Here is a 57,671-nt window from a genome sequence, read left to right as displayed (position 1 = left end):
GGAACTGCTCGTAGCGGTCGTTGGCCAGGCGGATCGGCACACCGGCGCCATACAGCGCGGCCACGGCGGCGTAGAAGACGAAGATGTTGTTGTCTTTCGAGCCGTAGCCCACGGTATAGCCCGGGTGCATGTTCAGCGTGTTCAGGGCGAAGCGCGACGGCTTGATCATGTGCACGCATTCCTGCGCCACTTCGAACGGGCACTGGGTCGCGACCACGAAGTGCAGCGTGCCGCTGGCCGGGTCGTACCAGCCGTTGCCGTTGTCCGGCTCCAGGGCGGCCGGCTCGATGGACGGCGTCTTGTAGCGCTGGTCGAACACCAGCCAGTCCTCTGGCGGGTTTTCCAGCTGCTCGGCCATGCGCTTGGCGTAGAACAGGCCCTGCTCGGTCAGGTCGCCATGCTGGTTGGGCTGCTTCGACCACACCGGCTTGCGGTTGAGGATGGTGGGGAACAGCATGGAATTCTTCAGGCTGGAAAATTCATCGTCGTCGAACGGCGTGGCACCGCCCACGCGCACGAAGCGGAAGCTGCCGTAGGGGTCGCGCTGGTACAGCGGCGCCTGGGCGCCATAGCGGATCGCCTGGTCGTTGAACTGCAGCTTGCGCTTGGCCTGGCGGAAGCGCTCGAAGTCGTGCCAGATCAGGATCGCCACCGGGTGGCCGATGAACATCGGCACCTTGCCGGGCGGCAGCAGCGGGTCGGGCGAGTGGGCCTCGGGCCAGGCGATGCCGTCCTTTTCCAGATCGGCAGCGGTGACGATGCGGTCCGGCTGCAGGTCGGCGCCAAGCAGGCTGAGGTCATGGCCGGCATAGATACGGTCGGCCTTGGTCGCCTTGAGCAGCAGCGCATGCCCCTGCTGCGCGGGCCAGCCGGGCATGTCCTTGGCACGGATGTCGCGGGCGAACACCTTGTCGCCGCACACCTTGGACAAGGCATCGTTACGGAAACGCGCCTTGCCGTCATGGTTCATCCACTTCTGCGGCGAGGTGGTGACGCGTTCCTCCATCAGCGCGGCGAATGCCTGGCTGCCGAGCGGCGCCATGGTCACGCCGACACCAGCGATCAGGCCGCCTTGCAGGAAGGCGCGCCGGGAAATATCACGGTTGGACATGCTTGATCCTCTGGGCAGCAGGGGGACTGCCCTTTTTTTGATTCTGGTACTAGCCTGAAAAGCTGACCTGTACGTCAACTTTACAGCAATTGTGTTGGCGCAGGCAAAGTCAAGTCGACAATATGTCGCGACATGTCTGGGATCTGGGGCGGAATTTGCTCTGGGGCTGGTAGGTGTTTGTCTTAGGATCTCCCAGGCGCAGACCATCCCACGGCAAACACCTGCAAGCCCTGATGCGCCTTCTGACCAAAAACCAGAGTTAACCTTGGGTTAATCGACCCAAGCCAGCATGACCCCTTTCAACGTACTGCCAAGGCGAAGACATGCGCGTCCTCCTGCTCTTCCTGACACTGCTGCTGGCCGGCCCGTTGCAGGCCAACCCGTTCGATGTCAAACCGGACTTCCTGCCGGTCAACCAGGCCTTCGTGCTTACCCACGACCGCCAGGCCGACGGCCAGATGCGCCTGTTCTTCCAGATCCAGCCTGGCTACTACCTGTATCAGAAACGCCTGAAGTTCGACGGCCTGCCTGCCGAACAGCACCCGCAACTGCCGGCCGCTCTCAACCACCACGACGAGTTCTTCGGCGACAGTGCGGTGTACCGCGACCAGCTCGAACTGCTGCTCCCGGCCGATGCCCGGGGCCAGCTGCGCCTGGGCTGGCAGGGCTGTGCCGACGCCGGCCTGTGCTACCCGCCGCAAACCACGTTGGTCGACCTGGGTGGCAGTGTGGCGCCGGCGGCCGAACAAGCCAGTGACCAGGCCCTGGCCAGCGACCTGCAACAAGGCCACCTGGCCTGGAGCCTGCTGGCGTTCTTCGGCCTGGGCCTGTTGCTGGCCTTTACTCCCTGCTCGTTGCCGATGCTGCCGATCCTCGCCGGGCTGGTACTGGGCAATGGCGCCAGTGCCCGGCGCGGCTGGATACTGGCCGGGGTCTATGTACTGAGCATGGCCCTGGTGTATGCCGCCCTGGGCGTGGTCGCCGCGCTGCTGGGTGCCAGCCTGCAGGCCTGGCTGCAGCAACCCTGGCTGCTGGGCAGCCTGGCGGGGCTGTTCGTGCTGCTGGCCCTGCCGATGTTCGGCGCCTTCGAACTGCAACTGCCCGCCGCCGTGCGTGACCGCCTCGACCGCGCCGGGCAAGGCACCCGTGGCGGCAACCTGTATGGCGCGGCGCTGCTCGGCGCGCTGTCCGGCCTGCTGATGGGCCCGTGCATGACCGCGCCGTTGGCCGGCGCGCTGCTGTACATCGCCCAGAGCGGCGACGTGCTGCAGGGGGCGCTGGTACTGTTTAGCCTCGGCCTGGGCATGGGCGTGCCGCTGCTGTTGCTGGTAACCCTCGGCAACCGCTTCCTGCCCCGCCCGGGCGCCTGGATGAACCGGGTCAAGGGCGTGTTCGGCTTCGTGTTCCTGGGCATGGCGCTATACACCTTGCGCAGCCTGCTGCCCGCAGCATTGCTGCTGGCCCTGAGCGGCGCCTTGCTGATCGCCCTGGCCTGGGCTGCCTGGCCGGCCCTGCAGCGGTTGCCGGCGTTGCGCGCGTTGCCGCTGCTGGGTGCCCTGTGGGGCGGCCTGCTGCTGGTGGGTGCGGCGGCCGGTGGCGACGACCTCTGGCAGCCGCTGCGCCCGTTCGCCGGTGGCGGCGCTGCGCCGGCTACCGGCCAGCACACCGAGGACGCCTTCGTCACCGTCAGCCGCCCCGAAGACCTGCAACGCGAACTGGATGCGGCCAAGGCCCGTGGCCAATGGGTGATGCTCGACTACTATGCCGATTGGTGCGTGTCGTGCAAGGTCATGGAAAAACAGGTGTTCGCCCGCAGCGACGTGCAGGCCGGCCTGGCCGGTGTGCACCTGCTGCGCCTGGACGTGACCGCCGACACCCCGGCCAGCCAGGACCTGCTGCAGCGCTACCAGGTACCTGGCCCGCCCAGCATCATCTGGGTCGGCCCGGAAGGCGACGAACGCCGCGCGCGGCGCATCACTGGTGAGGTGGATGCCGCCGCCTTCCTGCAACACTGGACCCAGACCAGGAGCCAAGGCTGATGCTGACCGTAACCCTCGGGCCATTGACCATGGCCCTCAACCACCTGCTGATGCTCACCGCCCTGGTGATCGCCAGCATGGTCGGCTGGTGGGTCGCCCGGCGTGGCGGCGAGAGCCCGGAATCGGCACTGTTCAACCTGTTCCTGATCGGCCTGCTGTGCGCACGCGCCGGCTTCGTGCTGGCCTATTGGCCGATGTACCAGGACGACCCGCTGCAGATCATCGATATCCGTGATGGCGGCTTCCTGTTCTGGTCGGGCCTTGCCGGCATCGTGCTCGGCGCCTTGTGGCAGGGCTGGCGCCATCCCGGCCTGCGCCGCCCGCTGGGCTGGGCGCTGTTCAGCGGCGCGCTGTTCTGGGGCCTGGCCAGCCTCGGTGGCCACCTGTACAGCAAGGGCACCGAACTGCCCGAGCTGAGCCTGCGCAAGGCCAACGGCCAATCCGTAGCGTTGCACAGCTACCGCGGCAAACCGCTGGTCATCAACATCTGGGCCACCTGGTGCCCACCCTGCCGACGCGAAATGCCGGTGCTGCAACAGGCGCAAAGCGCTTACCCGCACGTGACCTTCCTGTTCGTCAACCAGGGCGAGACCCCGGAAAACGTCAGTACCTTCCTCGCCACCACCGGCCTGAGCCTGACCCACGTGCTGTTCGACGGCACCGGTCTGCTGGCCCAGCGCGTCGGCTCCATGGCCCTGCCCACCACCCTGTTCTACGACGCCGACGGGCGCCTGGTCGGCAGCCATCTGGGCGAGCTGTCCCGGGCCAGCCTGCGCCACGCCCTGGAGCCTTTCGACCGGGCCACCGCGCCCGCCCCTGCCGCACAAGGAAACTGACATGCGACTGACTGCACTGCTGCCCCTGTCCCTGGCCCTGCTGGCTGCCCCCACCCTGCAGGCCGAAGAGTTGCCCAAGGCGATTGCGCAACTGCAAGCCAAGGGTGCCGTGATCAAAGGCAGCTTCGACGCCCCCAACGGCCTGCGCGGGTATGCCGCCGAGTACCAGAACAACGGCCTCGCGCTGTACCTCACCCCTGACGGCAAGCATGTACTGGTTGGCAGCCTGTTCGACGAACAGGGCAACGACCTCAGTGCCGAGCCGCTGAAAAAGCTGGTGTATGCGCCGATGAGCAAGGAAATCTGGGCGAAGATGGAGAAAACCTCCTGGATCGCCGACGGCAAGGACGATGCACCGCGCAAGGTGTACCTCTTCAGCGACCCCAACTGCCCGTACTGCAACATGTTCTGGGAGCAGGCACGGCCGTGGGTGGAGTCGGGCAAGGTGCAGTTGCGCCATATCATGGTCGGCATCATCCGCGAGGACAGCCCGGGCAAGTCGGCGGCGCTGCTGGCGGCGAAAGACCCGGCCAAGGCACTGCAGGAACATGAAAAGGCCGGCAAGGCCAGCACACTGAAACCATTGGCACAGGTACCAGAGGCGGTGCAGCAAAAGCTGGCGGCGAACATGGCGCTGATGGAAGAAATGGGCTTGCAGGCGACCCCGGCGATCTTCTATCAGGATGACCAGGGCAACCTGCAGAGCCAGCAAGGCGCGCCGCGTCCGGAGTTGCTTGGGAAGATTCTCGGCAAGCGCTGATGTGAAATCGCCGGGGCTGCCTTGCAGCCCATTCGCAGCACAAGGCTGTGGCGGCCCTGTGGGAGCGGGCAAGCCCGCGAAGAACTCAACGCGGTGTTATGGCACCGGCTGCGCCGGTGTTCGCGGGCATGCCCGCTCCCACAGGTGCAGCGCCAAACCTCGAGAACAACGCCGTATCTGTAGGAGCGGCCTTGTGTCGCGAAAGGGCTGCACAGCAGCCCCAGCAATTTCAGCTTTTATGCAGCAATTTTGGGGCCGCTATGCGGCCCTTTCGCGACACAAGGCCGCTCCTACAAGGGGCGGTGCAGGCCTCACTTGCTCTGGTCACACCCCCTCCAGCTCGGCCATCAGGTCACTGAGCCGGTCGACCTTGTCGTCATCCAGCACACTGCCCTGCAGCCCCTGCCCCTGCACATACACCGCCAGTTCCTCCACCGTGCTGCACCCGAACATCGCCCGCAGCGGCACGTTCAACTGCAACTGCTTCTGCACCCGCGAGGCGATCTGTGTGGCCAGCAGCAAATGCCCGCCCAGCTCGAAGAAGTTGTCGTGCACCCCGACCCGCTTGGCCTTGAGCACATCGGCCCAGATACCTGCCTGCACCACCTCAAACTCATTGCGCGGAGCTCATCAAGTGGCGCATTTCTCTGAACCACGATCAGGTTTTACATCTTGAAACACTAACTTCCACATCCAAAACAATAAACACACTTCCGCTCCGCCAATCGCAAAAAGAACACTCACTACTGAATCACATATCATTCTCACGAGACATACAGACCAGCCCCACACCAAAATAGGAAGTTTCTCACTCTCTCAATTAATCATTGGACATTCATCAGAGACACCCCTCAGCCAATTCCCACAACACCAACTGAGACTTAAACAACCAGATAGCGGCCTTAGCAGTGAATCACTCCCGACAAACTTGACGCACATCAAGTTCAACTCTAAACCTGCAGTCACCCCGGCGTTCGGGGTCACACTGAAGGAGAGTTAAATGAGCAATCAATTTGGCATCACCCTCATGACATTGGAGTTCGATAAAGACTGCAACATGGAGTCGGAATTCTTCGGAGGATCTGGTAGCAAAGGCGGCTGCGGCGGAAGTGGTGGATGCGGTGGCGGTGGTGGCTGTAACGGCGGCAGTGGTGGACATAACAACATTGATCTCGACACCCTCAAACAGAAAGGACGTTAAGTAAACAGCGGGCGCCCAGTGGCCGTACAACTGGCGCCCGCCTCACTTACCAGGAAATAACGATGAAGATGCTAAGAATCCACAACTATGAAATCCTCAATTTTGATTCCGAGCCAATGATCTTCTCATCCACAGGCTTCACCAAAATCACAGACCCCAAATTAGCAAAAGCATTACGACATATTGCTGACACACAGTCCTCCCTCCTCCACCGCGACGAACTTGAGCAAATATTAACAAAAGAAGGCCTACATCTTCAGAGCTCTATTGAGTTCCTCAAATCCATATTGATCGTCGGCGACCAAACAAACGCTCCCTATTTCGAAAACGCCGTACTTTATAGCGACATGGAAATCCCCAATACACTCAAGAACCACCTTGAAAGCAAATCGCAGGGGGCGATTACAACGCAAAGCCTCCCGACAACCCACATACCTGAAGCAACATCACCCACCCTATTTGTATTCGCGTGCCTCAAGCTTCGCCCCGAATCACTCAGATTAAACTATACAAAATTACTGAAACAAAATAACCACTGCGGAGCAAGCATTGGATACATTAGCGGTAATCAGTTCCACTTAACTGAACCTTACATACCATCAATAGGTAATCCCTGTGCTTTCTGCACGCTTGATCGAATCACACATTATGAAACATTGAGAAGCAGCCAACATCACTGGAGCAAGATCTTGACCTTTTGCCGAGCACAAAAGATTGACCTACCGAAAACCCCTATAGACGACCTCCAGACTGCATTGATCATCGGCACCATCACTTCATTCATAAGCAAATTCACGCGACCTCAAAAGTCAAAGATTACCCAAGACCGAGTCTTGCTTTCCAGAACACTAAATCTTGACGACGGCACACTTATTGAGGACAGCAGTTTTCACTGGCCACTCTGCCAATGCTTGGAATCTAAACCATGACTATTGCTCACGATCAGTACCTCAAATACATCACTCCTGAAGTCATGGATGACACCTTAGCCTTTCACGCCAAAGGGAACTATACGATCCATCGATCAACACAACACATAAGTACCCTCCACAACATCCCATCAAAGACACTAGAGAAGCTAACAGGAAACGAACTCCCACTTAACGTCTTCACAAATTCAAGCAACCACACAGCGCTCAGCCTCAGCGCCTTACCTGCAAACCACTGCCTACGAAGAAATGATTCTTGCCCTCATTTCCCAGGGCACACCATAGCTTTTGATACCGTCCGCTCGCTACTCGCACCGCTATTAAAAAAGAATGAACTTAGTTATAAAAGAGGTTACCCGAGCGGTGGAGCACTTTACCCAGTAGAAGTATTTTGCATCAACTTGCACAACAAAATCGACCACTGGCCAACTCAAAGCAACGCTCTGCACTTGCTTCCTTCATCACAAACATTTGAGGCACACACTCCATCAATTGATATCGACAAGCTCTCTCGAGCAATCGTGCCAGACTGCAGCAACATAGGCTCCCCAGCACTCGCTATCGCCTACTTCATTTACTTACCCAAGGCGCTATTCAAGTATCGGTATCGAGGTTACCGTCTTGCACTGATGGAAACGGGCTCGATGTATATGCTCACAGACCTACGCTGCAAAGAACTTGGCTTAGAAGGAAGGCCGTGGTCGGGCTTTACCGACCACGAAGTAACAAATGGGCTCAATTTGAACCCAGCGTTATTTCTGCCTGCATGCATTCAGCTAGTTGGGTGAGCCAATGAATTTCTATAACGAGATCCATACCCCTTCGCGGGTAGATTTTGAACTCTTGCGACCGAGTGCAGTGACCCACATCCCACACACTGTAGAATGTGGCAGCCGATGGCGGACATACGGTTCAAGCAGCGACTGGTCATCTGACGTAATCAAAACAGCAATCGGTGAACACTTCGAACGTAAGCACTTCTACCTGGATGTCCCTGTCCACGACACAAACACGCTAGATGTAGGCCTTACGGTCGAGGAGCACAAAGCATTTATCGAAGCGCTCTCGCAAACAGCTATGAATGGTGGAGGCAACCTACTGAAGCACCACCGTTTTGACCGCACGAATGTTTATAGGATCTCTGACTTTTCGCGCTGCCTCATACCCACCGTCTGCATTTCCATTTCACCATGCAGGAACCCCATTGACAACCAAATCTACCCGATGGGTGATACTTGTGGCTGCAGCGCGCATGTAGACATTGAAGCCGCTATCACAGGCGCGCTCAAGGAAGCCTTAGAGCGACAATTCCTTCTAAGATTTTGGCTGACTAAAACCTGTACGGCGGTGATCAAACAAGATGAGGCTTGTGCCATGCTTATGGATTGCCCCAGCCTTGAACTCTTCAGAGAGTTTGCCCAATCAGGCGAGACAATTATCCTAGACCTCACGGACGAACGCTTCCCTGGCAGTTGCATATTATTCTGCTATGGCAACAAGCACAACAAAGACGCAAAAGTTAGATTTTGCGCAGGCATGGCGTATGCCGACACACCTGGCAACGCACTAAAAAAGGCTACAGTCGAGTTATGGCAAACATTTCGATACATGTTATCTCTCGATAGCAGCAACTCGCAAGAAAACGACATCGAAGACCCTTATCTCAAGCACTTCATGAATTGCAACAAATACGAGACCTTCGATCAAATTTCAACTCAAATCACATCACACCGTTCCATCATCAACCGCTCACCACCCCCCTTTAACTGCCAAAACCTGATCAACACTATCAGACGTCTCAACCTTGATGGCTACCTCTATTTATCACACATGCCCGCAGCCCGATCAAACCTGTATTTTTGCAAATACATATCGCCAAACCTATTCCTTCACATGAACAACTCCTTCTCCTTCAACACACTAAACAACTATTCTCGAACCTTTTATAAATCCATCATCCCAGAACAACTAACCCAAATGGTACCTTTCCCATGACCCTCCAAGGACCACATACCGTAACGCGAACAAAACAGATCTTCTCTGTCGCCAAGATATTGCTACTTGAGCATCTGCGAGAACCCACAGCATTGCTGTGGACTGCTGCAGCACCCTGTTTGATGTTTGTATTGCTTAGGCAAAGCTCCTCACTCACAGGCCCATCAGACTCAACATATACATCCTCTGCTGCCTGGTTTTACGCCTACATCGCTGCAAACGTCGCCTTCTTTGGCCTCAGTTTCTACCTGATCGGCAGACGAGAAAGCGGCTTCGTACGTTCATTCATCTACCAACGAGAGGCGATCACGCTTTTCCTTACATCACACGCCGTCAGCTATACGCTGGTCAGCGTCATATACGCTAGTTTCTTCTACTTCATTTCCAAACCACTTTACGGTCTCTATTCGCTGCCGGAATTCCTGCATCTCACAGCCGCGTTCTATACAAGCTATATGATATTTTCCTGCATCGGCCTGGCCATCGCCGCGATGCCGATTAAATTCAGTACTGCCGGCACATTATTCTCGCTTCTTTCATTCCTTATGCTCCTTTCTGGTTACTTGGGTGCCACACAAGCAAATGACACTCATTGGCTAGCCTTGATCAACCCCTTGCACTTAAGCACAAAAATAATAAACGGAGAGTTACCACTCGCCACCAGCTTTTTCGCAGCCTTTGTCAGCTCAACAGCCGGACTCTATTTGACAGGGCGACTGTTCAGAATCCAACCCATCTGGAGTCGTTATTAAGTGAACCTACTAAACATCAACAATCTCAGCTTCTCGCACAACAAAAAACCATTATTACAGAACATCACACTAAACCTAAAAAAAGGAGAAGCAGTCGGCATACTGGGTAGTAACGGGGCGGGCAAAACAACGCTTTTCGACCTAATCTGCAACATCAGAAAACCAAACAACGGCACAATCATAAACTCATCCAGACAGCAGGCTTATCTGACTCAAGTACTGACACCACCGCCCTTGCTCAGGATGAGCGAAGTCTACCAACTGATTACACATTTAAACTCCAGATCAGCACCGGATCACTGCGAGGTGCTTTCACGCCTCTCTGAATGGTCACCTTCGCTGTCGAAACGGTATGCTGAAATCTACAAGAAGAAGGCATCTACTTGCAGCTATGGCGAAGTCCGGAGCTTTGTCACACTGACGCTACTGCTCATGGGCAGCGACCTGATCATCCTCGACGAGCCTACTGCGGGAGTAGACCCAGAGTTCAGACACCACATATGGCTAGGTATAAAAAACGCGTGCAAAAACGGGGCTAGTGTTTTGATTTCATCTCACTATACCGAGGAAATTGCCACAAACTGCCATCGTTTCTACATGCTCGCTCATCAACACCTCGAGCCATTTGAGAATGCTCATGAGTTTCTCGCTCGCTACCATGCGAACTCTTATGATGAAGCATTCATCAATGCGTCGATGTCGCAGGAAAAAATCGGGGCCGCATCATGATGGCGAAGAACCATGGGAAAGGTGGGGTTGCAGGTATGGCACCGGCTGCGCCGGTGTTCGCGGGCATGCCCGCTCCCACAGGTACAGCGCCAAACCTCGAAAACAACGCCGTATCTGTAGGAGCGGCCTTGTGTCGCGAAAGGGCCGCATAGCGGCCCCAGCAATTTCAACTTTTGTGCACCAATCCAGGGGCGGTGCAGGCCTCACCTGCTCAGGTCACAACCCCTCCAGCTCGGCCATCAGGTCACTGAGCCGGTCGACCTTGTCGTCATCCAGCACACTGCCCTGCAGCCCCTGCACATACACCGCCAGTTCCTCCACCGTGCTGCACTCGAACATCGCCCGCAGCGGCACGTTCAGTTGCAGCTGCTTCTGCACCCGCGAGGCGATCTGCGTGGCCAGCAGCGAATGCCCGCCCAGCTCGAAGAAGTTGTCGTGCACCCCGACCCGCTCGGCCTTGAGCACATCCGCCCAGATACCGGCCAGTACCTCTTCCAGCTCGTTGCGCGGCGCCTGGTAGGCATGGCTGTGCTGGCCACCGATGTCGATGGCCGGCAGGGCCTTGCGGTCGAGCTTGCCGTTGGCGTTGTGCGGCAGGCTGTCGAACCAGCCCCAGTGCAGTGGGACCATGTACTCCGGCAACTCGGCACGCAGGCGCTGCTTGAGCTGTTCCAGCAACGCAGCGTCGGCTGCAACGCCCTGATGCGCCACCAGGTAACCCACCAGGTGCTTGCCATTGACGCCCTCCTGCACGCCAACGGCAGCGTCGCGGAGCGACGGCTGTTCGTGCAGGCGGGCTTCGATTTCGCCCAGTTCGATGCGGTAGCCGCGAATCTTCACCTGATGGTCGATGCGCCCGACATACTCCAGCACCCCATCCGGGCGCTGCCGTGCCAGGTCGCCGGTGCGGTACAGGCGTTCGCCCGGTGCACCATGAGGATGGGGAATGAACGCCAGCGCCGTGCGCACCGGGTCGCCGACATAGCCACGGCCCACGCCGGTGCCGGCCACGCACAACTCACCTGTCGCACCCAGTGGCACCAGCGCCTGGTCCTCGCCGTACAGATACAGGCGGTTGTTGTCGGTCGGCGTGCCGATCGGCAGGTAGCTGCCACGGGTCGAGGCGGCATCGACGCGGAAGAACGCCACGTCATCGGAGCACTCCGCCGGGCCGTAGGCGTTGACCAGGCCGATCTGCGGGTAGCGCTGCAGCCACTGCGCCGCCAGCTCCGGTGGCATGGCTTCGCCGGTCGGCAGCATCCAGCGCAGGCCATCGAGGGCCTGGTGGTCGTTGGCCAGCATGCCCTGGATCAGCGACGGCACGCTCTCCAGCACGCTGATGCCGGTGGCCTGCACATGCGCCAGCAGGCCCTGCGGGTCATGGGCAATGGCGTTCGGCACAATCTCCACCTTGGCGCCGAACAGCGGCGCGGCAAGGAACTGCCACACCGAAATGTCGAAGCTCTGCGAGGCCGTCTGGGCTATCACGTCGTGTTCGCGGAGCGCCAGGTACGGCACCTTGCTCAGCTGGTTGTTGAGCATGCCGCGCTGCTCGACCATCACCCCCTTCGGCAAGCCGGTGGAGCCTGAGGTGTAGATCACATAGGCGAGGTTCTCCGGCCCGCTGTGAATGCCGGGGTTGTGGCTGGCCACCGGGCTGGCCTGGATGTCTTCCCAGACCAGCAGCTGCGGCCGCACCGCCGCCTCCAGCTCGCCCAGCAACTGCCGCCCTTGCCCGGCACAGGCCGCGCTGCACACCAGCACGGGTGTACGGCTGAGCTCGATGATGCTTTGCAGGCGCGCCGCCGGCAGGCCCGGATCCAGTGGCAGGTAGCCGGCGCCGGCCTTGAAGCTGCCGACGATCATGCCCAGCAGCGGTAGCCCACGCTCGGCCAGCAGTGCCACCGGCTGGTCCACGTTCACACCCGCCGCGATCAAGGCATGGCCCAGGCGGTTGGCCGCCAGGTTCAAGCCGGCGTAGTCGTAGGACGCGTCCAGGCAGCGGGCCACGGTACGTTGCGGATGTGCGGCCACCTGCGCCTCGAACTGCGCGATGTAGCTCTGTTCCAGTGGATAGGCGCGCGCGGTACGGTTGCAGTCCTCCAGCAGGAAGCGCTGCTCTTCGGCGCCCAGCAACGGCAGTGCGCTCATCTCCCCTTCAAAGCCTTGCACCAGCGCCAGCAGCAGGCGCTTGAACTCGGCCAGCAGGCGCTCGACGGTCGGGTAGTCGAAATAGCGCTGGTCGAACGACAGGTGCAGGCCAAGGTCATCGCCCGGGTAGCACACTGCGGTCAGCGGGAAGTTGGTGTGGGTTCGGCCCGAGTCGGAACTGGCATTCAGGTGCTGGGCGTGGTCGAGCACGGCAGTTTCCACCGGCGCGTTCTCGAACACGAACAGGCTGTCGAACAGCGGCTGGCCCTTGGGCAGTTCGCTGCACTCCTGGATCGCCACCAGCGGCAGGTATTCATATTCGCGCAGCTCCATGTTGCGCTCCAGCAGGCCTTGCAACCACTGGCGCACACTGCAGCGCTCACCCGCCACCGGCAATTGCACGCGCAGGGCGACGCTGTTGATGAACAGGCCGACGGTACGCTGCATCTGCGGCATGCTCACCGGGCGCCCGGCCACGGTCACGCCAAAGGCCACGTCGCGGTCGCCACTGTAGCGCGCCAGTACCAGGGCCCAGGCCGCCTGGGCGAAGGTGTTGACGGTGAGCTGGTGGGCCTGGGCCAGCTCGCGCAGGCGCACGCCGTCGCTCACCGCCAGGCGGGTGTAACAGTCGCCGACGACCATGCCGCTACCGGCATGGTCGTGGCGCAGCGGGCGGTCGCTGGGGATGGGTGTGGCACGTTCGAAGCCGGCCAGGTTGGCCTGCCACCAGGCTCGCGCGTCGTCCAGGCCCTGGCGTTGCAGCCAGCCGATGTAGTCGCGGTAGCGCGGTGGCACCGGCAAGCGGGCCTGGCGCCCCTCGCCGAGGGCCTGGTAGATCTCGAAGAAATCGTTCATCAACAGCGAACGGCACCAGGCATCGATGAGGATGTGGTGGTTGCTCATCATGAACCAGTAGCGCTCGTCGGCCACACGCACCAGGCGCAGGTGGAACGGCGCCTCGCTGAGCAGGGCGAAACCAGCCTCGCGTTCCTGCTTGTGCAGGGCCTGCAGGCGCTGCTCCTGGGCGTCGTCGTCGAGGCCACGCCAGTCCTGGTAGTCCACCGGCGTGTTGCCCGGCTTGTGGATGATCTGCAGCATCGCCTCGCCGGTGTTCCAGCTGAACGATGCGCGTAGCGCCTCGTGGCGCGCCACCACCGCCTGCCACGCCTGGGCGAAGCGTTCGGGGTCGAGCGCGCTGTTGATGCGGTAGCGGTCCTGCATGTAGTAGAGGCCGGTGCCCGGTTCCAGCAGGGTGTGCAGCAGCATGCCTTCCTGCATCGGCGTCAGCGGGTAGACGTCCTCGATCTGCGCGGCCAGTACCGGCAGTGCGTCGATCTGCGCCTGAGTCAGGTGCGCCAGCGGGAAGTCCGATGGCGTGAAACTGCCGTTGCCATCAGCCAGGCAATGCTCGACCAGCGCCAGCAGCTCCAGGCGATAGGCTTCGGCCAGGCTGGCGATGGTCCGCTCGTCGTAGCGTTCGGTGCTGAAGGTCCAGCGCAGTTGCAGGGCGCCGCCATACACCTGGCCATCGACACTCAGCCAGTTGGGCAGCGGTGCATCTAGGTCGTGGGCCAGGCCGGCCGGGGCGTCCAGCGGCTGGAACAGGGCTGTGCTGTCGAACTGCTGGTCGAACTGGCCCAGGTAATTGAAGGTGATGCGTGCCTGCGGCAGGGCCGCCATCTGCTCGCGCCCTGCCGTATCGGCCAGGTAGCGCAGCACGCCGTAACCCAGCCCTTTGTGCGGCACCTGGCGCAGCTGCTCCTTGATGCGCTTGATCGAGCCTGCTCGCGCCGCATCGTCCTCGCCTGGCAGCGGGCGCAGGCTCAGCGGGTAGGCGTTGGTGAACCAGCCGACGCTGCGGGTCAGGTCCATGTCTTCGAACAGCCCGTCACGGCCATGGCCCTCAAGCTGTACCAGCACTTCTTCATCGCCGCTCCAGCGGCACAGGGCACGCGCCAGCGCGGTCAGCAGCAGGTCGTTGACCTGGGTGTGATAGGCCGCCGGGGCCTGCTGCAGCAACTGCCGGGTCTGCGCCACATCCAGGCCGATGGCCAGGGTACGGGCGTGGCGGTGCAGGTTGCCGCCCTGCGGGTGATCACATGGCAGTTCACGGCGCACGCCACCCAACTGGCCTTGCCACCAGCCCAGCTCGTCGCGCAGCGAATCGCTGCCGGCATAGCTGGCCAGGCGTGCGGCCCAGTCGCCCATGGCGTGGGTCTTGGCCGGCAGCGGCTGGCCACGGTACAGCGCTTGCAGGTCTTCCAGCAGCACGCGCCACGACACGCCATCGACCACCAGGTGATGGATCGCCAGCAACAGGCGCTGGCCGCCCTGCCCGTCATTAACCAGCAAGGCGCGCAACAGTGGGCCCTGTTCCAGGTCGAGGCTGCGTTGCAGGTCGGTGTACAGCGGTTGGCAATCGGCGAAGTCGGCGACCGTGGCTGTCCACAGCAATTGCCCGGTGGCAAGCGAAGCATATTCGGCCTGCCAGCGGCCCTGGGCCTGACCGAAGCGCAGGCGCAGGCTGTCGTGGTGCTGCACCAGGCCGGCCAAGGCTCGCTCCAGTACCCCCTCATCCAGCGGCTTGCGCGCCTCCAGCAGAACAGCCTGGTTCCAGTGCTGCGGCTGTGGCACTTCACTGTCGAAGAACCAGTGCTGGATCGGCGTGAGGCCGGCCTGGCCGTGGCGCTGGCCCTGTTCGATGCTGCTGGCGGCTTCGCTGCGCTGAACGATGGCGGCCAGGGTCTGGATGGTCTGATGCTGGAACAGGTCGCGCGGGGTGAACTGCAAGCCGGCCTGACGGGCCCGGCTGACTACCTGGATCGACAGGATCGAGTCGCCGCCCAGTTCGAAGAAGTTGTCCTGCACGCCGATCCGGGCAACGTTGAGCACGTCGCGCCAGATCTGCGCCAGTTGCGCTTCCACCTCGTTGCCAGGCGCCTGGTACTGCTGGCGTGCCTGCTCCAGGTCCGGCAGCGGCAGCGCACGGCGGTCGAGCTTGCCGTTGCCCATCAGCGGCAGGCTGTCGAGCAGCACCAGGTGCGCCGGCACCATGTAGTCCGGCAGGTGCTGGCGGGCATCGGCTTTCACCGCGTCGCGCAGCAGGCCCTGGGCCTCGCTGTCGGCAGCGGCCTGCCCGCACACCAGGTAACCCACCAGTTGCTTGCCGCCCGGCAGGTCGAGGGCCAGCACCACAGCCTCGTCGACATCGGCATGCGCCTGCAGGCGGCTTTCGATTTCGCCCAGCTCGATACGGAAACCGCGAATCTTCACCTGCTGGTCGGCGCGGCCGACGTACTCGACCAGGCCATCGCTGCCCAGGCGCACCAGGTCACCGGTGCGATACAGGCGCCCGCCTTCGCTGCCGAACGGGTCGGCGACGAAGCGCTCGGCGCTAAGGCCCGGGCGGTCGTGGTAACCCTGGGCCAGGCCGGCACCGCCGACATACAACTCGCCAACACCGCCTTGCGGCAACAGGGCAAGGTCTTCGTCGAGGATGTAGGCCGTGCGGCTACCGATAACGCGGCCGATCGGTACGCTGCCCAACTCCGCCGGCAGTGTCTGTGGTGCCAGGCAGGCCAGCGGCATGACCACGGTTTCGGTCGGCCCGTAGGCGTTGAAGAACTGCTGTGGCGCAAAGGCCTGGCGGATGCGCTGCAGGTGTTCGCCGGTCAGCGCTTCACCACCGGTAATGACCAGGCGCACTGGCAACTGTTCGCCCTGCCCGGCCAGGTACTGCGCCAACTGGCTACCGTAGCTGGGCGTGAAGCCGAGAATGCTCACTTGCTGCTCGCGCACCAGCTGGCAGATGTCTTCGGCGCCCCACTGCCCCTGGGCGCGCAGCACCACGCGGGCGCCACACAGCATCGGCACCCACAGGCGTTCGCTGGCGGCGTCGAAATTGATCGAATAGAAGTGCAGCTCGCAGTCATCGCTGCGCATGCCGAACGCGTCGATTACCGCCTGGCAATGCATGGCGAACTCGCCGTGGCTGACTACCACGCCCTTGGGCTTGCCGGTGGAACCGGAGGTGTAGATCAGGTAGGCCTGGTGCTGCGGCAGGTTGAGGTTGTCCAGCGGCGCATCGCTGTAGGCCGACAGGCTGGCGCTGTCGTCCTCCAGGCTCCAGCGCGCCACGCCTTCGGGCAACTGCCCCAGGGTTTGCAGCAGCGTGCGCTGGCTGAGCAGCAGGCCGATGCGGCTGTCTTCGATCATGTAGCGCAGGCGGTCGAGCGGGTATTCGGGGTCGAGCGGCACGTAGGCGCCACCGGCCTTGAGGATGGCCAGCAGGCCGACGACCATTTCCAGCGAACGCTCCAGCGCCAGGCCCACACGCACCTGCGGGCCGACGCCACGCTCGCGCAGGGCGCGGGCCAGGCGGTTGGCCTGCTGGTCGAGTTCGGCATAGGTCATGTGCCGGCCGGCGAAGGTCAACGCGCCAGCGTGTGGCGTGCGCGCAGCCTGGGCGGCGAACAGGCCGTGCACGGTCTGGTCGAGAGCCAGATCCTGCTCGCCCTGCAACTGGCCCGCCAGCACTTGCTGCTCGGCGCTGCTCAGCATCGGCAGCTCGCACAGGCGCTGTTGCGGGTTGTCGAGCAGGCCGGCCAGCAATTGCTGCCAGTGCTCGGCCATGCGTGCGATGCGTGGTTCGTCGAACAGGTCACGGCTGTAGGTCAGGCAGCAACCCAGGCGGCCGTCGAGGTCGGTCACCTCCAGGTACAGGTCGAACTTGGTGGCGCTGGCGTCGTTGACCAGGTAATCCACCTGCATGCCGGCAAGCTGGCGGCTTTGCTGGAAGGCCCAGCGCTGCACGTTGCACATCACCTGGAACAGCGGGTTGTAGGCGCTGCTGCGCGGTGGCTGCAGGGCTTCCACCAGCTGGTCGAACGGCAGGTCCTGGTGCGACTGGCCTTCGATGGCAACCTGGCGTACCTGCTCCAGCAACTGTGCGGCACTCATCTGGCCGTCCAGCTCGCAACGCAGCACTTGGGTGTTGAGGAACGCGCCAATCAGCCCTTCGCTTTCCGGGCGGATGCGGTTGGCCACCGGCGCGCCAATGCGCAGGTCACGCTGGCCGCTGTAGCGGTGCAACAAGGCGGCCAGGGTGGCAGTCATGGTCATGAACAGGGTCAGACCGCGCTGGCTGTTGAAGGCATGCACGCGGGCGACCAGCGCCGGGTCGAGCTCGAAGCGGTACAGCTCGCCACGGTGGCTCTGCACTGCCGGGCGCGGGCGGTCGGCAGGCAGCGCCAGCACCGGGTGTTCATCGCCCAGGCGGGCCTGCCAGTAGGCCAGCTGACGGGCGCCCTCGCCGCTTTCCAGCCATTGCCGTTGCCACACGCTGTAGTCCAGGTACTGCACCGGCAGCGGCGCCAGCGGCGATTCGCGGTCATCGACGAAGGCCTCGTACAGCTCGCCCAGTTCGCGGGCGAAGATGTCCATCGCCCAGCCCTCGGTGACGATATGGTGCAGGGTCAGCACGAAGAAGTGCTCGCGCTCTTGGGCTTTGACCAGACAGGCACGCAGCAACGGACCGCGCTCCAGGTCGAACGGCTGGTGTGCCTGGTCGTCGGCCAGTTGTTGCAGGCGTTGTTGGCGGGCATCGGCGGGCAAGGCGCTGAAGTCCTGCCAGTCGAGGTGCAGGCTGCTGTCTTCGGCCACGCACTGATACGGCACGCCATCGATGCTGGGGAAGGTGGTGCGCAGGGTTTCGTGGCGCACCACCAGCGCCTGCAGCGCACGCTCGAAGGCATCCACATGCAGGGTGCCCCGCAGGCGCGCCATGCCGCCGACGTTGTACGCCGGGCTGCCCGGCTCCATTTGCCAGAGGAACCACATGCGCTGCTGCGAGTACGACAGCGGCACCGCCTGGCGGCGGTCGACGCGGGTGATTGCGCCTTGCAGGTTGCGCTCACCGGCAGCGCGGATACGCGTGATCTCGGCACAGAAGGCGCCCAGCTCGCTGGCGTCGAACAGGGCCTTGAGCGGCAGCTCGACATCGCAGGCCTGACGCGTGCGCGAGACAATTTGAGTGGCCAGCAGCGAATGGCCGCCAAGGGCGAAGAAGTCATCCTGCAGGCCAACGCGCGGCAGGTTCAGCACTTCACGCCAGATGGCAGCGACCTGCTGCTGCAACTCGGTTTGCGGCTCGATGTGCTCCCGCTGCTGCCACACCGGGGCCGGCAACGCCTTGCGGTCGACCTTGCCGCTGGGGCCCAGCGGCATCTGCGCCAGCGGGATGAGTTGTGCCGGCACCATGTAGGCCGGTAGTTGTTCAGCCAGCACCGTCAGCAATGCATCTGGCTGGGCGCTGCCACTGTAGTAGCCGACCAGTTGCGCGCCTACGGCATCCTTGTGAATCAGCACCAGCGCCTGTTCGACCCCCGCTTGCGCCAGCAGGCAGGCCTGGACTTCCTCGGGTTCGACACGGAAGCCACGCACCTTGACCTGCTGGTCGAGGCGGCCAAGGTATTCCAGCGCCTCAGTCTGCACCTGCCAGCGGGCGCGGTCGCCACTGCGGTACAGGCGCTCGCCATTGCCGTCGGCCCGGGGCACGAAGCGCTCGGCGGTGAGGCCCGGGCGACCCAGGTAGCCACGGGCCAGGCCTGCACCGCCAAGGTACAGCTCGCCCGGCATACCGGGGGCGGTCAGTTCCAGTTCGTCGTCCAGCACACGGCACAGCACATTGCCCAGCGGGCGGCCGATCGGCGAGCGTTCGCCATCGGTGGCCTGGCAGTGCCAGTGGGTGACGTTGATGGCGGTTTCGGTCGGGCCATAGCGGTTGTGCAACTGCACCTGTGGCAGCACCTGCAGCACACGGTCACGCAGTGCCGCGGACAGCGCTTCGCCACCGGAGAACAGCCGGCGCAGGCTGCTGCAGGCACCCGCCTGCGGCTCCTGGACGAACACCTGCAACAGCGGCGGCACGAAGTGCAGCGTGGTCACGCCATGGGCCTGCACCAACGCGGCGATGCGCTGCGGGTCGCGGTGCTCGCCAGGGCCGGCGAGCACCAGCTTGCAACCGGTCACCAGTGGCCAGAAGCATTCCCATACCGAAACGTCGAAGCTGATCGGCGCCTTCTGCATCAGCACGTCGCTGTCGTCCAGCACATAGCTGGCCTGCATCCATTGCAGGCGCTCGGCCAGTGCCGCGTGGGTATTGCCCACGCCCTTGGGCTGGCCGGTGGAGCCGGAGGTGTAGATCACATAAGCCAGGTTGTCGCCATGCAGGTGCAACCCGGGGGCATGGCTTGGCCAGCTGTCCAGGTGCAGCTGGTCGAGGGCGATGGCGCTGACGCCGTCCACCTGTGGCAGCTTGCCCAGCAGGTTGCTGTGGCTCAGCAACAGGCCAGCGTTGCAGTCGGCGAGCATGTAGGCCAGGCGCTCGGCCGGGTAATCGACGTCCAGCGGCACATAGGCACCACCGGCCTTGAGAATGGCCAGCAGGCCCACCAGCAGCTGCGGCGAACGCTCGACGGCGATGGCCACGCAGGTGTCGGGGCCGACGCCTTTGTCACGCAGGTAGTGGGCCAGACGGTTGGCTTGCTGGTGCAACTCGGCGTAATCCAGGCTGCCACCGTCCCACACCAGGGCGGTGCGCTGCGGGGTCAGGCGTGCCTGCTCATTGAGCTGCTCGACCAGCAGGCGCTGCGGCGCCGCAGCGGGTGCCTCGCCCCAGCTCAGCAGTTGCGCGCGGCCAGGCTCGTCGAGCAATTGCACCTCGCCCAGCGCCCGCTGCGGTCCGGCACACACCTGCTCGAGCAGGGCCAGCAGGTGCTGGGCCAGGCGCTTGACGGTGCTGGCATCGAACAATTCGGCAGCATAGTCGAAGGCCAGGCTCAGGCGGCCCTGGTGGTCTTCTTCACTGTGCAGCTGCAAGGCGAACTTGGCTTCGCGACTGTGCCACGGCAGCTCTTCGGCCAGCAGGCCCGGCAGGCGGCGCAGGGCAGACAGGTCACGTTGCTGGTGGTTGAACATGACCTGGAACAGGCCTTGCTCGCGAGCCTCGGGCAAGGCTTCGAGCAGTTGCTCGAACGGCAGGTCCTGGTTGGCCTGGGCATCCAGGGTGGCCTGGCGCACCTGGGCCAGCAACTGGTCGAACGGCAGGCGGCCATCGAGTTGCGCACGCAGCACCTGGGTGTTGATGAAGAAGCCGACCATGCCTTGGGTTTCCAGGCGCGGGCGGTTGGCGTTGGGCACGCCCACACGGATATCGGCCTGGCCACTGTAGCGGTGCAACAGCGCCTGCCAGCCGGCCAGCAGCACCATGAACAGGCTGGCCTGCTGTTCGCGGGCCAGGCCCTTGAGCGCTTCGGTGAGCCTGGCCGGTACCTTGAGGTTGAAGCGGGCGGCGCGGTGGTCGCGCTGGCTGGTGCGCGGGTGGTCGGTGCACAGGTCGAGCACCGGCAGTTCATCCCCCAGACGCGCCTGCCAGTACTGCAGCTGACGCTCGGCCACGCCTGCGGCCAGCCACTGTCGCTGCCAGGTGCCGTAGTCGGCATAACCCAGGGGCAGCGGTGCCAGGGTGGCCTCGAGGCCCTGGCAATGGGCGGCGTACAGTTTGGCGAATTCGTCGAGCAGTATGTTCAGCGACCAGCCGTCGGCGACGATATGGTGCAGGGTCACCCACAGTTGATGGTGTTCATCGTCCAGGCGCACCAGGGTCACCCGCAGCAACGGCCCCCGGGTCAGGTCGAACGGCTGGCGAGCTTCGGCTTCACGCTGGGCGGCGACCTGTTCGGCGGCCTGGCCTTCGAGGTCCAGGCGGCGAAGGTCGAACGGCTGCTGCGCCTGGATGCGCTGCAGGGCCTGGCCGTTCTCTTCGGCAAACAGGGTACGCAGCGATTCATGGCGCGCCACCAGCGCCTGGAAGGCCGCTTCCAGTGCGTTTTCATCCAGCTCACCGCGCAACTGCAGGCCGGCCGGAATGTTGTAGGCCGCCGACTGCGGGTCCAACTGCCACAGTAGCCACAGGCGGTTTTGCGCCAGCGACTGGGGCAGCGCCTGGGTGCGTTCCAGGGTAGCGATGGTGCCGACCCGGCCACCGCCTTCGGCGATGATCGCGGCCACGGCCTTGGCGTAGTCAGCCAGTATCGGCGCCTCGAACAGGGTGCGCAGGCCCAGCTCGATGCCCAGTTCATCAGCCAGGCGTGCGGTGGCGTGGGTAGCGGCGATGGAGTTGCCACCCAGCAGCAGGAAGTGGTCGTCTGCCGCCACCGCCTCGACCTTGAGGATGTCGCGCCACACCTCGGCGATGCGCGCCTGCAGTTCATTGCCGGCGGCATCCGTGGCAACGGGCTCGCTCACTTCAGGGAAGCGGGCGTAGCAGTCCAGGCTGCCATCGTCCATGCGCAGGCGGCAAGCCGAACGCTGCAGCTTGCCGCTGGAGGTCTTGGGCAGTGCGCCCGGGTTCAGCAGCAGGACCACGGCCGGGGCCTGGCGGCAGGCGTCGGCGATCACCTGGCGCAGGGTCTTGATCAGCGTCTGGGGCTTGATCGCCTTCTGCACGTTGCGGCTGATTTCCACCGCCACGCCAATGCCCTCCTCGCCTTGCTGCTCGACGGCGAACACTGCCACCCGGCCTTTGCGCAGCACCTCCACTTCGCGCTCGAGGGTCTTTTCCAGGTCCTGCGGGTACAGGTTCTGCCCGCGCACGATCAGCATGTCCTTCAGGCGCCCGGTGACGAACACTTCCCCTTCGCGCATGAAGCCCAGGTCGCCGGTACGCAGCCAGGTCTGGCCGTCCATCTCGACGAAGGTGCGGGCGCTGGCCTCGGGGTTGCGCCAGTAGCCCAGGGCGATGCTCGGGCCACCGGCCCAGATCTCGCCCACCTGGTTGTCGCCCAGCACCTGCAGGCGTTGTGGTTCGACAATGCGCACGGCATGCCCGGGCTGCGGGTAGCCACAGCTCATCAGCACACTGCCCTTGCCAGGTTCCGCACGGTTGTCGGCAAAGGCTTCGGCGTCCAGCTCCAGCGCGGCGATGCCCTGGCCACGGCGGCTGCCGCTGACGAACAGGGTCGCCTCGGCCAGGCCGTAGCTGGCGAAGAAGCTCTGCGGGTCGAAGCCGCAGGCCTGGAACTTGTCGGCAAAGGCCGCCAGGCTGTCCTGGCGGATTGGCTCGGAGCCGGAATAGGCCACCCGCCAACGGCTCAGGTCGAGCCCGGCCAGGGAGGCCTCGCTGACCCGCTCGCTGCACAGCCGGTAGGCAAAGTCGGGGCCGCCGCTGATGGTGCCGCCGTACTCGCTGATGGCCTGCAACCAGCGCAGCGGCCGGGCCAGGAAGTAGCCCGGCGACATCAGCACACAGGGCACGCCGCTGAAGATCGGCTGCAGCAGGCCGCCGATCAGGCCCATGTCGTGGTACAGCGGCAGCCAGCTGACGATCACATCGTCGGGGTTGAGGTCGATGCCAAAGCCTTGGCGGATCAGTTGTTCGTTGGCCACCAGGTTGCCATGGCTGACCTGCACGCCCTTGGGCAGTGCGGTGGAGCCGGAGGTGTACTGCAGGAAGGCGATGTCATCACCCTTGAGCCCGGGCTCGCGCCAGTTCGCAGCCAGTGCCGGGTCCAGGCCATCCACCGCCAGCAGTTCGGGGGCGTTGACCGCCGCCAGGGCCTCCAGGCCCTGCAGGCTGTCGTGCAGGGCCGCGACGGTCAGCAGCAGGCGCGGCTCGGCGTCGTCGATGATCGACAGCAAGCGCTGCTGGTGGTGCTGGCGCGCGGACTCCGGCGGGTAGGCCGGCACCGCAATCACGCCGGCATACAGGCAGCCGAAGAACGCCGCTACATAGTCTGGCCCGCTGGGGAACAACAGCACCGCGCGGTCGCCGAAGCTGGCCCGGGTTTGCAAGGCAGCGGCGATGGTGCGCGCACGCTGATCGAGGTCCCGGTAGCTGAGCACGGCCTGTTCGCCGGGAGCGTCGGCCAGAAAGCGCAAGGCGACTTTGTCCGGGGTCTGCGCGGCGCGTTGCGCCAGGGCCTGGACCAGCGAGAGCGGGAGTTCGAAGGCGTCCGTCATGGGGTGTTCCTGCCAGTGTCTGGTTGGGTCGGGCCGGCTGCTGCGCGAACATGGGCGCAGCGGCATGTGGTGGCCTGCGGTGTACACAGGGGAACGGATGGGCGGAGGGAGAAATTAGCGTGTCATAGCACCGGCAAGGGCACCACGCAGGCCCTTTCGCGGGCAAGCCCGGTGCCGCAGGCTTAGAACCGAAATGCACGGTTACCAATTACATTTCGCATTTGACAATCATTATCATTCTGAATAGCTTGTCGCCCGTCGTAGGAAGCTTCCCAAATTTGGGTGCGTCCTTTCCCCTCTGTGACAAGGTGATTTCCATGGCGGAACAACTATCCACAAGTAAGTGCGATTCACCATTACTGCAGGCCTTCGTCGACAACCGCAGCATCCTGGTCAAGATCGCTGCCCGCATCACCGGCTGCCGGTCGCGCGCCGAAGATGTGGTGCAGGACGCCTTTTTCCGGCTCAGCGCCGCCCCGCAGATCACATCGTCGTTCAAGGCGCAGCTGAGCTACCTGTTCCAGATCGTGCGCAACCTGGCTATCGACCACTATCGCAAGCAGGCGATGGAGTTGAAGTACTCCGGCAGCGAGGAGGAAGGCCTGAACGTAGTCGTGCAAAACGCCTCCCCCGAAGCCACCCACATCAACCTTGCCGCGCTGGATGACATTGCCGAGGCGCTGAACGAACTGCCCCAGCGCACCCGCTATGCCTTTGAGATGTACCGCCTGCATGGCGTGCCGCAGAAGGACATTGCCAAGGAGCTGGGAGTGTCGCCGACACTGGTCAACTTCATGATCCGCGATGCGCTGGTGCATTGCCGCAAGACGGCCAGTCGGCAGGCCTGAACCTTCAAGGTTGCTGAGAGCACGTGTGGGAGCGGGTTTACCCGCGAACACCGGCATAGCCGGTGCCATGCACCATGTCGCATTCTTCGCGGGTAAACCCGCTCCCACAGGGCCGCACAGCGGCCCCCTGGCACTCAAGCCAATTTACACTTATCGAAAAACCGCTCCCGCCCCAGAATCATCAACGCCGCGCGCTTGTGCGGGAAGTCGAACTCCTTGTCGCAATGGAAGCACTGGTCGTGCATGTAGCCGATCATCTTGCCGTTGTCGGCACGCGGCTCGGCCACCACCCGCTGGGTGCGCGGGTCATCCAGGAACAGGTAGTGCACCAGCGCCGATAGCCAGCTGGCCACCTTGTGCGGCCCGCGGTGGCTCTCCTCCCCCACCAGCATGTGGATGCCACGGTCGTAGTCATCGGCCGGGTAGAACGGCGCAATGCGGTCTTCCTTGGCCCAATACGCCTCGAAGTAGGCAAACGGCTGGTCATCGAAACAGCCGATCAGCGTCAGGGCATGCGGGTCGGCCTCGAGCTTGCCCAGGTACTCGCGGTGCTGCTCAAGGGTGCCAGCCTCCTGCCAGAACGCCTCCACCCGCGGGTTGTTCTGCCAGCGGTTGAAGCGCTCCAGGTCATGTTCGATTTCCAAGGTACGCAGCGACACCCAGCTGCCCAGGCGCGTATCGAAGCGCCGGTACACCTCGCCACGAGGCTTGGGCGCGCGGCGTGGGTGGCGCTTGCCGTTGCTGATCTGCATTTGCTGCGGGTATGCCACGCTGGCCGACTCGCCCAGCCACGGCTGTGGCAGCTGCCAGAACAGCGCTCGCTCGCACAGGTATTGGCCAGGCTGCTCGCCGGCCAGCAGCAGGCCACTGGTCAATGCCTGGGGCAACGCCTCGGGCAGGTACCAGGCCAGGCGCTGGCAGGCGGTGTCGCGGGCCAGCAGCCAATAACAGGCGGCCCACAAGGCCTGATAGGGGCGCTCGGGGCACAGCCGCTCCAGGTGAACATGCAGGGTAGCGCCCACCTCCAGGCGCAACTGGATCAGCGGGCGGCCTTCGAGGGACAGGCTCAGCCAGCTGTCGCCCTCCTCGGCACTGAGGCTGCGCCAGCGTGGCGCTGACAGGGGCTGCGAAGCGGCATCGAACGGCATGGGCTTGACTCACGGCAATGAAGAAAAGGCTCACTGCTGAGAACGTTGCCGCACCACGGGAATTTAGTCGTGTGGGGCCGACACCGTGATGCGGTAGGGCTCGAAGATGCGCGCCAGCTCGCCACTGTCGCGCAGGGCCCGCAGCAGCGCCGCGAACGACTGCTCGCCGATCGGCGCCCCCGGGCGCAGCAAGGCGTAGTGGTGGTAGACCTGGTCAATGCGCTGCGAGGACACCAACTGGTCCCGGCTGGCCGGGTTGCGTTCCAGGAAATCGCTGAGATAGGAACGCGTGACCAGGGCGATGTCGGCGCGGTCGGCCTGCACCATCAGCAAGTTGCTGTCGTGGGAATAGGTCAGGGTCGCTTTGTAGGCGGTGCGCAGGTAGTCCGGGTCGGAGTTGAAGCCGGCGAACGCATAGTGGTAGCCGTTGATCAGCGCCAGGCGCTTGCCGTGCAGGTCGTCGAAGTAATGCGGGTCAAGGCCATTGGCCTTGCGGGCGACGAACACCTCGGCATCTTCCAGGCCCAGGTCCACGCTCTGGTGGGCAATCTGCTGCCAGCCCCACTCCGGGTTCTCGAAAATGGCCATGTCGGTGCGGCCTTGCTGGAGGTCACCAAAACGCCGCTGGATGGAGGTAGGCACCACGACGAAGTGGTAGCGCTGCTGCGTGCGGTTGAGCGCGTCGACCAGCTGCGGCAGCAGGCCGCTGTCGGCACCCTGCTCGGGGCGTACCGTGTACGGTGGGAAATGCGCCGCGCCAATCCTCACTTCGACGGCATCGGCAGCCCATGCCGGCGCCGCCAGCCAGAACACGGCCAGCAGCATCAGGGAAGACAGGGCCTTTAGGCCGGGCGCTGGAGTCAAGACGGATGCTCATCACGGTTCATGCCTGGGTCCACCTAAGCTAGGCGTTTTCCGGGCCGGACACAACTGCCGGATAGTGGCCCTTTGTGCCAAAGCCGCAGGCAAATTGCCAGGGGATGCCGGATGCCCTGAGTTTGGCTACGCTCTAGCAGGATCTGCAAGGGAGCCTGGTATGGGCCATTGGTTGGTGATCGACCTGGAAGCCACCACCGACGATGGTGGGTGGCCGGTCACAGAGATGGAAGTCATTGAAATCGGCGCAAGCCTGGTTACCCGCGAAGGCCGCGAGGTCGACCACTTCCAGCGCTTCGTGAAGCCCCGGCGGCGGCCGCAGCTGACCCCGTTCTGCCGTGAGCTGACCCACATCAGCCAGGCCAGCGTGGACAGTGCCGCACCGTTCCGCGAAGTATGGGCAAGCTTCGAGCGCTGGCTCGGGCACCACCGCGGGCAGCTTCAGGCCTGGGTCAGCTGGGGCGACTACGACCGCCAGCAGTTGCACCAGGAGTGGCAGCAGCATGGGCTGGACAGCCTGCTGCGGACCCTGCCGCACATCAACCTCAAGCAACGCTTCGCCAAGGCCCGCCACCTGCAGCGCCCCGCGGGGCTGAATGGTGCACTGCAGCTGGCCGGCATGCACTTTTGCGGGCAGCAGCACCGGGCCCTGGAAGATGCGCGCAATACCGCGCGGCTGCTGCCGTTGAGCCTGCCGGTGGACGCTACCTGAAAGCAGATGACGGGGCCCGTGGGCTTGGGCATACTGGCCAGCCCTTTTTCATCCCCCCCTTTCAGGAGTCGCCCCATGTTCAAGGTCAACGAATACTTCGATGGTACTGTCAAGTCGATCGCCTTCGAAGGCACTGAAGGCCCGGCCACCGTCGGCGTCATGGCCCCGGGCGAGTACGAGTTCGGCACTGCCAAGCGCGAAATCATGCACGTGGTTTCCGGCGCCCTGACCGTGAAGCTGCCGGGTAGCGACAACTGGGAAACCTTCAACGCCGGTGACAAGTTCAATGTGGCCGCCGACAGCAAGTTCCAGCTGAAGGTGGCGGTGGATACTGCCTACCTGTGCGAGTACCGTGACTAAGCGGTAGCCTGTACCGGCCTCTTCGCGGGTAAACCCGCTCCCACAGGTACTGCACAAGTTTCAGACCTGTAGTGAACCTGTGGGAGCGGGTTCACCCGCGAAGAATCCAGCACTATTGCGACAGGAATGCCGCAACCTCCCACAGGTACTGCACAAGTTTCAGACCTGTAGTGAACCTGTGGGAGCGGGTTCACCCGCGAAAAATCCAGCACTATTGCGACAGGAATGCCGCAACCTCCCACAGGTGCTGCGCAAGTTTCAGACCTGTAGTGAACCTGTGGGAGCGGGTTCACCCGCGAAGAATCCAGCACTATTGCGACAGGAATGCCGCAACCTTCTCAGCCGCCGCCTGCAAGTGCTGCTCATGGCTGAACCCCGATGCCTTCAGCGGCTTCAGGTCATGGTCCCCCGCCACCAGCCAGCTCACCTCGATCGCCGGCGATAACGCATACCCTGCCACCGCCTCGCGGTTACCCAGCGCATCCCGCTCGCCCTGCACGATCAACGTCGGCGTCTTCAATTCGGCCAGGTGCTCGACCCGTGGCTTCTCCGGCTTGCCCACCGCATAGAACGGATAGCCCAGGCACACCAGTGCATCCGCTTCCAGTTCATCGGCCAGCAGGCTGGCCATGCGCCCGCCCATGGACTTGCCACCCACCGCCAGCTTGCCCGCGACCAAAGGTCGCACCTGCCGGTAAACCTCGCGCCAGCATTCCAGCAACACCTTCTGCGGGTTCGGCGGCCGCTTGCCGCCGGCAACCCTGCGCTCGGCCATGTACGGGAACTCGAAGCGCACTACCGCTACCCCAAGCGCCGCAAGCCTTTGCGCCATTTCGTCCATGAACCCGCTGTCCATCGGCGCACCTGCGCCATGGGCCAGGATCAGGCAGCCCTTGTAGCCGCCCTTGCCCCGAACGTGCGGGGGATCGCAGCGCAAGCCTGGGACATTTCCGACCTTCGCCCATTGATCCCCGTCAATACCGGCACTTTGCCCATTAATCATGCTTGCCTCGCTGTAAAGCCTGCCAAATAACCGTGGATGGGAACCCATACATGAACACAACCAGCAGTACCGCCTATAACTACAAGGTGGTCCGCCAATTCGCCATCATGACGGTGGTGTGGGGAATCGTCGGGATGGGGCTCGGCGTCTTCATCGCCGCCCAGCTCGCCTGGCCTTCCCTCAACTTCGACCTCCCCTGGACCAGCTTCGGCCGCCTGCGCCCCCTGCATACCAATGCGGTGATCTTCGCCTTCGGCGGCTGTGCGCTGTTCGCCACCTCCTATTATTCGGTGCAACGCACCTGCCAGACCACCCTGTTCGCACCGGGCCTGGCCGCGTTCACCTTCTGGGGCTGGCAACTGGTGATCCTGCTGGCGGCCATCAGCCTGCCGCTGGGCTACACCAGCTCCAAGGAATACGCCGAACTGGAATGGCCGATCGACATCCTGATCACCATCGTCTGGGTGAGCTACGCCATCGTGTTCTTCGGCACGCTGATGAAGCGCAACACCAAGCACATCTACGTCGGTAACTGGTTCTTCGGCGGCTTCATCCTCACCGTGGCGATGCTGCACGTCGTCAACAACCTGGAACTGCCGGTCAGCCTGACCAAGTCCTACTCGGTCTATGCCGGCGCCACCGATGCCATGGTGCAGTGGTGGTACGGCCACAACGCCGTGGGCTTCTTCCTGACCGCGGGCTTCCTGGGGATGATGTACTACTACGTGCCCAAGCAGGCCGAACGCCCGGTGTATTCCTATCGCCTGTCGATCGTGCACTTCTGGGCGCTGATCACCCTGTACATCTGGGCCGGCCCGCACCACCTGCACTACACCGCCCTGCCGGACTGGGCACAGTCGCTGGGCATGGTGATGTCGCTGATCCTGCTGGCACCAAGCTGGGGCGGCATGATCAACGGCATGATGACCCTGTCCGGCGCCTGGCACAAACTGCGCAGCGACCCGATCCTGCGCTTCCTGGTGGTGTCGCTGGCGTTCTACGGCATGTCCACCTTCGAAGGCCCGATGATGGCCATCAAGACGGTCAACGCCCTGTCCCACTACACCGACTGGACCATCGGCCACGTGCACGCCGGCGCCCTCGGCTGGGTGGCGATGATCTCGATCGGCGCGCTGTACCACACCATCCCGAAAGTGTTCGGCAAGGAGCGCATGTACAGCATCGGCCTGATCAACGCGCACTTCTGGCTGGCCACCATCGGCACTGTGCTGTACATCGCCTCGATGTGGGTCAACGGCATCGCCCAGGGCCTGATGTGGCGCGCGGTCAACAGCGACGGCACGCTCACCTACTCGTTCGTGGAAACCCTGGTGGCCAGCCACCCAGGCTTCATCGTGCGCTTCGTCGGCGGTGCGATCTTCCTCAGCGGCATGTTCCTGATGGCCTGGAACACCTGGCGCACCGTGCGTTCGCCGGCGCTCGATGTCGCCCCTGCGAACGCCCAGCTGGCTTGAGGAGACCTGCCTGATGAAACATGAAGTCATCGAGAAAAACGTCGGCCTGCTGGCCCTGCTGATGGTGTTTGCCGTCAGCATCGGCGGCCTGACCCAGATCGTCCCGTTGTTCTTCCAGGACGTCACCAACAAGCCAGTGGAAGGCATGAAGCCCTACACCGCGCTGCAACTGGAAGGCCGCGATATCTACATCCGCGAAGGCTGCGTGGGCTGCCACTCGCAGATGATCCGCCCGTTCCGCGCCGAAACCGAGCGCTATGGCCACTATTCGGTGGCTGGTGAAAGCGTGTGGGACCACCCGTTCCTGTGGGGCTCCAAGCGCACCGGGCCAGACCTGGCCCGGGTCGGTGGCCGCTACTCGGACGACTGGCACCGTGCGCACCTGTACAACCCGCGCAACGTGGTACCGGAGTCGAAGATGCCGTCGTACCCATGGCTGGTCGCCCAGCAGGTCGACAACAGCCATACCGACACCAAGATGCGCACCCTGCGCACCTTGGGCGTGCCGTACACCGACGATGACATCGCCGGGGCCCGCGACGCGGTCAAGGGCAAGACCGAGATGGACGCCCTGGTCGCCTACCTGCAGGTGCTCGGCACCGCGATCAAGAACAAGAGGTGAATGCGATGGGAATGGACATCGGCATGATCCGCGGCCTGGGCACCCTGGTGGTGATGATCGCTTTCATCGGCCTCACCCTGTGGGTATTCAACCGCCGCCGCGACCGTGATTTCGCCGAAGCGCGCCTGCTGCCCTTCGTCGACGACCGCCTGCCCTCTGCCGGACAGGCACCTGCTGCAAAAAGGAGTAACGGGCAATGACCACCTTCTGGAGTACGTACATCTGCGTACTGACCATCGGTAGCCTGATTGGCCTGACCTGGCTGCTGCTCGCCACCCGCAAGGGCCAGAGCAACAACACCACCGACCAGACCATGGGCCACAGCTTCGACGGCATCGAGGAATACGACAACCCGCTGCCCAAGTGGTGGTTCTGGCTGTTCGTCGGCACCCTGGTGTTCTCGGTCGGCTACCTGATCCTCTACCCGGGCCTGGGCAACTGGAAGGGCATCCTGCCGGGCTATGAAAATGGCTGGACCGGCGCCAACGAATGGCAGAAGGAAATGGACAAGGCCGACGCAAAATTCGGCCCGATCTTCGCCAAGTATGCTGCCATGCCCGTGGAAGAAGTGGCCAAGGACCCGCAGGCGCTGAAAATGGGCAGCCGCCTGTTCGCCTCGAACTGCTCGGTTTGCCATGGCTCGGACGCCAAGGGTGCCTATGGCTTCCCCAACCTCACCGACAAGGACTGGCGCTGGGGCGGCGAGGCGGAAACCATCAAAGCATCGATCATGAACGGTCGCCACGGCGTGATGCCGGCCTGGGCCGAAGTGATCGGCGAGCAGGGCGTGGCGGATGTGGCCGCGTTCGTGCTCACCAACCTCGATGGCCGCAGCCTGCCGGAAGGGGTCAAGGCCGACGCCGCGAAGGGCAAGGAAATCTTCGCCGGCAACTGCGTGGCCTGCCACGGGCCTGAAGGCAAGGGCACCCCGGCCATGGGCGCGCCAGACCTGACCCACCCGCAGGCATTCATCTACGGTTCGAGCTTTGCCCAGCTGCAGCAGACCATTCGCTATGGTCGCCAGGGTCAGATGCCGGCGCAGGCGGAGATCCAGGGCAACGACAAGGTGCACCTGCTGGCGGCGTATGTGTATAGCCTGTCGCAGGATCAAGCTTCGCCAGACCTGACTGCCAAGTAACACCCATTCGCGGGCTCGCCCGCTCCCACAGGTTAACCACAGATTTCAAGCATTGTGGTGAACCTGTGGGAGCGGGCAAGCCCGCGAAGGGCTGCAAAGCAGCCCCCCTCCCCGCTCTACCCCTCCTTGCACCCCCTCCGAACACAACTAAGCTTGTTGCCTCAGTGGGCCTCGCTCCGAAAGGACCGAAGCAGACGCGGCGCGTAGCCTGTCGCCGTCCCGATAAAAAGCTTGACCGATCGATCAGAAAAGGCGAAAAACGGTACACATTACAAATATTTATTTGTGTACAATCGTCCAGACCCGATCGCTGCGGGACATCAGTGAACGGGCTCGGGCACGGGTCGGCGTACCAAAGTTGCGTTGCGGTAACCCCGGTGGTTATCAATACTGGCGCCGATTTTTTCGACCAACAAGAACATCAAAACCGTGGAACCTTAGCAATGAGCACAGCAATCAGTCCGACTGCTTATAACTATAAGGTCGTCCGCCAGTTCGCCATCATGACGGTGGTCTGGGGGATCCTTGGCATGGGCCTCGGCGTCTTCATCGCCTCGCAGCTGGTATGGCCGCAACTGAACCTGGACCTGCCCTGGACCAGCTTCGGCCGCCTGCGCCCGCTGCACACCAACCTGGTGATCTTCGCCTTCGGGGGCTGTGCGCTGTTCGGCACCAGCTACTACGTGGTGCAGCGCACCTGCCAGACCCGGCTGATCTCCGACAGCATGGCCGCCTTCACCTTCTGGGGTTGGCAGGCGGTGATCGTCGGGGCGCTGATCACCCTGCCGATGGGCTACACCACCACCAAGGAATACGCCGAGCTCGAGTGGCCGCTGGCGATCCTGCTGGCCATTGTGTGGGTCACCTACGGGCTGGTGTTCTTCGGCACCATCGTCAAGCGCAAGACCAAGCACATCTATGTCGGCAACTGGTTCTACGGCGCCTTCATCGTGGTTACCGCGATGCTGCACATCGTCAACCACATCTCGCTGCCGGTAAGCCTGTTCAAGTCGTACTCGGCCTACTCCGGCGCCACCGACGCGATGATCCAGTGGTGGTACGGCCACAACGCCGTGGGCTTCTTCCTCACCACCGGCTTCCTGGGGATGATGTACTACTTCGTACCCAAGCAGGCCGAACGCCCGATCTACTCGTATCGCCTGTCGATCGTGCACTTCTGGGCACTGATCACCCTGTACATCTGGGCCGGCCCGCACCACCTGCACTACACCGCCCTGCCTGACTGGGCACAGTCGCTGGGCATGGTCATGTCGATCATCCTGCTGGCGCCAAGCTGGGGCGGCATGATCAACGGCATGATGACCCTGTCCGGTGCCTGGCACAAACTGCGCACCGACCCGATCCTGCGCTTCCTGGTGGTGTCGCTGGCGTTCTACGGCATGTCCACCTTCGAAGGCCCGATGATGGCCATCAAGACCGTGAACTCGCTGTCGCACTACACCGACTGGACCATCGGCCACGTGCACGCCGGCGCCCTCGGCTGGGTGGCGATGATCTCGATCGGCGCCGTTTACCACATGATCCCGCGCCTGTATGGCCGCGAGCAGATGCACAGCGTCGGCCTGATCAACGCGCACTTCTGGCTGGCTACCATCGGTACCGTGCTGTACATCGCCTCGATGTGGGTAAACGGCATCACCCAGGGCCTGATGTGGCGCGCCATCAACGATGACGGCACCCTCACCTACTCCTTCGTCGAAGCCCTGCAGGCCAGCCACCCTGGCTATATCGTCCGCGCCCTGGGCGGTGCGTTCTTCGCCACCGGCATGCTGCTGATGGCCTACAACGTGTTCCGTACCGTACGTGCCGCCAACCCGGCACAGGCTGAGGAAGCCGCCAAGATCGTCGTCGTGGGAGCGCACTGATGAAGCATGAAGCCGTCGAGAAGAACATAGGCCTGCTGGCCTTCTTCATGGTCATCGCCGTGAGCGTCGGTGGCCTGACCCAGATCGTCCCGCTGTTTTTCCAGGACGTCACCAACAAACCCGTGGAAGGCATGAAGCCGCGCACCGCGCTGGAACTTGAAGGCCGCGATATCTACATCCGCGAAGGCTGCGTGGGCTGCCACTCGCAGATGATCCGCCCGTTCCGTGCCGAAACCGAGCGCTATGGCCATTACTCGGTGGCCGGCGAGAGCGTGTGGGACCACCCGTTCCTGTGGGGCTCCAAGCGTACCGGGCCGGACCTGGCGCGGGTCGGTGGCCGCTACTCCGATGACTGGCACCGTGCGCACCTGTACAACCCGCGCAACGTGGTACCGGAATCGAAGATGCCGTCGTACCCGTGGCTGGTCGAGCACAAGCTCGACGGCAAGGACACCGCGAAGAAGATGGAAGTGCTGCGCACCCTCGGCGTGCCGTACACCGACGCCGACATCGCCGGGGCCCGCGACGCGGTCAAGGGCAAGACCGAAATGGACGCCATCGTCGCGTACCTGCAGGGTCTTGGCACCATCATCAAGAGCAAACGGTGACGCTGATGGATATCGGGATGATTCGCGGCCTGGGCACCGTCGTGGTGATGGTGGCCTTCGTGGGCCTGGCGCTGTGGGTGTTCAACCCACGGCGCAAGAAGGACTTCGACGAAGCGACCCAACTGCCCTTCGCGGATGACCCCGAAGCCAGCCGGCACGTCGAGCAAGCAAAAGCTTCTGGGAGCAAAAAACAATGACAACCTTCTGGAGTCTGTACGTTACCGTCCTGACCCTGGGCACCATCTTCTCGTTGACCTGGCTGCTGCTGTCGACCCGCAAGGGCCAGCGCGAAGAGGTCACCGACGAAACCGTCGGGCATGCCTTCGATGGCATCGAGGAGTACGACAACCCGCTGCCGAAATGGTGGTTCTGGCTGTTCGTCGGCACCATCGTCTTCGCCCTCGGCTACCTGGTGCTGTACCCGGGCCTGGGCAACTGGAAAGGCGTCCTGCCGGGCTACTCGTACCTGGATAACGACAAGCAGACCGAGTTTTCCAACGGCCAGCCGGGCTGGACCGGTGTGCACGAGTGGGAAAAGGAAATGGCCAAGGCCGACGCCCGCTTCGGGCCGATCTTCGCCAAGTTCGCCGCCATGCCCATCACCGAGGTGGCCAAGGACCCGCAGGCCCTGAAGATGGGCGCTCGGCTGTTCGCTTCCAACTGCTCGGTGTGCCACGGCTCCGACGCCAAGGGTGCCTTCGGCTTCCCTAACCTCACCGACAACGACTGGCGCTGGGGCGGCGAGCCAGACACCATCAAGACCACCATCATGGGCGGTCGCCACGGCGTGATGCCGGCCTGGGCCGAAGTGATCGGTGACCAGGGCGTGGCCGATGTGGCCGCGTTCGTGGTCAGCAAGCTCGATGGCCGCACCCTGCCAGAGGGCGTGAAGGCCGATGCCGAGAACGGGCAGAAGATCTTCGCCGCCAACTGCGTGGCCTGCCACGGGCCGGAGGGCAAGGGTACGCCAGCCATGGGCGCGCCGAACCTGACCCACCCGCAGGCGTTCATCTACGGTTCGAGCTTTGCCCAGTTGCAACAGACCATCCGCTACGGTCGCCAGGGGCAGATGCCCGCCCAGGAGCAGATGCAAGGGAATGACAAGGTGCACTTGCTGGCGGCTTATGTGTACAGCCTGTCGCAGCAGGCCGAACCGGCCAAGGCCGAGTAAGGCAGGCCCGGCCTCTTCGCGGGTAAACCCGCTCCCACAGGTACTGCGCTCGCGTCAGGATCTGTGCGATCCCTGTGGGAGCGGGTTCACCCGCGAAGAGGCCGGTACTGAAAACACATTTGTTGCAGGCCCCATGACCTGGATCAATTGACACCCGCCATAACACGATTCATGCCACGAACCCAACGCGACTAAAGGTCGCAGTGCAGCCCCATACTGCCATCAGCGGCGTATCATGGGCCGCAGAGCGCTAGCAGATTGCGCGAGACTGCGGCCGGCATGCACTGGCTGCGGCACTTCTCCACTGCCGTGGGACTTGATGATGAGCAAGCAAATTCCGGTACATGACGTCACCCCGCCTGCCAACAAAGGGAAGGATTCCGTCGACCTCTACGCCTCCCGGGAAAAGATCTACACCCGTGCCTTCACCGGCCTGTTCCGACGCCTGCGCATGGTCGGCGGGGCTGTGCTGTTCCTGCTGTACTTCGGCACCGTGTGGCTGAACTGGGGCGGCCACCAAGCCGTGTGGTGGAACCTGCCCGAGCGCAAGTTCTACATCTTCGGCGCCACCATCTGGCCGCAAGACTTCATCCTGCTTTCGGGCATCCTCATCGTGGCCGCCTTCGGCCTGTTCTTCATCACCGTGTTCGCCGGCCGGGTGTGGTGCGGCTACACCTGCCCGCAAAGCGTGTGGACCTGGATTTTCATGTGGTGCGAAAAGGTCACCGAGGGCGACCGCAACCAGCGCATGAAGCTCGACAAAGCCCCCATGAGCGGCAAAAAGTTCCTGCGCAAGTTCGCCAAGCACAGCCTGTGGCTGCTGATCGGTTTCGTCACCGGCATGACCTTCGTCGGCTATTTCTCGCCGATCCGTGAACTGGCCACCGAATTCTTTACCGGCCAGGCCGACGGCTGGGCCTACTTCTGGGTCGGCTTCTTCACCCTCGCCACCTACGGCAACGCCGGCTGGCTGCGCGAGCAGGTGTGCGTGTACATGTGCCCCTACGCGCGCTTCCAGAGCGTGATGTTCGACAAGGACACACTGATCGTTTCCTACGACCCGCGCCGTGGCGAAACCCGCGGCCCGCGCAAAAAAGACCTGGACTACAAGGCCGCAGGCCTGGGCGACTGCATCGACTGCACCATGTGCGTGCAGGTCTGCCCCACCGGCATCGACATCCGTGACGGCTTGCAGATCGAGTGCATCGGCTGCGCCGCGTGCATCGACGCCTGCGACAACATCATGGACAAGATGAACTACCCCAAAGGGCTGATCAGCTACACCACCGAGCACAACCTGTCCGGGCAGAAGACCCACATGCTGCGCCCGCGCCTGATCGGCTATGCCGTGGTCCTGCTGGTGATGATGGTCGGCCTGGCCACCGCCTTCGCCACCCGTTCGCTGGTCGGTTTCGACGTGAGCAAGGACCGCGTGCTGTACCGCGAGAACGCCCAGGGCCGGATCGAGAACGTGTACAGCCTGAAAGTGATGAACAAGGACCAGCGTGACCACGTCTACGTGCTGGACGCCACCGGCCTGCCGGACCTGAAGCTTGAAGGCCAGCGCGAGATCCGCGTGGACGCTGGTGATATCGTCAGCCTGCCGGTGCAGCTGTCGATCGCGCCCGAGAAACTGCCATCGACCACCAACGAAATCACCTTCATCCTCAAGAGCGCCGATGACAGCGACGCCCAGGTTGAAGCCAAGAGCCGCTTCATCGGCCCACAGATCCGCTGAGAGAGATAACCCACAATGCCTGCCACCGCCGCCAGCCCCTGGTACAAGCACCTCTGGCCCTGGATCATCATCGGCATCCTCGCCACCTCGGTGTGCCTGAGCCTGACCATGGTCAGCATCGCCGTGCACAACCCGGACAACCTGGTGAACGACAACTACTACGAGGCTGGCAAGGGCATCAACCGCTCGCTGGACCGAGAACTGCTGGCGCAGACGCTGGGCCTGAAGGCCGGCGTGCACCTGGACGAGCTGACCGGCGAAGTGGATGTGCGCCTGGCCGGCAACAGCGACCCACAGAGCCTGGAGCTGAACCTGATTTCGCCAACCCAGCCGGAGAAAGACCGCAAGGTACTGCTGAGCCGGGTCGAGGCTGGGCGCTATGTGGGGCAGCTGGAGGACAAGGTTGACGGGCGGCGCTTCGTTGAGCTACTGGGTAGCGAAGGTGGCCAGGTTTGGCGCTTGTTCGAGGAAGAAAAAGTGGAGCATGGTGTGACCTTGCAGCTGGGTGATGAAGCGCTGCAAGGGGCCGAGCACCAATAAACGCACCTCCGCCGTTCCTTGTGGGAGCGGGTTTACCCGCGAATGCGTCAGACCTGAAAACATCATCGCCTGATCTGACGCATTCGCGGGTGAACCCGCTCCCACAGGTGCCGTGCCCAACCAGCCGATTTGTGTAAGGCAATGATGTGATGACCCAGCCCACCCCCTGCTACCACTGCGCCCTGCCCGTCCCCGCCGGCAGCCGCTTCACCGCCGTGGTCCTCGGCCAGCCCCGGCAGTTCTGCTGCCCCGGCTGCCAGGCGGTGGCCGAGTCGATCGTCGCCGGTGGCCTGGAGCACTACTACCAGCACCGCAGCGACAACAGCGTCAACCCCGAGGCCCTGCCCAAGCAGCTACAGGACGAACTGGCCCTCTACGACCGCAGCGACGTTCAGCAAACCTTCGTTCGCCATGCTGGCGACCTGGCCGAAACCACCCTGCTGGTCGAAGGCATCAGCTGCGCCGCCTGCGGCTGGCTGATCGAAAAGCACCTGCGCAACCTGCCCGGCGTCGCCGAGGCGCGCCTGAACCTGTCCAACCACCGCCTGCTGCTGAACTGGCATGACCAGCAACTGCCGCTCTCGCGCCTGCTCGCCGAGCTGCGCCAGATCGGCTACGCCGCCCACCCCTATCAACCCGACCAGGCCGCCGAGCAACTGGCCCGCGAGAACCGCAGCGCCCTGCGCCGCCTGGGCGTGGCCGGGCTGCTGTGGTTCCAGGCGATGATGGCAACCATGGCCACCTGGCCGGAATTCAACATCGACCTGTCGCCCGAACTGCACACCATCCTGCGCTGGGTGGCGCTGTTCCTCACCATCCCCATCGTGTTCTACAGCTGCGCACCGTTCTTCAAGGGCGCGGCACGCGACCTGCGTACCCGCCACCTGACCATGGACGTTTCGGTGTCGCTGGCCATTGGCCTGGCCTTCGGCGCCGGCATCTGGACCGCCATCACCGGCAGCGGCGAGCTGTATTTCGACACCGTGGGCATGTTCGCGCTGTTCCTGCTCACCGGCCGCTACCTGGAGCGCCGCGCCCGCGAACGTACCGCCGCGGCCACTGCGCAGCTGGTCAACCTGCTGCCGGCCTCGTGCCTGCGCCTGGACGCCGTCGGCCGCAGCGAGCGCATCCTGCTCAGCGAACTGCAGCGCGGTGACACGGTGCAGGTGCTGCCAGGCGCAGTAATCCCCGCCGACGGGCGCATCGTCGAAGGCCGCTCCAGCGTCGATGAATCGTTGCTGACCGGTGAATACCTGCCGCAACCACGGCGGGTCGGCGAGCGGGTCACCGGCGGTACCCTGAACGTCGAAAGCACCCTGAACGTGGAAGTCGAAGCCCTAGGCCACGACTCGCGGTTGTCGGCCATCGTCCGCCTGCTGGAACGCGCCCAGACCGAAAAACCACGCCTGGCCGAAATCGCCGACCGGGCCTCGCAGTGGTTCCTGCTGTTCTCGCTGCCGGCCGCTGCGGCCATCGGCCTGTGGTGGTGGCACCTGGACCCGGCGCGGGCGTTCTGGATCGTGCTGGCCATGCTGGTAGCGACCTGCCCTTGCGCGCTGTCACTGGCCACGCCAACGGCGCTTACTGCGGCCACCGGCACCTTGCACAAGCTCGGCCTGCTGGTCACCCGTGGCCATGTGCTGGAAGGCCTGAACCAGATCGACACAGTGATTTTCGACAAGACCGGCACGCTGACCGAAGGCCGCCTGACCTTGCGCAGCATTCGCCCGCTCGGCAGCCTGCCCGCCGACCGCTGCCTGGCCCTGGCCGCAGCGCTGGAGAACCGCTCCGAACACCCCATCGCCCGTGCCTTTGGCCGCACCGCCACGCCTGCTGACGACGTGCAGACCGTGCCGGGTCTGGGCCTGGAAGGGCTGGTCGAAGGCCAGCGCCTGCGCATTGGCCAGGCCACCTTCGTCTGCGCCCTGAGCGGCGCGGAAATCCCCGGTGTGCCAGAGCCGCGCGGCCAGTGGCTGCTGCTGGGCGACCGCCAGGGCCCGCTGGCCTGGTTCGGCCTGGACGACCGCCTGCGCGACGATGCCCCTGCCCTGCTGGCGGCCTGCAAGGCACGTGGCTGGCGCACGCTGCTGCTGTCGGGCGACAGCTCGCCGATGGTTGCCGAAGTGGCCGCGCAGCTGGGCATCGACCAGGCCATCGGCGGCCTGCGCCCGGACGACAAACTGGACCGGCTGAAGGCACTGCAGGCGGCCGGGCGCAAGGTGCTGATGCTGGGTGACGGGGTCAACGACGTGCCGGTACTGGCCGCCGCCGACATCAGCATCGCCATGGGCAGCGCCACCGACCTGGCCAAGACCAGCGCCGACGCCGTGCTGCTGTCCAACCGCCTGCAGGCGCTGGTACAGGCCTTCGAGCTGGCCCGCCGCACCCGCCGCAACATCCTCGAGAACCTGCTGTGGGCGACCTTGTATAATGGCCTGATGTTGCCGTTCGCCGCGCTTGGCTGGATCACCCCGGTTTGGGCAGCCATCGGCATGTCGGTCAGTTCACTGATCGTGGTACTCAACGCCCTGCGCCTGACCCGCCTGCCCCTGGCATCGGGCCTGCCAGCGAACGAAGCGCCCCTGCCCGGGAGGAAGTCGTCATGCCCGCACTCTATGTCATGATCCCCGCAGCCCTGCTGCTGGTCGGCGTGGCCGTGTACATCTTCTTCTGGGCGGTGGACAGCGGCCAGTACGACGACCTGGAAAGCCCTGCCCACAGCATCCTGTTCGACGACCAGGACCCGCGCCATCAGGCGGCGGTGAAACCTGACGACAGCAAGGCCGACACCGACAAGGAAAACCCGCCCCGTGCCTGACCTGCTGCCCCTGCTGGGCTCGGCGTTGATCCTCGGCCTGCTCGGCGGCGGCCACTGCCTGGGCATGTGCGGCGGCCTGATGGGCGCGCTGACCCTTGCCATACCACCCGAACAACGTGGCCGGCGCTTGCGCCTGCTGCTGGCGTACAACCTTGGGCGCATTCTCAGTTATGCCTGTGCCGGCCTGCTGCTGGGCCTGGCCGGCTGGGCCGTGGCCAGCAGCCCGGCGGCGCTGGCACTGCGGGTGGTGGCGGCGCTGCTGTTGATCGCCATGGGGTTGTACCTGGCCGGCTGGTGGAGCGGGCTGACCCGCATCGAGGCGCTGGGCCGGGGGCTGTGGCGGCATATCCAGCCAGTGGCGTCGCGCTTGCTGCCGGTGTCCAGCGTGCCTCGGGCGTTGTTGCTGGGGGCCTTGTGGGGGTGGTTGCCGTGCGGGTTGGTGTACAGCACCTTGCTGTGGGCGGCCAGCCAAGGCAATGCCGGGTACAGCGCGGCGCTGATGCTGGCTTTCGGCGTGGGGACCTGGCCGGTATTGCTGGCTACCGGATTAGCCGCGGAGCGGGTAAACATTTTGTTGAAAAGACGCAGTGTGCGGGTGGCTGGCGGGGTGCTGGTGATGCTGTTTGGTATCTGGACCATGCCTGGACCGCACCAGCATTGGTTGATGGGGCATTGATGGGGGCCGCTTTGCGACCCTTCGCGGGCATGCCCGCTCCCACAGGATCATGTGTACCCCTGTGGGAGCGGGCAAGCCCGCGAAGGGCTGCAGAGCAGCCCCAATGCCCTTGATACAAATCAACACAGATTCCTACAGACGGCCATAGACTCCGGGGCACTGCTGCTCTTTCCGGGGACCGCCCTCATGCTCGACGACCTTCGTTGGGATACCGACCTGATCCGCCGTTACGACCTGGCCGGACCACGCTACACCTCCTACCCGACCGCCGTGCAACTGCACAGCGAAGTGGGCTCGTTCGACCTGCTCCACGCCCTGCGCGAAAGCCGTCGGGCCGCGCGCCCGCTGTCGCTGTACGTGCATGTGCCGTTCTGCGCCAACATCTGCTACTACTGCGCCTGCAACAAGGTCATCACCAAGGACCGCGGCCGCGCCGCGCCCTACCTGCAGCGCCTGGAGCAGGAAATCCAGCTGATCGCCTGCCACCTCGACCCTAAACAGCGTGTCGAGCAGCTGCATTTCGGCGGCGGCACGCCAACTTTCCTCAGCCATGTGGAACTGCGCCAGCTGATGGCCACCCTGCGCCAGCACTTCCACCTGCTGGACGACGACTCCGGCGACTACGGCATCGAGATCGACCCGCGCGAAGCCGACTGGTCGACCATGGGCCTGCTCCGCGAACTGGGCTTCAACCGCGTCAGCCTGGGCGTGCAGGATCTCGACCCGGCCGTGCAGCGCGCGGTAAACCGCCTGCAGAGCCTGGAGCAGACCCGTACCCTGATCGAAGCCGCGCGCACCCTGCAGTTCCGCTCGATCAACCTCGACCTGATCTACGGCCTGCCCAAGCAAACCCCGGAAGGCTTTGCCCGCACCGTCGAAGAAGTGATCCGCCTGCAACCCGACCGCCTGTCGGTGTTCAACTACGCCCACCTGCCCGAGCGCTTCATGCCGCAACGGCGCATCGACAGCAATGACCTGCCCAGCGCGGCCGCCAAGCTGGAGATGCTGCACGCCACCATCGACCAGCTGACCGCAGCCGGCTACCGCTACATCGGCATGGACCACTTCGCCCTGCCCGACGACGAGCTGGCCATCGCCCAGGAAGAAGGCACCCTGCAGCGCAACTTCCAGGGTTACACCACCCATGGGCACTGCGACCTGATCGGCCTGGGCGTTTCGGCCATCAGCCAGATCGGCGACCTGTACTGCCAGAACAGCAGCGACCTCAACACCTACCAGGACAGCCTGTCCAACGCCCAGCTGGCCACCCAGCGCGGCCTGCTGTGCAACCACGACGACCGCATCCGCCGGGCAGTGATCCAGCAACTGATCTGCCATTTCGAGCTGGATTTCGAGCCGATCGAACAGGCCTTCACCATCGATTTTCGCGGCTACTTCAACGACCTCTGGCCAGAACTGCTGACCTTGCAGCGCGACGGCCTGATCCGCCTGGACGACAAAGGCATCCGCATCCTGCCGGCCGGCCGCCTGCTGGCGCGTTCGGTATGCATGGTGTTCGACGCCTACCTGGCGATGCACAACCGCCAGCGCTTCTCGCGGGTGATCTGAACCGAGTCGTTCAACCGCATGGACAAAGTTCCTTGCCAGGCACACCATGGGCACAGCGAAGGCCCCGGCGCACACCCGCCGGGGCCCGGCCAGTTCGCACCACAACAGCGCACGCTGGCCTACAACCTACGCCGTGAGTTACCCTTACGTCTTATGTGTGCTTTCCCACAAGGATCGAATGAAAATGTCCGAGCCAGTCAAACTGCGCCCACACAACCAGGCCCATTGCAAGGACTGCAGCCTGGCCCCCCTGTGCCTGCCTCTGTCGCTCAACCTGGAAGACATGGATGCACTGGATGAAATCGTCAAGCGTGGGCGGCCGTTGAAAAAAGGCGAGTTCCTGTTCCGCCAGGGCGACAATTTCGGCTCGGTCTACGCGGTACGTTCCGGCGCGCTGAAAACCTTCAGCCTCAGCGACAGCGGCGAAGAGCAGATCACCGGCTTCCACCTGCCCAGCGAGCTGGTCGGCCTGTCGGGCATGGACACCGAAGCCTACCCGGTGTCGGCCCAGGCTCAGGAAACCACCTCGGTGTGCGAAATCCCGTTCGAACGCCTCGACGAGCTGTCGGTGCAGCTGCCGCAGCTACGCCGCCAGCTGATGCGGGTAATGAGCCGGGAAATCCGCGACGACCAGCAAATGATGCTGCTGCTGTCGAAAAAGACCGCTGACGAGCGTATTGCCACCTTCCTGGTCAACCTGTCGGCACGCTTCCGCGCCCGCGGCTATTCGGCCAACCAGTTCCGCCTGAGCATGTCGCGCAACGAAATCGGCAACTACCTGGGCCTGGCGGTGGAAACCGTGTCGCGGGTGTTCACCCGCTTCCAGCAGAATGGCCTGATCCGTGCCGAAGGCAAGGAAGTGCACATTCTCGACCCGATCCAGCTGTGCGCGCTGGCCGGTGGCGCAATGGAGGCCTGAGGCCGGCGTTTAGCGGGTATACTTGGGCATTCGTTTTCCCAGGATACCCGCAACAATGCACAGCGACGCCTTCGACCTCAAAGCCCTGATCCGCCCGGTAGTGGACTTCCCCAAACCGGGCGTGATCTTCCGCGATATCACCCCGCTGTTCCAGTCGCCGCGCGGGCTGCGCTATGTGGCCGACCAGTTCATCGAACGCTATGTCGAAGCCGAGTTCAGCCACATCGGCGCCATGGACGCGCGGGGCTTCCTGATCGGCTCGATCATCGCCCACCAGTTGAACAAGCCACTGATCCTGTTCCGCAAGCAGGGCAAGCTGCCGGCTGACGTGCTGAGCGAGGGTTACCAGACCGAGTACGGCGAAGCCTTCCTGGAAGTGCATGCCGACAGCCTGTGCGAAGGGGATTCGGTGTTGATCTTCGATGACTTGATTGCTACTGGCGGTACGCTGCTGGCAGCGGCCAACCTGGTGCGCCGGACCGGTGCGCAGGTGTTCGAGGCGGCGGCGATCATCGATCTGCCGGAGCTGGACGGGTCGCGCCGGCTGCAGGCGGCCGGGGTGCCGACTTTCTGCCTGACCGAGTTTTCTCTTAGCGAGTACTGAGTTGGGTTTTGGGGCTGCTTTGCAGCCCATCGCGACGCAAGGCCGCTCCTACAGTATCCGAAAATTGCGCGGTCCCTGTGGGAGCGGCCTTGCGTCGCGATGGGCCGCAAAGCGGCCCCAACCATTCTGAATCAGAGCGAAATCGGCCGACGCCCCGCAAACGCATGGGCCAAGGTCCCACCATCCACCAGCTCCAGCTCGCCGCCCAGCGGCACGCCATGGGCAATCCGCGACGCCACCAGGCCCTTCTCGCTCAGCAACTGGGCGATGTAATGCGCCGTCGCCTCCCCTTCCACCGTCGGGTTGGTCGCCAGGATCACCTCGGTGAAGGTGCCCTGCTCCTCGATCCGCGCCATCAGCTGCGGAATCCCGATCGCCTCAGGCCCCAACCCGTCCAGCGGCGACAAGTGGCCCTTGAGCACGAAGTAGCGGCCACGGTAGCCGGTCTGCTCCACTGCATACACATCGGTCGGCCCTTCGACCACACACAACTGGGTATCGTCACGGCGCGTGTCGGCGCATTGCGGGCACAGCTCCTGTTCGGTCAGGGTGCGGCACTGACGGCAATGCCCAACCCCCTCCATGGCCTGGGTCAAGGCCTGGGCCAGGCGCAGGCCGCCGCTGCGGTCACGTTCGAGCAGTTGCAGGGCCATGCGCTGGGCGGTTTTCTGGCCGACACCCGGGAGAATACGCAGGGCATCGATCAGTTGGCGGATGAGAGGGCTGAAGCTCATGGGAAAGGCCTGACAAATCAATAAGAGGCGGTTTATACCCAGCGGGGGCAGTGGCGTCAAATCAGCCAAGGCTTGCGCAGTCCCTGTAGGAGCGGCCTTGTGTCGCGATGGGGCGCGAAGCGGCCCCAGGTTGCCAGCTTCGCAGCATGGATTGCCGGGGCTGCTGCGCAGCCCTTTCGCGACACAAGGCCGCTCCTACAAAGACCGCGGTGGCTGCAGGAACGCACAAAAAAACCGCCGCTGTCATCAGCGGCGGTTTTCGGTAACGCAAATGCCCTTAGAACGGCATCTTGAAGCCCGGCGGCAGCTGCATGCCGGCGGTCATGCTGCCCATCTTGTCCTGGCTGTTCTGCTCGACCTTGCGCACGGCGTCGTTCAGCGCGGCGGCGATCAGGTCTTCCAGCACTTCCTTGTCGTCTTCATCAGTCGACATCAGGCTCTGGTCGATGCTGACACGCTTGACGTCGTGACGACCGGTCATCACCACGCTCACCAGGCCACCACCGGACTGGCCGGTGACTTCGGCGTTGGCCAGCTCTTCCTGCATCTTCTGCATCTTTTCCTGCATCTGCTGGGCCTGCTTCATCAGGCCGGCCATGCCACCTTTCATCATGGGGGTATACCTCGATTGGGTCATGTGATGCGGCCCGGCACCGGGCCGGCCGCATGGTTATCCGTTACTGGCCCTGATTAACCAGGGCTTCTACAGGCTCAATAGTATCCTGCCGCACCTTGGCGCCGAACAACTTGATCATCTGCTGGATCAACGGATCCTGCTCGATCGAGGTGACTGCGTCCTGCTGGCGCTCGGCGCGTTTGCGCGCCGCTGCCTGGGCCGGGGTTTCCTGCTCGGGCAGGATCAGCTCGATGCGCAGGTTCAGCGTGCGCCCCAGGTGCTGGTTGAGCGCTTCGTTAAGGCGCCGCTGCTGGGTGGCGTTGAACAGCGCACCCTGGCCAGGGTCCAGGTGCAGCAGCCAGTCGTCGCCATCGGCGGCAATCAACGTACAGTTTGCCGCGATGTTGCCTGTCATCCCGGATACAGGCAACTGTGGGAATAATTCCAGCCATTGCAGGGCCAGGCCGGTGGCCGGCTTGGCGGCGGGCAGCGGTTCGGCTGCCGGCTTGGGTGCTTCTTCCTGGACGTGTTCGGCCAGTTCGTCCAGGTAGCTGAAGCCGACCGGGTCGCTTTCGCCGCCGTAATAGTCTTCGTCCAACGGCGGTTCATCGTCGCGGTCCATGCCTACTGCGGCATAAGCGGACGGGTCGAAAGGTGGCTCGTCGTCGTGTGCCGGGGCGGCAGGTGCCGGCGTGGGTGCAGCGGGCGGTGCAGGAGCAGGAGCAGGAGCAGGAGCCGGCGCAGGCTCGGCCACTACCGGTGCAGGCGCTGGCGCGGGCTCTTCCCATGGCAGGTCAACCACCTCTGCCACGGGTTCTGGTGCTGGCTCAGATTCACTGACCGGGGCAGGTTCAGCCGCCACCACAGGCTCGACAACTGGCTGTGGCGCTGGCTCGACCGGTGCGGGCGCCTGCACTTGTTGCCCGGCAACCGGTGCAACAGGCTCCACGACAGCAGCGGCCGGCGGCGCCACGGCAACCGCCGGCGCTGCCACCGGGTTTGCAGGATCAGCTGTGGCCTGGCTGATCCCCACTGGCTTTAGTACCGGCTTCGGCGCGTCGTCGGTGTCGGCCGGGCGGAACGCCAGCATGCGCAGCAGGACCATTTCGAAACCACCGCGCGGGTCCGGCGCAAGTGGCAGGTCACGGCGGCCGATCAGGCCCATCTGGTAATAGAATTGCACGTCCTCGGCTGGCAATGCCGAGGCCAGCGCCAGCACCCGCTCTCGGTCGCCCTGGCCGTTGTCCACCGCCTCCGGCAGCGCCTGGGCAATGGCCACGCGGTGCAGCACATTGAGCATCTCGGCCAGCACGCCAGCCCAGTCCGGCCCCTGCTCGGCCAGGTTGCGCACGGCCTCGAGCAAGGCCCGAGCATCGCCTTCGAGCAGCGCCTGCAGCACCCCGTAGACCTGGCCATGATCGAGGCTGCCGAGCATGGCCCGCACGTCGGCGGCCAATACCTTGCCTTCGCCAAAGGCGATGGCCTGGTCGGTCAGGCTCATGGCGTCGCGCATCGAACCATCGGCCGCGCGACCCAGCAGCCACAGGGCATCCGGCTCGAACGGCACGTTCTCGGCAGCCAGGACATGGCTGAGGTGCTCGACCACGCGCTCCGGGCTCATGTTCTTCAGCGAGAACTGCAGGCAGCGCGACAGAATGGTGGCCGGCAGTTTCTGCGGGTCGGTGGTGGCGAGGATGAACTTGACGTAGGGCGGCGGCTCTTCCAGCGTCTTGAGCAAGGCGTTGAACGAGTGGGTCGAGAGCATGTGCACTTCGTCGATCAAGTAGACCTTGAAGCGCCCACGGCTCGGGGCGTACTGCACGTTATCGAGCAGTTCGCGGGTGTCCTCGACCTTGGTGCGGCTGGCGGCGTCGATCTCGATCAGGTCGACGAAACGGCCTTCGTCGATCTCCCGGCACACCGAGCAGGTGCCGCAGGGCGTGGAGGTGATGCCGGTTTCGCAGTTCAGGCACTTGGCGATGATACGGGCAATGGTGGTCTTGCCTACACCCCGGGTACCGGTGAACAGGTAGGCATGGTGCAGGCGCTGGTTGTCCAAGGCATTGATCAAGGCCTTGAGCACATGGGTCTGGCCGACCATTTCGCGGAACGAGCGCGGACGCCATTTACGTGCAAGAACCTGATAACTCATCGAAAAACCATCGTAGCCTGATCGAGCGGAAGATCGCTAATGCTAGCGGAGCGGGGGCAAAATTGCACCCTGCGCAAGTCGTCTAAGCTTTGAAACTGGCGCGCCATCCAGGGAGGATTGCCTTTGCGAAGACTGCTGGCCCTGTTGCTGCTGTGGAGTACCTACAGCCAGGCTGAACAGCCCGTGTTGCGTTTTTCTGTCGCCGAGAGCTGGAGCATGCCGCTGGTGCGCATCGAAAGCGACCAGCCGGTGGACGGTTTGCTGTACGACCTGATGCAGGCCTTGGCCAAGGAGGTGGGCGTACGCCCCGAATACCACGTCATGGCCCGCCTGCGCCTGCAGGAGGCGATGAACAGCGGTGATATAGATGTGCGCTGCTATGTCAGCACCCAGTGGTTCAATGATCGGCCGGGGGATTTTGTCTGGAGCATCCCGCTGCTGCACCAGCGAGACCTGCTGGTAGGCCGCGCTGGCGACAGTACTCCGCTGCCCCCGGAGCAACTGCCTGCCCAGGCCATCGGCACAGTGCTTGGCTACACCTATTCCACCTTGCAACCGCTGCTCGACCAGGGCCGCCTGCACCGCGAGGACAGCCGCAGCCAGTTGCTGGTGCTGCAGAAGCTGCAAGCCGGGCGCTATCGGCATGCGGTAAGCAACCAGCTGTCGTTGCAGTGGTTCAACCAGGGTCTGCCCGCCGAGCAGCAATTGCAGGCGCTGGCGGTGCTGGAGGACCAGGACCTGGGGTGCATGGTACGCAATGACCCGGCGATACCGACCCAAGGGCTGCTGCGGGCACTGGTGCGGATGAAGCAGTCGGGAGAGATCGAGCGGATTGTGCAGCGGTATGGGGGGATGGGCAACCAAGAACCCATGTCTGTGGCTCGCCCCTGAGCCACGCATACCTGATGAAAGACAAACCCGCCCGAAGCTTGCACGCCCGCTGTGGGAGCGGGTTCACCCGCGAACACCGGCAAAGCCGGTGCCATCCACCGAGTTGCCTTCTTCGCGGGCATGCCCGCTCCCACAGGATTGTGCGGTGCAGACACAGTTTCTATTGCAGGCTCAAGCCTGGTGGTGCTGTCAGCAGGCTGATTGCACGCTCGCCAGCAAACCCGCACTCAAGAACATCCCCACGCCAAACACAAAATGCGTGGCCAGGCTCTTAAGGCAGTTGCGCGCAGGCGTCGGCGTCCTCGACGCAAAGAACCCCGCGCCCATCGCCGGCTGCATGAAGCACAAAGGCGCCACGACCGTCACCACACCAACAACCAGCGCTGGCAGCAATGTAGGTGCCAGCAACCAGCCCTCCCCCACGATCACGACCAGCAGCATCGCGAACAGCACGCCGATGGCGTAATGAATCCCCCACCCCAACGCCAGCTCATGCCGCACCGGTTCCGCCTTGGCAATCGCCTGGTGCCGCACACGCCCGTGCAGTAAATGCCCCGCCCAACGCCCGACCATGGCGAAGTTCAGCGTGGCGACACCCATCCGCCTCAGCAGCAGCCCCCACAAGTCCATCACCATCGTGGCACCGATACCAATTGGCAAAGCAGCGGAAAACATCGCAGTAAACGTCATTGAACAAGCCCTCGAAGATTGACGGTCATCACCATGCCGCGCAGCATAGAAGTTGAAGTCAACTTCAAGTCAAGGGCCCGAAATGGACATTGCCGACGTCGCCAAACGCACAGGCGTACCCGCCTCGACGCTGCGCTACTACGAGAAGAAAGGCCTGCTCAAGTCACTTGCCGGGCCTGGCCAGCGACGGCAGTTCGCAACCGATGTTGCAGACCGGCTGGCGTTGATCGCCCTGGGCCAGGCTGCAGGGTTTTCGCTGGATGAAGTGGGGACGATGCTGGTGGACCTGCAGGTCGACCGCCAGATGCTGATCGCCAAGGCCGACGAACTGGATGCACGAATCAGGCGCTTGCAGGCGATGAGCAAGGGCTTGCGGCATGCGGCGCAGTGCCCTGAGGAAGATCATCTGGAATGCCCGAAATTCCAGCGGCTGATGAAGCTGTCGGCGGCGGGGCATGGGAAAAAACAGGGCAGTTCAACAGTTGCCTTTAAGCGGCCAGGATAGAACCACCATCTGGATGCATCATCATCTGAATAGAGTAATGGCAATACGATATCAATGTGCCACTACTCAGTGTAGAGTTACGCGCCTCCGCGCCAAGCCGTGCGCCGAGAACAGTACTCACACTCAGGAAATGTTGCATGTCCACAATTCGAAATCTGACCGCTGCCGCACTGATAGCGCTGACCACTGGTTGTGCTACCGGCCTCAATTCGGCCCAAGAGTCGGAACTTGCCAGCTATCGCGCCAGAAACCTCGCGGTTGAAGAAAAAAGCCCAGGGCTTGCTGCCGGCCTTGGCCTGCTTCCAGGTGGCGGTTCGTTCTACGGTCGCGCATATGGCTTTGGTGTGGTGAACCTGCTGTTCTGGCCGCTTTCCATTCTGTGGGACCCGGTGAGTGGGCATGACGCTGCAGAGATGATCAACTACCAAGCCAGCAAAGCCCATGTTGCAACGCTGAAAAAGCACGACATGGACGAACTCGATGCCAAGCTGGAGTCTGACTCGATCGACCTCAAACGCTACACGCTCGACAAACGCAGAATCGATGAGAAGTACAACCTGTAAAGGCATCTGCCGCACAGCGCAACGCTCGGCCTGAGGCCTGTACGTTCCCAACGATGCCGCGGCGCGCCTTTCAATAGTTGAAGCCATACACGATGTATGGCTTTCGTCTTGCTTTACCGGCATATCACTCAAGGATTATTCAAGTGACCTACTTCCGTGTGTTTCTAGTCTCGGTATTTATTGCCCTTTGCACAGGGTGCGCTTCGCCTGCTCAAATTTCCGGAATGTCCGTGGCATCCGACCAGACCGATGCGCAGTTTTATGATCAACGCCTGCATCGCAACATTCAGGTGACCGAAGTAAATGGCGGAGACGCCACCAACCCGCTCTGGACTTCGGAAATCGACGGCCCGGACTTTGGTGCTGCACTCAAACAATCACTTGCCAGTGCTGACCTGCTTGGCGAAGCACCTGCTGCCTACACCCTGCGCGCCAACCTGCTGCGGGTCGACCAACCCATTTTTGGCCTGGATTTCGAAGTTACCTGCGAGGCTGAATATACGTTGACCGAGTCTGCTTCAAACACCGTTATTTTCCGAGAGATCATTCGGACGCCCTTTACCGCTGGCGTTGGTGACTCCGTTATCGCGATCAAGCGCCTGCGCCTGGCCAATGAAGGTTCGGCACGCACAAATATCAGCACGCTGCTGAATCGCCTCAAGGCGCTCAAACTCGAGGCCGGACAGGTTTCTCTAAAGTAATGGATACCTGCTGATACCGGGCTTTCGATGCGGGTAGGACAACAGCGCCTACTCCGCTGCATCGGCGCGGTCGCGGCAGGAATGGAAGTCAGAAGGCACCTACCGGCGCCGGGCACATGCCTGCGTCTTGCAGCCCCCGAAGGATTGCTTGCTGGAAGGTGCCGAGCCTGTTGCCCGGAGATCGAACACCAGCACCTGCGCATCAGTAGCGTGGCTGAACGTGACCGCCTGGGTTTCCGTCAGCTTCAGTCCGTCGCCCTCCACAACAGTTTCTCCGTTCACCCGGAGCCTGCCTGCGACAACGTGGACATAGGCGTGTCGTCGCCCTGCGAGGGCCAGAGTATGCGACTCACCTTGTGAGAAGTTGCCCGCATAGATTTTCGTATCCTGGAGGATTTTCAGCGATCCGGCTTGTCCCGTTTTCGAGGCGATCAGCTGGAGCTCTCCATGCCGTTCTCCGACCGGAAAATGCTTCTGTTGGTATGAAGGCTTGGTGCGAGACGAATGGGGGGTCAGCCAGATTTGCAGCAGATGCACAGGCTGGGTAGCGGAAGCATTGAATTCGCTGTGCTCGATACCTGAGCCGGCGCTGATGAGCTGAAAGTCGCCTGCGTGAATCCTGGTGCTGTTTGCCAGGGTGTCTCGATGGGCCAATGTTCCCTTGAGGACATAGGTCAGGATCTCCACATCACGATGGCCATGTTGGCCGAAGCCTTTACCCTGTGAAATCCAGTCTTCGTTGATGACGCGCAGGTCCGAGAAACCACTCTCTTGCGGGTTTCTATAGCTTCCAAACGAGAAGGAATGCCGGGATTTCAGCCACGGCAAACGGGTCGCGCCCCGATCACCTGCCTTGCGGATCTCTTTCATGCTCACACCGAAATGCATTGCTTCAAAGAGGACGCAGCTTAGAGGAGAGTTTGATCGAATAAAAATATCAGAAACTGCTCTGAATCATCGATTTGATAGACATTCGGTGATCCTGAGACGCTCGTTACTCATCAAAATCAATGATAGGTAACATCGACATTTGCCTGTTTTCTATCAGCCAAATGAAATGGAGAATGGCGCCTGAACTCAAATCTGGAACTGTCTGATGCGCTTTCTGCCTCTTGCTGCTGCCTCCTTCACTATCACACTGCTGGCGGGGTGCGCATCCGCGCCTAACCAGCCGACAAAGGAGTTGCTGACCGCAAAATCTCCAGAAGCTTTTTCCGCCTGCGTCATGCAGAAGTTGCAAGAGAATCAGCAATCGCCGAACGTCACCCATACGAGCCGAAGCTATCGCGTGATCCTGAGCAGCCCTGTTGCGGCGGACAATGTGATCGAGACGTTCAAAGGAGACACGGGCGGGAAAGTCTACGTTTATCAGCGAGGGCTCTTTTCTGAAAACCTCGTTCGTGTAGCTTCCCAATGCGCTTGAGGAGAGGGAGGCTCTCACCAGGCCGAAGTTATCGAGTTGGGTAATGCGAGGAATCCTTGAAAATTCAAGGACCTGAAATGGAGGCGGCCCCACCAGCCACACCCCGGCACTCGATGTTCCCGCTATGGCTGCTCCCTTCCGGGCCTGACCATGTGGCATGCAAGCATGCTGGTAATCAATGCAGACCTTATGGGGCAAGGGTTTCAGGCTGATGGGGAAACCAGAGTTCTACCGGTAAGCACACCCAGCATGGGTGCTCAAAACTTGGGTGTAGCCAGCACTGTCACACTTTGCTGTAACACTTTGGTGTCACACCCATGGCCTACATCATCAAGCGCGGGGCGCTCTACTACCTGAATCTCAAGCTGCCAAAGCACCTATTCCCGAGGTGTAACACTTTGCGTTTGAGCCTGAACATACGGCATCGTCAAAGCGCCATCTTCATTGCCACGTCACTGGTGCAGCGGTTGCATCACCACCTTAGCGAGCACCCTTTTGCAGACCTCCAGACGCTTCGTACGTTGTGTTCACAGTGGCGGGACTCTACACCCACGCCCACTGTCCAAACCGCTCCACGGATCGCTACGGCAGTCTCAGCGAAACGGAATAGCGACAGCCCTACCCTCACTACACTCTCCAAGCTTTATATAGAGGAAGGGAAACGGGGAGGCACATGGCGACAGGTCAGCACCGAGGAAGTCGAGCGAGCCTTATCAGACCTTTTCGAGTTGGTGGGTGACATGCCCGCTAAAGTTTTCGATGCGCACCAAGCACGCCTTCTAAAGGAACGGCTCAGCCTATGCCCGCAATATTTCGGCTTACGCCCCGAGTTCAAGGGAAAGACGCTGAGGCAGGTGGTTGACTCAGGAAGTTCTTACAAGACCATTACCGCTGTCACAGTGAACAATCGGCTACGCAAGCTCACTGCCTTCCTGAACTGGTGCAAAACGAATGGGTACGTCACAGACAACCCACTGACGGGCATGAAAGTGATGACAGGATCAGCGAAGGAAGCCCGGCTGTCTTTTGAACGACCCGACCTAAATGCCCTGCTGAACCACGATGTACTGCGAAGAGAAGCCCGAAAGCACCCGTGGCGTTACTGGCTGCCACTCCTTGGGCGAACCACTGGGGCACGACTGGAAGAACTGTGCCAACTGCGTGTCGATGACTTCATTGAGCAACAGGGCGTCCAGTGCATCCGCATCGACGACAGCCGTGAAGGCCAGAACCTTAAGAATGCCAGCAGCCGCCGAGTACTTCCCCTGCACCCTTCACTGATTGAGCTGGGATTGTTGCAGTACGCTGAATCGGTGAGGACAGATGGAGCTGATCGCCTGTTCCCCGAGCTTGAAGCAGTACGCGGTAAACGAGGTCACGCGGCATCTAAATGGTTTGGACGCTACAAGACGAAACTCGGCATCACCGACCCCCGCAAAACCTTCCACAGCTTCCGCCACACCTTCATTGATGACCTGCGTGATGCTGGCGTTCAAGACTCACTGATCAAGCGGATGGTGGGTCATGAAGATAGCTCCGTGACCTTTGGCATCTACGGCAGCAGGACGCCAATCAAGGCGATGGTCGAGGCCATGAAGCACATCAAATAACCTCGAATAACCCACCAATAACCTCGGTAAACCTTCCCTTCAGCGGAATGATATCCAGCCGCCTTCACGCAAAACCCAATGATTACGGGGCAAAAGGGAGGTCTGAACTAAACAAAGCCCCTTCCTTCCCCCTGCAAAAGGTTTTTCAGACTTTTCGCCATGATGATGGTGTGCAAGAGATGGATCACCCCCTGCACGAACTGTCAACAACTATTGACAAACGGTCGCCCAATATGAGACTATACGAATCTGCTCAGTAAGCAGACATACATCTTTGAAGCCTCTACGCAACTACGGTGCGATCAAATCGCCCAGAAATTGCAGGAGGCTTTTTAGTGTCCACGTTTTGGTTGACCACCATCTGACGGTCTATGCAGCTCATGAGAACTACCCATGACAAATGCAATCGCAGCACCACCAACCTTGAGGTCAATGACATCGAATAGCTGAGTTCCCACTCCTCCATAACGAGAAGAATGACTAGCCCGATGCCGACCTTGAGTCGGTTTTTTATTGCCCATTTTTCAACTGAACGGAGGTAACAACATGCATCAACACAGCACCAACGACATCACCCGGACCATCTTCGTAGCACCCTGCGTGGCTGGAGTCCGCCTTGATTACAGCCTCGGGGAAGAACTGCCGCTGTTTGGTCCTACGATCAACGAAAAACTGGTCTGCGGCGTCGGATATGACTCGATTGAGAGACGAAAGGCACTGGGCTTGCCTTATCACGAGACCACTAGCCGTGCCTACTCACGCTGGCGTGACATGCTGCATCGATGCTACGGGTCAGACGCCCCGGCCTATGAGGGTTGCACAGTTTGCAAGAAGTGGCACGACTTCCAAGAGTTTGCCGACTGGTTCGTCGCTCAGCCTTATGCGAACGCTGAAGGCATGGAAGTCGACAAAGACATTCTTGATCCGCTGAATACTGTCTACTCACCTGAGCACTGCTCGCTCGTGCCAAGGATGATCAACCAGATGTTTCGGAACACCCGGAGCCAGCGTGGAATTCTGCCCATTGGGGTAACTCTTGGGCCGAGAGGAAAAGGGTTTGTCGCCCGTATTTCAAAGTACGGTAGGTCGGTGTATCTGGGTAAGTTCAACGACATTATCAAGGCATTCGATGCATACAAGGCAGCTCATTCTGCCTACTGCAATGAACTTGCAGATGAATACGAGGGACGGATTGACCCCCGAGTGCTTGAGCGTCTTCGCGCCTGCTATCGCCACATCCACGACTGATCTGAACCGCGCCCCACCGCAGGTTTTTCGTAAGCCTGCGGCAACCAATACCAACGAGGCCAACGCCTATGAAATGAACTGAACGAGGAGGACATCCATGCCGTACCCGCTCGCCCTGAATACGCCAACCACCACTGAACCCACCCCTGCCACCAATCTGCTCTCCCAAGCGGAGCTGGAAGCATTGAATGCACGAATCTCGGCCAACGCTGATAAGTGGCTGGCAGACAATGCACCGAAAACCAAGAGCAAGGCCGAACGTAAGCCCAAGAGCAATCGTGGACGGAAGCCCAAGATGATTGAGAATCCTTTCTATGGATTCATCGGCTGCACAACGCATTGGGGTCGCTACCCAGTGTTTGCAGAGAGCATTATCGAAGGAGTTGCACGACTGGATTGGCATGATCGCCCTGATGGAAAAGGTGGAAAATCAATGCCATTGTCTGTACGCAACCTTGCTGTGATTCTGGAAAGCCTGCCAGTCATCAGCAACGAAACCGTTGAAGATTTGCTGCAACTGGGTGAAAGGCACGCTCGGCGCTACTTCAAAGCGATACTGTTGATCGTTCCAAGCATGATGGAAAGCCGCCCTCAGTCCCTCATCAACGAGATGGAAGGAATCGAGCCTGAACCGAAACCTTGTGAGTGGGAAGATTGGGATGACGCGTGCGCTCCAAGTGCTGAAGAGCTGGCAAAGCTGCACTACGACCTTCGTACCTTGACCGAATACAGGACGGCAGAAGAGTACGAGGCGGAATACCCAATTCATCCGATCAATGCCAATGTCGTAACGCTCCCGACTCACAATCAGCACCATCGCCAGAACCCCAAGAGGCAGGATGTGATGAGGATGCTCGCACAAGGCATGGCTGTTAAGGCCATTGAGCGGGACACCGGGGTATCGGCAAAAACCGTTAGAAAGTGGCGTGACGAGTTGCAGAACGTGCATGATAAGTTGCAGGTCGCGTAAGCGGCCTTCTCACAGGGGGGGGGGAGTAATACGGCCGCATATATCATAGAAGCACTTCAATGCAGAGCATTGGGCGTTACACCATCAATGAGTCGTGCACCGGGAGAACAAACAACAAAGTTGCCCCAAATGAAAACAGCTATCATTGTCAGCTTACGCTAACGGCCAAGCGTACTAGTCCAACCAACCAATAACATGGTTGGACAACAAGAATGCGAGCAGCCACTAGAGCTACGCTCTGATCGTGCAAAACTCAATCCTGCGGATCGGATGTTGTGCACAGGAGGAACAGCGTCAGCTGTGGATAGTACGGATTAGCAGGTTGGGGGTGTTGGTTGTTTCACCCCCTCTACACCGTTAGGTGTCCACGATCCTGACCTACGGTCATATACAGTGCAATCAGCTGAAAGCTTGCCGCTTTCGGTGCAAACGCCCAGCGGAGCTGATCAAGGAATTTGCTTTGACGCTCCGCTGAAGGTGCGCAGCCTCTACCGTAGGTAGAAGTACAGGAACACTACCACCAACACAACGAAAATCACCCTTCCTTGAAGCACATCAGCATTCAGCTTGTCTGTCTTGATCTGCTGGTGCGTGGCAGCATCGCTCAAGCCCTGAGACTTGTAGTGCATGATCTGATCAATTTCCCTATCGATCTTCTTGTTCTGACCATCGTTGCTTCGCATTGTGATGCCCCACACGATCAACCAAAGCCCTCCTGTCAGAACGGTCAGGATCAGGTGCAGGATGTGGTTTGTCTTCTTCTTGCGACTGGTCAATACGAACAGTTTTTCGTTCACGGTTATCTCCATATTCTGATAGCCAAGATCAAGGCCAAGGTGAAATTTATCCCAAATTCAGATATCTGAAAACCGGATATAGCTTGGATAGCTACGCCACCTAGCTACCGACCATGACCAAAACGATCTATCGACCTGAACATACCGCCCTCTTGAACTTGCTCAGGAAGCACAGAAAAGCAGCTGGCTTGACCCAAGTGGAGTGCTCAAAGGCCCTGAATCGCCCTCAGTCCTTTATGAGTGACGTGGAGAACGGGACACGTCGACTGGACATTGTGCAGCTCCGAGACTTATGTAAGGTGCTGGGAATCAGCCTCCCAGAGCTGGTAGAAGAGCTTGAGAACGCGATCACGACAAGCCAGTAAGCCAAACCAACCCACACAGGACAACTCATCATGGATGACCGCAGTTCAATCACTGCTGACACGCTGGAACTACTGCACCTCAACCAGATCGCCATACGTGCTGGCCTTGAGGAGCTCTCTCTCTGGATCAAGCAACGCGGATCGACGAACGTGCACGACAATGTGTTGAGCAT

49 protein-coding genes and 1 pseudogene (2 of these 50 cut by a window edge) are annotated in these 57,671 nt (G+C 62.1%); 38 read left to right on the top strand and 12 right to left on the bottom strand.

Features of this window, described 5'->3' with window-relative positions:
* Positions 1–1,111: the 5' end (the start) of a xanthine dehydrogenase family protein molybdopterin-binding subunit gene (locus CAG46_RS04905; RefSeq protein ID WP_085614465.1), read on the bottom strand. It extends 1,721 nt beyond the left edge of the window; 1,111 of the gene's 2,832 nt are visible here — the first part of the coding sequence; it begins with the start codon at positions 1,109–1,111; its stop codon lies beyond the left edge, outside the window.
* Positions 1,112–1,434: 323 nt separating this feature from the next.
* Here CAG46_RS04905 and dsbD point away from each other — a divergent pair, with 323 nt between their 5' ends.
* From dsbD to dsbG, 3 genes are read left to right on the top strand one after another with little or no spacing between them, the layout of a single operon-like run.
* On the top strand, positions 1,435–3,150 hold the full coding sequence (gene dsbD, locus CAG46_RS04900) for a protein-disulfide reductase DsbD (RefSeq protein WP_085614466.1): 1,716 nt from the start codon (positions 1,435–1,437) through the stop codon (positions 3,148–3,150).
* Positions 3,150–3,986, top strand: a complete 837-nt coding sequence (locus tag CAG46_RS04895; RefSeq protein ID WP_025340001.1) for a TlpA disulfide reductase family protein — start codon at positions 3,150–3,152, stop codon at positions 3,984–3,986. Before dsbD ends, CAG46_RS04895 begins: the two co-directional genes overlap by 1 nt.
* 1 nt (position 3,987) lies before the next feature.
* Positions 3,988–4,746: a thiol:disulfide interchange protein DsbG gene (gene dsbG / locus CAG46_RS04890; RefSeq protein ID WP_085614467.1), complete on the top strand. Its 759-nt coding sequence runs from the start codon at positions 3,988–3,990 to the stop codon at positions 4,744–4,746.
* Between the two features lie 324 nt (positions 4,747–5,070).
* Here dsbG and CAG46_RS04885 read toward each other — a convergent pair.
* A pseudogene (locus CAG46_RS04885) lies at positions 5,071–5,373 on the bottom strand (phosphopantetheine-binding protein); the annotation flags it as partial.
* Between the two features lie 373 nt (positions 5,374–5,746).
* Here CAG46_RS04885 and CAG46_RS27730 point away from each other — a divergent pair.
* The 6 genes from CAG46_RS27730 (at position 5,747) to CAG46_RS04860 (ending at position 10,352) form a co-directional block, all read left to right on the top strand.
* The gene (locus tag CAG46_RS27730) at positions 5,747–5,947 is read left to right on the top strand and encodes a hypothetical protein (RefSeq protein WP_139832751.1); all 201 of its coding nucleotides are present in this window, start codon (positions 5,747–5,749) and stop codon (positions 5,945–5,947) included.
* A gap of 62 nt (positions 5,948–6,009) precedes the next feature.
* Complete coding sequence (locus CAG46_RS04880) at positions 6,010–6,876, top strand: McbB family protein (RefSeq protein WP_085614469.1); 867 nt, start codon at positions 6,010–6,012, stop codon at positions 6,874–6,876.
* Entirely contained in the window at positions 6,873–7,664 is a 792-nt protein-coding gene (locus tag CAG46_RS04875) for a SagB/ThcOx family dehydrogenase (protein ID WP_085614470.1), read from the top strand. Before CAG46_RS04880 ends, CAG46_RS04875 begins: the two co-directional genes overlap by 4 nt.
* Positions 7,665–7,668: 4 nt before the next feature.
* Positions 7,669–8,871: a YcaO-like family protein gene (locus CAG46_RS04870; RefSeq protein ID WP_085614471.1), complete on the top strand. Its 1,203-nt coding sequence runs from the start codon at positions 7,669–7,671 to the stop codon at positions 8,869–8,871.
* Positions 8,868–9,623 (top strand): ABC transporter permease, encoded by a 756-nt coding sequence (locus tag CAG46_RS04865; protein WP_085614472.1) that lies wholly within the window; start codon positions 8,868–8,870, stop codon positions 9,621–9,623. Before CAG46_RS04870 ends, CAG46_RS04865 begins: the two co-directional genes overlap by 4 nt.
* On the top strand, positions 9,624–10,352 hold the full coding sequence (locus CAG46_RS04860) for an ATP-binding cassette domain-containing protein (protein WP_085614473.1): 729 nt from the start codon (positions 9,624–9,626) through the stop codon (positions 10,350–10,352).
* A gap of 216 nt (positions 10,353–10,568) precedes the next feature.
* On the opposite strand, the gene CAG46_RS04855 is transcribed toward CAG46_RS04860, so the two are convergent.
* Positions 10,569–23,522, bottom strand: a complete 12,954-nt coding sequence (locus CAG46_RS04855; protein WP_085614474.1) for a non-ribosomal peptide synthetase — start codon at positions 23,520–23,522, stop codon at positions 10,569–10,571.
* A 317-nt stretch (positions 23,523–23,839) separates the two neighbouring features.
* On the opposite strand from CAG46_RS04855, the gene CAG46_RS04850 reads away from it, so the two are divergent.
* Positions 23,840–24,370 (top strand): RNA polymerase factor sigma-70, encoded by a 531-nt coding sequence (locus tag CAG46_RS04850; protein ID WP_015271130.1) that lies wholly within the window; start codon positions 23,840–23,842, stop codon positions 24,368–24,370.
* 134 nt (positions 24,371–24,504) lie between these two features.
* Here CAG46_RS04850 and CAG46_RS04845 read toward each other — a convergent pair whose 3' ends face one another.
* Together CAG46_RS04845 and CAG46_RS04840 are read right to left on the bottom strand one after the other, a co-directional pair.
* A complete protein-coding gene (locus tag CAG46_RS04845; RefSeq protein WP_085614475.1) occupies positions 24,505–25,518 on the bottom strand; it encodes a GNAT family N-acetyltransferase in 1,014 nt (337 codons plus the stop codon).
* Between the two features lie 63 nt (positions 25,519–25,581).
* Positions 25,582–26,382, bottom strand: a complete 801-nt coding sequence (locus CAG46_RS04840; RefSeq protein WP_085614476.1) for an ABC transporter substrate-binding protein — start codon at positions 26,380–26,382, stop codon at positions 25,582–25,584.
* A gap of 172 nt (positions 26,383–26,554) precedes the next feature.
* On the opposite strand from CAG46_RS04840, the gene CAG46_RS04835 reads away from it, so the two are divergent.
* Both CAG46_RS04835 and CAG46_RS04830 read left to right on the top strand, forming a co-directional pair.
* On the top strand, positions 26,555–27,106 hold the full coding sequence (locus tag CAG46_RS04835) for an exonuclease domain-containing protein (protein WP_075045871.1): 552 nt from the start codon (positions 26,555–26,557) through the stop codon (positions 27,104–27,106).
* A 75-nt stretch (positions 27,107–27,181) separates the two neighbouring features.
* Entirely contained in the window at positions 27,182–27,466 is a 285-nt protein-coding gene (locus CAG46_RS04830; protein WP_012315400.1) for a pyrimidine/purine nucleoside phosphorylase, read from the top strand.
* 310 nt (positions 27,467–27,776) lie between these two features.
* Here CAG46_RS04830 and CAG46_RS04825 read toward each other — a convergent pair whose 3' ends face one another.
* Positions 27,777–28,469 (bottom strand): alpha/beta family hydrolase, encoded by a 693-nt coding sequence (locus CAG46_RS04825; RefSeq protein ID WP_085614477.1) that lies wholly within the window; start codon positions 28,467–28,469, stop codon positions 27,777–27,779.
* Positions 28,470–28,519: 50 nt separating this feature from the next.
* Here CAG46_RS04825 and ccoN (CAG46_RS04820) point away from each other — a divergent pair, with 50 nt between their 5' ends.
* The 16 genes from ccoN (CAG46_RS04820) to CAG46_RS04740 all read left to right on the top strand — a co-directional run bounded on the left by ccoN (CAG46_RS04820) (position 28,520) and on the right by CAG46_RS04740 (position 44,233).
* A complete protein-coding gene (gene ccoN / locus CAG46_RS04820; RefSeq protein ID WP_013973491.1) occupies positions 28,520–29,944 on the top strand; it encodes a cytochrome-c oxidase, cbb3-type subunit I in 1,425 nt (474 codons plus the stop codon).
* A 13-nt stretch (positions 29,945–29,957) separates the two neighbouring features.
* Positions 29,958–30,566, top strand: a complete 609-nt coding sequence (ccoO, locus tag CAG46_RS04815; protein WP_013973492.1) for a cytochrome-c oxidase, cbb3-type subunit II — start codon at positions 29,958–29,960, stop codon at positions 30,564–30,566.
* A 5-nt stretch (positions 30,567–30,571) separates the two neighbouring features.
* Positions 30,572–30,766 (top strand): cbb3-type cytochrome c oxidase subunit 3, encoded by a 195-nt coding sequence (locus CAG46_RS04810; protein WP_025340008.1) that lies wholly within the window; start codon positions 30,572–30,574, stop codon positions 30,764–30,766.
* Positions 30,763–31,704 (top strand): cytochrome-c oxidase, cbb3-type subunit III, encoded by a 942-nt coding sequence (gene ccoP, locus CAG46_RS04805; RefSeq protein WP_075045873.1) that lies wholly within the window; start codon positions 30,763–30,765, stop codon positions 31,702–31,704. The genes CAG46_RS04810 and ccoP (CAG46_RS04805) overlap by 4 nt, the downstream gene beginning before the upstream one ends.
* A 443-nt stretch (positions 31,705–32,147) precedes the next feature.
* Complete coding sequence (gene ccoN / locus CAG46_RS04800; protein ID WP_015271137.1) at positions 32,148–33,590, top strand: cytochrome-c oxidase, cbb3-type subunit I; 1,443 nt, start codon at positions 32,148–32,150, stop codon at positions 33,588–33,590.
* Positions 33,590–34,198, top strand: a complete 609-nt coding sequence (ccoO, locus tag CAG46_RS04795; RefSeq protein ID WP_013973496.1) for a cytochrome-c oxidase, cbb3-type subunit II — start codon at positions 33,590–33,592, stop codon at positions 34,196–34,198. The genes ccoN (CAG46_RS04800) and ccoO (CAG46_RS04795) overlap by 1 nt, the downstream gene beginning before the upstream one ends.
* Before the next feature lie 5 nt (positions 34,199–34,203).
* Positions 34,204–34,395, top strand: a complete 192-nt coding sequence (locus CAG46_RS04790) for a CcoQ/FixQ family Cbb3-type cytochrome c oxidase assembly chaperone (protein ID WP_003259925.1) — start codon at positions 34,204–34,206, stop codon at positions 34,393–34,395.
* Positions 34,392–35,369, top strand: coding sequence for a cytochrome-c oxidase, cbb3-type subunit III (ccoP, locus tag CAG46_RS04785; RefSeq protein WP_025340010.1), 978 nt, complete (start codon positions 34,392–34,394; stop codon positions 35,367–35,369). Before CAG46_RS04790 ends, ccoP (CAG46_RS04785) begins: the two co-directional genes overlap by 4 nt.
* Before the next feature lie 322 nt (positions 35,370–35,691).
* Positions 35,692–37,107 carry a cytochrome c oxidase accessory protein CcoG gene (gene ccoG, locus CAG46_RS04775; RefSeq protein ID WP_085614478.1) on the top strand — a complete coding sequence of 472 codons (1,416 nt, stop codon included), beginning with the start codon at positions 35,692–35,694 and terminating at the stop codon, positions 37,105–37,107.
* 15 nt (positions 37,108–37,122) lie between these two features.
* Positions 37,123–37,647: a FixH family protein gene (locus CAG46_RS04770; protein WP_075045875.1), complete on the top strand. Its 525-nt coding sequence runs from the start codon at positions 37,123–37,125 to the stop codon at positions 37,645–37,647.
* Between the two features lie 149 nt (positions 37,648–37,796).
* Complete coding sequence (locus CAG46_RS04765) at positions 37,797–40,271, top strand: heavy metal translocating P-type ATPase (protein WP_085614479.1); 2,475 nt, start codon at positions 37,797–37,799, stop codon at positions 40,269–40,271.
* Complete coding sequence (ccoS, locus tag CAG46_RS04760; RefSeq protein ID WP_013973501.1) at positions 40,250–40,465, top strand: cbb3-type cytochrome oxidase assembly protein CcoS; 216 nt, start codon at positions 40,250–40,252, stop codon at positions 40,463–40,465. The genes CAG46_RS04765 and ccoS overlap by 22 nt, the downstream gene beginning before the upstream one ends.
* A complete protein-coding gene (locus CAG46_RS04755; protein WP_046615052.1) occupies positions 40,458–41,141 on the top strand; it encodes a sulfite exporter TauE/SafE family protein in 684 nt (227 codons plus the stop codon). Before ccoS ends, CAG46_RS04755 begins: the two co-directional genes overlap by 8 nt.
* A 186-nt stretch (positions 41,142–41,327) precedes the next feature.
* Positions 41,328–42,710, top strand: coding sequence for an oxygen-independent coproporphyrinogen III oxidase (gene hemN / locus CAG46_RS04750; RefSeq protein ID WP_025340016.1), 1,383 nt, complete (start codon positions 41,328–41,330; stop codon positions 42,708–42,710).
* 184 nt (positions 42,711–42,894) lie between these two features.
* Positions 42,895–43,629 carry a Crp/Fnr family transcriptional regulator FnrA gene (fnrA, locus tag CAG46_RS04745; protein WP_015271145.1) on the top strand — a complete coding sequence of 245 codons (735 nt, stop codon included), beginning with the start codon at positions 42,895–42,897 and terminating at the stop codon, positions 43,627–43,629.
* A gap of 55 nt (positions 43,630–43,684) precedes the next feature.
* Positions 43,685–44,233: an adenine phosphoribosyltransferase gene (locus tag CAG46_RS04740; RefSeq protein WP_009683910.1), complete on the top strand. Its 549-nt coding sequence runs from the start codon at positions 43,685–43,687 to the stop codon at positions 44,231–44,233.
* Between the two features lie 131 nt (positions 44,234–44,364).
* Here the strand turns inward: CAG46_RS04740 and recR are convergent, their stop codons facing one another.
* From recR to dnaX, 3 genes are all read right to left on the bottom strand, one after another.
* Positions 44,365–44,967: a recombination mediator RecR gene (recR, locus tag CAG46_RS04735; RefSeq protein WP_003259670.1), complete on the bottom strand. Its 603-nt coding sequence runs from the start codon at positions 44,965–44,967 to the stop codon at positions 44,365–44,367.
* Between the two features lie 277 nt (positions 44,968–45,244).
* A complete protein-coding gene (locus CAG46_RS04730) occupies positions 45,245–45,580 on the bottom strand; it encodes a YbaB/EbfC family nucleoid-associated protein (RefSeq protein WP_003259671.1) in 336 nt (111 codons plus the stop codon).
* Positions 45,581–45,644: 64 nt separating this feature from the next.
* Positions 45,645–47,735: a DNA polymerase III subunit gamma/tau gene (dnaX, locus tag CAG46_RS04725; RefSeq protein WP_085614480.1), complete on the bottom strand. Its 2,091-nt coding sequence runs from the start codon at positions 47,733–47,735 to the stop codon at positions 45,645–45,647.
* Between the two features lie 123 nt (positions 47,736–47,858).
* Between dnaX and CAG46_RS04720 the strand changes: the two genes are divergently transcribed.
* Positions 47,859–48,626, top strand: a complete 768-nt coding sequence (locus CAG46_RS04720) for an ABC transporter substrate-binding protein (protein ID WP_085614481.1) — start codon at positions 47,859–47,861, stop codon at positions 48,624–48,626.
* 189 nt (positions 48,627–48,815) lie between these two features.
* Here CAG46_RS04720 and CAG46_RS04715 read toward each other — a convergent pair whose 3' ends face one another.
* Complete coding sequence (locus CAG46_RS04715) at positions 48,816–49,316, bottom strand: DUF2938 domain-containing protein (protein ID WP_075045880.1); 501 nt, start codon at positions 49,314–49,316, stop codon at positions 48,816–48,818.
* An 82-nt stretch (positions 49,317–49,398) separates the two neighbouring features.
* Here CAG46_RS04715 and CAG46_RS04710 point away from each other — a divergent pair, with 82 nt between their 5' ends.
* The 3 genes from CAG46_RS04710 (at position 49,399) to CAG46_RS04700 (ending at position 51,085) form a co-directional block, all read left to right on the top strand.
* Positions 49,399–49,821, top strand: coding sequence for a helix-turn-helix domain-containing protein (locus tag CAG46_RS04710; RefSeq protein ID WP_085614482.1), 423 nt, complete (start codon positions 49,399–49,401; stop codon positions 49,819–49,821).
* Positions 49,822–49,958: 137 nt separating this feature from the next.
* Positions 49,959–50,384, top strand: a complete 426-nt coding sequence (locus CAG46_RS04705; protein WP_085592845.1) for a hypothetical protein — start codon at positions 49,959–49,961, stop codon at positions 50,382–50,384.
* A gap of 143 nt (positions 50,385–50,527) precedes the next feature.
* On the top strand, positions 50,528–51,085 hold the full coding sequence (locus CAG46_RS04700) for a hypothetical protein (protein ID WP_256575050.1): 558 nt from the start codon (positions 50,528–50,530) through the stop codon (positions 51,083–51,085).
* A gap of 99 nt (positions 51,086–51,184) precedes the next feature.
* Here the strand turns inward: CAG46_RS04700 and CAG46_RS04695 are convergent, their stop codons facing one another.
* On the bottom strand, positions 51,185–51,955 hold the full coding sequence (locus CAG46_RS04695; RefSeq protein WP_085614571.1) for a pirin family protein: 771 nt from the start codon (positions 51,953–51,955) through the stop codon (positions 51,185–51,187).
* Positions 51,956–52,181: 226 nt separating this feature from the next.
* Here CAG46_RS04695 and CAG46_RS04690 point away from each other — a divergent pair, with 226 nt between their 5' ends.
* The 4 genes from CAG46_RS04690 to CAG46_RS04675 all read left to right on the top strand — a co-directional run bounded on the left by CAG46_RS04690 (position 52,182) and on the right by CAG46_RS04675 (position 56,336).
* Complete coding sequence (locus CAG46_RS04690; protein ID WP_085614484.1) at positions 52,182–52,508, top strand: hypothetical protein; 327 nt, start codon at positions 52,182–52,184, stop codon at positions 52,506–52,508.
* Between the two features lie 317 nt (positions 52,509–52,825).
* A complete protein-coding gene (locus CAG46_RS04685; RefSeq protein ID WP_085614485.1) occupies positions 52,826–54,118 on the top strand; it encodes a site-specific integrase in 1,293 nt (430 codons plus the stop codon).
* 546 nt (positions 54,119–54,664) lie between these two features.
* A complete protein-coding gene (locus tag CAG46_RS04680) occupies positions 54,665–55,366 on the top strand; it encodes a hypothetical protein (protein WP_085614486.1) in 702 nt (233 codons plus the stop codon).
* Between the two features lie 97 nt (positions 55,367–55,463).
* A complete protein-coding gene (locus tag CAG46_RS04675; RefSeq protein ID WP_085614487.1) occupies positions 55,464–56,336 on the top strand; it encodes a hypothetical protein in 873 nt (290 codons plus the stop codon).
* Positions 56,337–56,824: 488 nt separating this feature from the next.
* Here the strand turns inward: CAG46_RS04675 and CAG46_RS04670 are convergent, their stop codons facing one another.
* A complete protein-coding gene (locus CAG46_RS04670; RefSeq protein WP_046615123.1) occupies positions 56,825–57,133 on the bottom strand; it encodes a hypothetical protein in 309 nt (102 codons plus the stop codon).
* Between the two features lie 113 nt (positions 57,134–57,246).
* Here CAG46_RS04670 and CAG46_RS04665 point away from each other — a divergent pair, with 113 nt between their 5' ends.
* Both CAG46_RS04665 and CAG46_RS04660 read left to right on the top strand, forming a co-directional pair.
* Positions 57,247–57,498: a helix-turn-helix domain-containing protein gene (locus CAG46_RS04665; protein WP_085614488.1), complete on the top strand. Its 252-nt coding sequence runs from the start codon at positions 57,247–57,249 to the stop codon at positions 57,496–57,498.
* 30 nt (positions 57,499–57,528) lie between these two features.
* On the top strand, positions 57,529–57,671 hold the 5' portion of the coding sequence (locus tag CAG46_RS04660; RefSeq protein ID WP_085614489.1) for a hypothetical protein. The gene runs 82 nt beyond the window's last position; 143 of the gene's 225 nt are visible here — the first part of the coding sequence; its start codon is at positions 57,529–57,531; its stop codon lies beyond the right edge, outside the window.

Source organism: Pseudomonas sp. B23(2017) (assembly GCF_002113725.1).
GTDB lineage: Bacteria > Pseudomonadota > Gammaproteobacteria > Pseudomonadales > Pseudomonadaceae > Aquipseudomonas > Aquipseudomonas putida_Z.
This window is presented reverse-complemented; position numbering and strand designations above follow the sequence as displayed.

Coding starts and splice junctions, on each gene's coding strand:
- dsbD (WP_085614466.1), top strand. CDS start 1,435: ATGCGCGTCCTCCTGCTCTTCCTGACACTGCTGCTGGCCGGCCCGTTG.
- CAG46_RS04895 (WP_025340001.1), top strand. CDS start 3,150: ATGCTGACCGTAACCCTCGGGCCATTGACCATGGCCCTCAACCACCTG.
- dsbG (WP_085614467.1), top strand. CDS start 3,988: ATGCGACTGACTGCACTGCTGCCCCTGTCCCTGGCCCTGCTGGCTGCC.
- CAG46_RS27730 (WP_139832751.1), top strand. CDS start 5,747: ATGAGCAATCAATTTGGCATCACCCTCATGACATTGGAGTTCGATAAA.
- CAG46_RS04880 (WP_085614469.1), top strand. CDS start 6,010: ATGAAGATGCTAAGAATCCACAACTATGAAATCCTCAATTTTGATTCC.
- CAG46_RS04875 (WP_085614470.1), top strand. CDS start 6,873: ATGACTATTGCTCACGATCAGTACCTCAAATACATCACTCCTGAAGTC.
- CAG46_RS04870 (WP_085614471.1), top strand. CDS start 7,669: ATGAATTTCTATAACGAGATCCATACCCCTTCGCGGGTAGATTTTGAA.
- CAG46_RS04865 (WP_085614472.1), top strand. CDS start 8,868: ATGACCCTCCAAGGACCACATACCGTAACGCGAACAAAACAGATCTTC.
- CAG46_RS04855 (WP_085614474.1), bottom strand. CDS start 23,522: ATGACGGACGCCTTCGAACTCCCGCTCTCGCTGGTCCAGGCCCTGGCG.
- CAG46_RS04850 (WP_015271130.1), top strand. CDS start 23,840: ATGGCGGAACAACTATCCACAAGTAAGTGCGATTCACCATTACTGCAG.
- CAG46_RS04845 (WP_085614475.1), bottom strand. CDS start 25,518: ATGCCGTTCGATGCCGCTTCGCAGCCCCTGTCAGCGCCACGCTGGCGC.
- CAG46_RS04835 (WP_075045871.1), top strand. CDS start 26,555: ATGGGCCATTGGTTGGTGATCGACCTGGAAGCCACCACCGACGATGGT.
- CAG46_RS04830 (WP_012315400.1), top strand. CDS start 27,182: ATGTTCAAGGTCAACGAATACTTCGATGGTACTGTCAAGTCGATCGCC.
- CAG46_RS04825 (WP_085614477.1), bottom strand. CDS start 28,469: ATGATTAATGGGCAAAGTGCCGGTATTGACGGGGATCAATGGGCGAAG.
- ccoN (WP_013973491.1), top strand. CDS start 28,520: ATGAACACAACCAGCAGTACCGCCTATAACTACAAGGTGGTCCGCCAA.
- ccoO (WP_013973492.1), top strand. CDS start 29,958: ATGAAACATGAAGTCATCGAGAAAAACGTCGGCCTGCTGGCCCTGCTG.
- CAG46_RS04810 (WP_025340008.1), top strand. CDS start 30,572: ATGGGAATGGACATCGGCATGATCCGCGGCCTGGGCACCCTGGTGGTG.
- ccoP (WP_075045873.1), top strand. CDS start 30,763: ATGACCACCTTCTGGAGTACGTACATCTGCGTACTGACCATCGGTAGC.
- ccoN (WP_015271137.1), top strand. CDS start 32,148: ATGAGCACAGCAATCAGTCCGACTGCTTATAACTATAAGGTCGTCCGC.
- ccoO (WP_013973496.1), top strand. CDS start 33,590: ATGAAGCATGAAGCCGTCGAGAAGAACATAGGCCTGCTGGCCTTCTTC.
- CAG46_RS04790 (WP_003259925.1), top strand. CDS start 34,204: ATGGATATCGGGATGATTCGCGGCCTGGGCACCGTCGTGGTGATGGTG.
- ccoP (WP_025340010.1), top strand. CDS start 34,392: ATGACAACCTTCTGGAGTCTGTACGTTACCGTCCTGACCCTGGGCACC.
- ccoG (WP_085614478.1), top strand. CDS start 35,692: ATGAGCAAGCAAATTCCGGTACATGACGTCACCCCGCCTGCCAACAAA.
- CAG46_RS04770 (WP_075045875.1), top strand. CDS start 37,123: ATGCCTGCCACCGCCGCCAGCCCCTGGTACAAGCACCTCTGGCCCTGG.
- CAG46_RS04765 (WP_085614479.1), top strand. CDS start 37,797: ATGACCCAGCCCACCCCCTGCTACCACTGCGCCCTGCCCGTCCCCGCC.
- ccoS (WP_013973501.1), top strand. CDS start 40,250: ATGCCCGCACTCTATGTCATGATCCCCGCAGCCCTGCTGCTGGTCGGC.
- hemN (WP_025340016.1), top strand. CDS start 41,328: ATGCTCGACGACCTTCGTTGGGATACCGACCTGATCCGCCGTTACGAC.
- fnrA (WP_015271145.1), top strand. CDS start 42,895: ATGTCCGAGCCAGTCAAACTGCGCCCACACAACCAGGCCCATTGCAAG.
- CAG46_RS04740 (WP_009683910.1), top strand. CDS start 43,685: ATGCACAGCGACGCCTTCGACCTCAAAGCCCTGATCCGCCCGGTAGTG.
- recR (WP_003259670.1), bottom strand. CDS start 44,967: ATGAGCTTCAGCCCTCTCATCCGCCAACTGATCGATGCCCTGCGTATT.
- CAG46_RS04730 (WP_003259671.1), bottom strand. CDS start 45,580: ATGATGAAAGGTGGCATGGCCGGCCTGATGAAGCAGGCCCAGCAGATG.
- dnaX (WP_085614480.1), bottom strand. CDS start 47,735: ATGAGTTATCAGGTTCTTGCACGTAAATGGCGTCCGCGCTCGTTCCGC.
- CAG46_RS04715 (WP_075045880.1), bottom strand. CDS start 49,316: ATGACGTTTACTGCGATGTTTTCCGCTGCTTTGCCAATTGGTATCGGT.
- CAG46_RS04710 (WP_085614482.1), top strand. CDS start 49,399: ATGGACATTGCCGACGTCGCCAAACGCACAGGCGTACCCGCCTCGACG.
- CAG46_RS04705 (WP_085592845.1), top strand. CDS start 49,959: ATGTCCACAATTCGAAATCTGACCGCTGCCGCACTGATAGCGCTGACC.
- CAG46_RS04695 (WP_085614571.1), bottom strand. CDS start 51,955: ATGAAAGAGATCCGCAAGGCAGGTGATCGGGGCGCGACCCGTTTGCCG.
- CAG46_RS04690 (WP_085614484.1), top strand. CDS start 52,182: ATGCGCTTTCTGCCTCTTGCTGCTGCCTCCTTCACTATCACACTGCTG.
- CAG46_RS04685 (WP_085614485.1), top strand. CDS start 52,826: ATGGCCTACATCATCAAGCGCGGGGCGCTCTACTACCTGAATCTCAAG.
- CAG46_RS04680 (WP_085614486.1), top strand. CDS start 54,665: ATGCATCAACACAGCACCAACGACATCACCCGGACCATCTTCGTAGCA.
- CAG46_RS04675 (WP_085614487.1), top strand. CDS start 55,464: ATGCCGTACCCGCTCGCCCTGAATACGCCAACCACCACTGAACCCACC.
- CAG46_RS04665 (WP_085614488.1), top strand. CDS start 57,247: ATGACCAAAACGATCTATCGACCTGAACATACCGCCCTCTTGAACTTG.